30 protein-coding genes (2 of these 30 running past the window's edge) are annotated in these 57,671 nt (G+C 71.1%); 13 read left to right on the plus strand and 17 right to left on the minus strand.

The window, feature by feature from the left end:
- The 9 genes from ACFO6S_RS02365 to ACFO6S_RS02405 form a co-directional block, all read right to left on the minus strand.
- On the minus strand, nucleotides 1–1,031 hold the beginning of the coding sequence (locus ACFO6S_RS02365; RefSeq protein WP_378413734.1) for an FtsX-like permease family protein. 1,438 nt of this gene lie to the left of the window's left edge; the window shows 1,031 of its 2,469 coding nt (coding positions 1–1,031); the start codon lies at nucleotides 1,029–1,031; its stop codon lies off the left edge, out of view.
- The gene (locus ACFO6S_RS02370) at nucleotides 1,025–1,771 is read right to left on the minus strand and encodes an ABC transporter ATP-binding protein (protein ID WP_378413737.1); all 747 of its coding nucleotides are present in this window, start codon (nucleotides 1,769–1,771) and stop codon (nucleotides 1,025–1,027) included. The genes ACFO6S_RS02365 and ACFO6S_RS02370 overlap by 7 nt, the downstream gene beginning before the upstream one ends.
- 120 nt (nucleotides 1,772–1,891) lie before the next feature.
- A complete protein-coding gene (locus ACFO6S_RS02375) occupies nucleotides 1,892–2,581 on the minus strand; it encodes a response regulator (RefSeq protein WP_378413739.1) in 690 nt (229 codons plus the stop codon).
- On the minus strand, nucleotides 2,578–3,768 hold the full coding sequence (locus ACFO6S_RS02380; protein WP_378413741.1) for a sensor histidine kinase: 1,191 nt from the start codon (nucleotides 3,766–3,768) through the stop codon (nucleotides 2,578–2,580). The genes ACFO6S_RS02375 and ACFO6S_RS02380 overlap by 4 nt, the downstream gene beginning before the upstream one ends.
- Before the next feature lie 163 nt (nucleotides 3,769–3,931).
- Nucleotides 3,932–5,095 carry an acyl-CoA dehydrogenase gene (locus ACFO6S_RS02385; protein WP_378413743.1) on the minus strand — a complete coding sequence of 388 codons (1,164 nt, stop codon included), beginning with the start codon at nucleotides 5,093–5,095 and terminating at the stop codon, nucleotides 3,932–3,934.
- A gap of 193 nt (nucleotides 5,096–5,288) precedes the next feature.
- A complete protein-coding gene (locus tag ACFO6S_RS02390) occupies nucleotides 5,289–5,963 on the minus strand; it encodes a TetR family transcriptional regulator (RefSeq protein WP_378413745.1) in 675 nt (224 codons plus the stop codon).
- Between the two features lie 83 nt (nucleotides 5,964–6,046).
- Nucleotides 6,047–7,153 (minus strand): Rv3169 family protein, encoded by a 1,107-nt coding sequence (locus ACFO6S_RS02395; protein ID WP_378413747.1) that lies wholly within the window; start codon nucleotides 7,151–7,153, stop codon nucleotides 6,047–6,049.
- A gap of 121 nt (nucleotides 7,154–7,274) precedes the next feature.
- Nucleotides 7,275–7,787, minus strand: a complete 513-nt coding sequence (purE, locus tag ACFO6S_RS02400; protein WP_378413749.1) for a 5-(carboxyamino)imidazole ribonucleotide mutase — start codon at nucleotides 7,785–7,787, stop codon at nucleotides 7,275–7,277.
- Nucleotides 7,780–9,060, minus strand: coding sequence for a 5-(carboxyamino)imidazole ribonucleotide synthase (locus tag ACFO6S_RS02405; protein ID WP_378413751.1), 1,281 nt, complete (start codon nucleotides 9,058–9,060; stop codon nucleotides 7,780–7,782). The genes purE and ACFO6S_RS02405 overlap by 8 nt, the downstream gene beginning before the upstream one ends.
- Before the next feature lie 136 nt (nucleotides 9,061–9,196).
- Between ACFO6S_RS02405 and ACFO6S_RS02410 the strand changes: the two genes are divergently transcribed.
- Nucleotides 9,197–9,745 (plus strand): GtrA family protein, encoded by a 549-nt coding sequence (locus tag ACFO6S_RS02410; RefSeq protein WP_378413753.1) that lies wholly within the window; start codon nucleotides 9,197–9,199, stop codon nucleotides 9,743–9,745.
- Between the two features lie 40 nt (nucleotides 9,746–9,785).
- Here ACFO6S_RS02410 and ACFO6S_RS02415 read toward each other — a convergent pair whose 3' ends face one another.
- From ACFO6S_RS02415 to ACFO6S_RS02435, 5 genes are read right to left on the minus strand one after another with little or no spacing between them, the layout of a single operon-like run.
- Nucleotides 9,786–11,090, minus strand: coding sequence for a sensor histidine kinase (locus tag ACFO6S_RS02415; protein WP_378413755.1), 1,305 nt, complete (start codon nucleotides 11,088–11,090; stop codon nucleotides 9,786–9,788).
- 16 nt (nucleotides 11,091–11,106) lie between these two features.
- A complete protein-coding gene (locus ACFO6S_RS02420) occupies nucleotides 11,107–11,787 on the minus strand; it encodes a response regulator transcription factor (protein ID WP_378413758.1) in 681 nt (226 codons plus the stop codon).
- Between the two features lie 38 nt (nucleotides 11,788–11,825).
- Nucleotides 11,826–12,380 carry a PH domain-containing protein gene (locus tag ACFO6S_RS02425; protein ID WP_378413761.1) on the minus strand — a complete coding sequence of 185 codons (555 nt, stop codon included), beginning with the start codon at nucleotides 12,378–12,380 and terminating at the stop codon, nucleotides 11,826–11,828.
- A 17-nt stretch (nucleotides 12,381–12,397) separates the two neighbouring features.
- Nucleotides 12,398–13,621: an AI-2E family transporter gene (locus ACFO6S_RS02430; protein ID WP_378413763.1), complete on the minus strand. Its 1,224-nt coding sequence runs from the start codon at nucleotides 13,619–13,621 to the stop codon at nucleotides 12,398–12,400.
- Nucleotides 13,618–14,061: a DUF6069 family protein gene (locus tag ACFO6S_RS02435; protein WP_378413764.1), complete on the minus strand. Its 444-nt coding sequence runs from the start codon at nucleotides 14,059–14,061 to the stop codon at nucleotides 13,618–13,620. The genes ACFO6S_RS02430 and ACFO6S_RS02435 overlap by 4 nt, the downstream gene beginning before the upstream one ends.
- A gap of 204 nt (nucleotides 14,062–14,265) precedes the next feature.
- Here ACFO6S_RS02435 and ACFO6S_RS02440 point away from each other — a divergent pair, with 204 nt between their 5' ends.
- Complete coding sequence (locus ACFO6S_RS02440; protein ID WP_378413766.1) at nucleotides 14,266–14,685, plus strand: DUF7144 family membrane protein; 420 nt, start codon at nucleotides 14,266–14,268, stop codon at nucleotides 14,683–14,685.
- Nucleotides 14,686–14,760: 75 nt separating this feature from the next.
- Here ACFO6S_RS02440 and ACFO6S_RS02445 read toward each other — a convergent pair whose 3' ends face one another.
- Nucleotides 14,761–15,603: a biotin--[acetyl-CoA-carboxylase] ligase gene (locus ACFO6S_RS02445; protein ID WP_378413767.1), complete on the minus strand. Its 843-nt coding sequence runs from the start codon at nucleotides 15,601–15,603 to the stop codon at nucleotides 14,761–14,763.
- Nucleotides 15,604–15,762: 159 nt separating this feature from the next.
- Between ACFO6S_RS02445 and ACFO6S_RS02450 the strand changes: the two genes are divergently transcribed.
- Genes ACFO6S_RS02450 through ACFO6S_RS02460 form a run of 3 tightly spaced genes read left to right on the plus strand, consistent with a single transcriptional unit; the run spans nucleotide 15,763 to nucleotide 18,352 of the window.
- Nucleotides 15,763–17,403, plus strand: a complete 1,641-nt coding sequence (locus ACFO6S_RS02450; RefSeq protein WP_378413769.1) for an acyl-CoA carboxylase subunit beta — start codon at nucleotides 15,763–15,765, stop codon at nucleotides 17,401–17,403.
- A 20-nt stretch (nucleotides 17,404–17,423) separates the two neighbouring features.
- The gene (locus ACFO6S_RS02455; RefSeq protein ID WP_378413771.1) at nucleotides 17,424–17,714 is read left to right on the plus strand and encodes an acyl-CoA carboxylase epsilon subunit; all 291 of its coding nucleotides are present in this window, start codon (nucleotides 17,424–17,426) and stop codon (nucleotides 17,712–17,714) included.
- Nucleotides 17,711–18,352, plus strand: coding sequence for a Maf family protein (locus ACFO6S_RS02460; protein ID WP_378413772.1), 642 nt, complete (start codon nucleotides 17,711–17,713; stop codon nucleotides 18,350–18,352). The genes ACFO6S_RS02455 and ACFO6S_RS02460 overlap by 4 nt, the downstream gene beginning before the upstream one ends.
- Before the next feature lie 106 nt (nucleotides 18,353–18,458).
- On the opposite strand, the gene ACFO6S_RS02465 is transcribed toward ACFO6S_RS02460, so the two are convergent.
- The gene (locus tag ACFO6S_RS02465; RefSeq protein ID WP_378413774.1) at nucleotides 18,459–49,166 is read right to left on the minus strand and encodes a non-ribosomal peptide synthase/polyketide synthase; all 30,708 of its coding nucleotides are present in this window, start codon (nucleotides 49,164–49,166) and stop codon (nucleotides 18,459–18,461) included.
- A gap of 273 nt (nucleotides 49,167–49,439) precedes the next feature.
- Between ACFO6S_RS02465 and ACFO6S_RS02470 the strand changes: the two genes are divergently transcribed.
- The 6 genes from ACFO6S_RS02470 (at nucleotide 49,440) to ACFO6S_RS02495 (ending at nucleotide 55,019) form a co-directional block, all read left to right on the plus strand.
- A complete protein-coding gene (locus ACFO6S_RS02470; protein ID WP_378413776.1) occupies nucleotides 49,440–50,336 on the plus strand; it encodes a sulfurtransferase in 897 nt (298 codons plus the stop codon).
- On the plus strand, nucleotides 50,333–50,749 hold the full coding sequence (locus ACFO6S_RS02475) for a SufE family protein (RefSeq protein ID WP_378413778.1): 417 nt from the start codon (nucleotides 50,333–50,335) through the stop codon (nucleotides 50,747–50,749). Before ACFO6S_RS02470 ends, ACFO6S_RS02475 begins: the two co-directional genes overlap by 4 nt.
- A 48-nt stretch (nucleotides 50,750–50,797) precedes the next feature.
- A complete protein-coding gene (locus ACFO6S_RS02480; RefSeq protein WP_378413780.1) occupies nucleotides 50,798–52,237 on the plus strand; it encodes a condensation domain-containing protein in 1,440 nt (479 codons plus the stop codon).
- Nucleotides 52,238–52,403: 166 nt separating this feature from the next.
- The gene (locus ACFO6S_RS02485) at nucleotides 52,404–54,188 is read left to right on the plus strand and encodes an acetyl/propionyl/methylcrotonyl-CoA carboxylase subunit alpha (protein ID WP_378413782.1); all 1,785 of its coding nucleotides are present in this window, start codon (nucleotides 52,404–52,406) and stop codon (nucleotides 54,186–54,188) included.
- Nucleotides 54,189–54,261: 73 nt separating this feature from the next.
- Nucleotides 54,262–54,675, plus strand: a complete 414-nt coding sequence (locus ACFO6S_RS02490) for a DUF1707 SHOCT-like domain-containing protein (protein WP_378413784.1) — start codon at nucleotides 54,262–54,264, stop codon at nucleotides 54,673–54,675.
- Nucleotides 54,675–55,019: a hypothetical protein gene (locus ACFO6S_RS02495; protein ID WP_378413786.1), complete on the plus strand. Its 345-nt coding sequence runs from the start codon at nucleotides 54,675–54,677 to the stop codon at nucleotides 55,017–55,019. The genes ACFO6S_RS02490 and ACFO6S_RS02495 overlap by 1 nt, the downstream gene beginning before the upstream one ends.
- A 20-nt stretch (nucleotides 55,020–55,039) precedes the next feature.
- Here the strand turns inward: ACFO6S_RS02495 and ACFO6S_RS02500 are convergent, their stop codons facing one another.
- Entirely contained in the window at nucleotides 55,040–55,852 is an 813-nt protein-coding gene (locus ACFO6S_RS02500) for a tyrosine-protein phosphatase (protein WP_378413788.1), read from the minus strand.
- Nucleotides 55,853–56,060: 208 nt separating this feature from the next.
- On the opposite strand from ACFO6S_RS02500, the gene ACFO6S_RS02505 reads away from it, so the two are divergent.
- Nucleotides 56,061–57,182: an agmatine deiminase family protein gene (locus ACFO6S_RS02505; protein ID WP_378413790.1), complete on the plus strand. Its 1,122-nt coding sequence runs from the start codon at nucleotides 56,061–56,063 to the stop codon at nucleotides 57,180–57,182.
- A 29-nt stretch (nucleotides 57,183–57,211) separates the two neighbouring features.
- A protein-coding gene (locus ACFO6S_RS02510; protein WP_378413791.1) for a TetR/AcrR family transcriptional regulator crosses the window boundary here: on the plus strand, nucleotides 57,212–57,671 show its 5' portion. It continues 113 nt past the right edge of the window; only the first 460 of its 573 coding nucleotides appear in the window; it begins with the start codon at nucleotides 57,212–57,214; its stop codon lies off the right edge, out of view.

Here is a 57,671-nt window from a genome sequence, read left to right on the forward strand (position 1 = left end):
GAGACGCCGAGGGTGTCGAGCGGGACCGGGACGTCCATGGCCCCGGCCACCCGGGTGACGGCCCAGGCCAGCCCGATCCCGGCCACCACCCCGGCGACGGAGGCCACCAGCCCGACGGCCAGCGCCTCGATCCGCACACCCCGCCGCACCTGGGCGCCGGTCGCCCCGATGCAGCGCAGCAGCGCCATCTCCCGGGTCCGCGCGGCCACCAGCACCGCGAATGTGTTGGCGATGACCAGTCCCGACACCACCACCGCGATCGCGGCAAACGCCAACAGCACGTTGCGGATCACATCGGCGCCGCCGAGGTACTCGGCCGAGGCCGCATCCGCCTGCTCGGCGCCGGTCCGCACGACGGCGTCCGGTCCGAGGGCGCCGACCACGGCCGCCGCCAGTGCCGACGGATCTCCGTCGGCGGCGGCCACCCGGATCTCGTGGTGTGCCCCGCCCGCGGCCCAGGTCGCGAGCTGGTCCGCGGTGACGAACAGCGAGACCCCACCCATCCGCCGGGCGCTCCCGGACAGGTCGACCTCCCCCACCACGATCGCCGCTCCCGAGACCTCTCGGGTGTCGGCCGCCAGCGCGGTCACCGCAACGCGGCTGCCGAGCGGGAGCCCGGAGCCGGAGCCGACGGCCACCTCACCGGGCGCTTCGGGGAAACGCCCGCCCGACAGGCGCTGCCAGCGCAGGCCCTCGTCGACCGCCAGCGAGGTGGCGGTCCCGAACAGTTTCCCGGGTGCCGCCGCGGACACCCGCACCGCGGCCTCGGCGTCGACGGTCACCGCCCGCACCCCGGCGACCGCGCCGACGGCAAGGGCGGTGCGACCGGCCTGCTCGGCGTCGCCGGCGTCGGCCACCACCACGTCGGTGTTCCGGTACTGCCCGGCAAGGGAATTCGTGATGCCGGCCTGCGTGGTGGCACCGAGCACCAGCGTCGCCACGACGAACGCGACGGCGATCAGGACGGCGAGGACGGAGGCGAGGTAGCGGCCGGCGTGGGCGCGGGCCTGCGCGAGGGTGAGGCTCAGCATGTGCGCGCCCCGAGCTCACGCATCGTCTCGATCACCGAATCCGGCGTGGGGCTGTCGATCTCGCCGGCGAGATGGCCGTCGGCGAGCAGCACCACCCGGTCCGCATAGGATGCGGCGACCGGGTCGTGGGTGACCATCACGACGGTCTGACCGACCTCGCGCACACTCGACCGGAGCAGGCCGAGCACCTCGGCGCCCGCATGGGAGTCGAGGTTGCCGGTGGGTTCGTCGGCGAAGATCACGTCCGGCCGGGGCAGCAGGGCCCGCGCAACCGCGACGCGCTGCTGCTGGCCGCCGGACAGCTCGTGCGGCAGGTGCCCGAGCCGGTGCCGAAGGCCGAGCCGGGTGACCACCTGCGTCATCCAGTCGGGGTCGGGGCGCATCCCGGCCAGCCGCATCGGCAGCAGCATGTTCTCCTCCGCGGTGATCACGGGCAGCAGGTTGAACGCCTGGAACACGAATCCGATGCGGTCCCGCCGCAATTCGGTCAGCGCGCGGTCGCCGAGGCCGGTCAGGTCGGTCTCCCCCAGGTAGACCCGGCCGCCGGAGGCGTCGTCGAGGCCCGCGAGGCAGTGCATGAGGGTGGACTTGCCCGAGCCGGACGGTCCCATGATCGCGGTGAACGCCCCGCGGCGGAATTCCACGTCGACCGCGTCCAGCGCCCGAACCGTGGCCTCACCCTCCCCGTACAGTTTCGTCAGTGCGACCGCGCGAGCCGCCGGAATGTCCAGTGTCGTCATGAAATCGACGCTACGAGCGCGGACCGGTCGGGCGCGTCGGCGTGTGGTGGGATCCGGTGCCCGGGGGCATCGGTGAGCGGGCGGATCCGCGTCCCGGTCCCGTCATACCCGGGTAGGACGTCAGCCGCGGAGCAGGTCCTCCGGCCGCACCAGCCCCGCCTGGTAGGCGAACACCACCGCCTGCACCCGGTCCCGCGAACCCGTCTTCGAGAGCACGCGTCCCACATGGGTCTTCACCGTCGCCTCGGAGACGAAGAACTTCGACGCGATCTCGCTGTTCGAGAGCCCGTGTGCCATCGCCTCGAGCACCTCGACCTCCCGCTTGGTCAGCGCCTCCGGCAGCTGCGGACGGTCGACGGGCGTCGCCCCGGCCAGTATCGGGCCGACATGCTGGAGCAGCCTGCGCGTCGAGCGGGCTGCGATCACCGCGTCGCCCCGGTACACGGTCCGCACCGCGTCGAGCAGCTCCTCCGGCTGGGCGTCCTTGAGCAGGAACCCACTGGCGCCCGCGGAAATGGCCGCGAGCACGTACTCGTCGTTGTCGAAGGTGGTGAGCACCACCACCTTCGGGGACTGTTCCAGCCCCGCGAGCCTGCGGGTGGCCTCGATGCCGTCCATGTTCGGCATCTGCACGTCCATCAGCACCACGTCCACGGGGACCCGGGTCAGCTCGCGCAGCGCGTGCTCGCCGTCGGCGGCCTCGACGACCACGCTCATGTCCGGCTGCGAGTCGATCACCATCCGGAAACCGGCCCGCACCAACTGCTGGTCGTCGACCAGTCCGACCCGTATCGGCCCGGATTCCGTCATGTCATGTTCCTCTCGTAGGGCAGTTCGACCTGGACCCGGTAGCCGCCGCCTGCCTGCGGACCCGCCGCGAACCGGCCCCCGTGCAGTTCGACCCGCTCGCGCATCCCGATCACACCCTGCCCGCCCGCGCTCGGTGCGACCAGGGCGGCGGCGCCGCCCCGGCCGTCGTCGCCGACCGTCAGCTCCAGCGCCCGCTCACCCCACCGCTGCCCGACCGTCACCTGCGCGGCCGGGCCCGCGTGCTTGAGCACGTTGGTCAGCGACTCCTGCACGATCCGGTACGCCGTCAGTTCCGCCCCGGTGGACATCTCGTGCGCCTCGCCCTCGACCCGGTGCGTCACCGCGAGGCCGCCGCGACGCATCTCCGTGATCAGGTCGTCGATGTCGGAGACCGTGGGCGTGGAGCTGTACTCACGGGGGTCGTCCGAACGCAGCACCGACAGCAGGGCACGCATGTCGGTCAGCGCCAGCCGCCCGGTCTGCGCGATCGTCTCGAGCGCGGCGACCGCCGCGTCGGGGTCGGCCTTGGCGCTGTAGCGTCCGCCGTCGGCCTGCGCGATCACCACGGTCAGCGAGTGCGCCACGATGTCGTGCATCTCCCGCGCGATCCGGGTGCGCTCGTTGATCGCGGCGATCTCCGCCTCCTGCGCGCGCTCGAGCTCGAGCAGCCGGGCCCGTTCGGTGAGTCCCTCGAGCTCCTGGTTGCGCACCCGGCGCAGGTCCCCGAGGGCCCACACCGCGACGACGTACACGATCAGGAAGGCGATGATGAAGGCGTGGGCCTGCCAGGTGACACCCTCGCCGCCGAAGAACCGCAGGCCCGCCGCCACCACACCCAGCACGGCGGCGGCCAGGCCCCACCCGACCGCCCACCTCGGCCCGTACGCGGCGAGCGCGTACAGCGCGATCGGGACACAGATGCCGGGCAGCGCGAGATCCGTCTGGGTCCCGGCGGCCAGGTAGATCACCGAGGCCAGCGCGACCGTGAACCCGGCCGCCGCCGGGCGGGTACGACGCCAGGCCAGCGGGACGGTCAGCCCGAGCGCGATCGCCACGTCGAGCGGTCCGCTACCGACCGAGGCGGCCACGCCGAGCAGCGCCAACGCGGCGGCGACGACCCTGTCGATCCCCACTGCATGCTCGGCGCTCCAGCGGTACCAGCGCTCGCCCAGCGGGAATCGGACCATGTCGCCAGCGTAGCGACCGGACGGCGCGCCGCCCCGCCGTGACCGCGGCCGACCCCACGGACGCCAGTTCCCCGATGTCACGTCGGGTGTCCCGTGCGGAACCGAGGTGACATCGGGGAACGTGGGTGTGACGGGCCGCGGGGGCCTACCGCGACTCGCGGAACTACCCCTTGAGCAGCGCGCGGGACATGACGACCCGCTGGATCTGGTTGGTGCCCTCGTAGATCTGGGTGATCTTGGCGTCGCGCATCATCCGCTCGACCGGGAAGTCGGTGGTGTAGCCGGCGCCACCGAACAGCTGCACCGCGTCGGTGGTGACCTCCATCGCGACGTCCGACGCGAAGCACTTCGCGGCGGCCGAGATGAAGCCGAGGTTCTTCTCGCCACGCTCGGCGCGGGCCGCCGAGGTGTAGACCATCAGGCGCGCGGCCTCGATCTTCATCGCCATGTCCGCGAGCATGAACTGCACGGCCTGGTTGTCGGCGACGGGGCGGCCGAACTGCTTGCGGTCCTTGGTGTAGGCGAGCGCGGCGTCGAACGCGCCCTGGGCCAGGCCGACGGCCTGCGCACCGATGGTCGGGCGGGTGTGGTCGAGCGTCTGCAGCGCGGTCTTGAAGCCGGTGCCGGGCTCGCCGATGATGCGGTCACCCGGGATGCGGCAGTTCTCGAAGTACAGCTCCGCGGTGGGCGAGCCCTTGATGCCGAGCTTGTGCTCGAGCGCACCGACGGTGAAGCCCTCGTCGTCGACGTGCACCATGAACGAGCTGATGCCGTTGGCGCCCTTGTCGGCGTCGGTCACGGCCATCACCGTGTACCAGGCGGACTTGCCGCCGTTGGTGATCCAGCACTTGGAGCCGTTGAGGATCCAGTCGTCGCCGTCCGCCTTGGCGCGGGTGCGCATCGCGGCGGCGTCGGAGCCGGCCTCACGCTCGGACAGCGCGTAGGACGCCATCGCGTCGCCTGCGGCGATCGACGGCAGCACCTGCGCCTTGAGCTCCTCGGAGCCGTTGAGGATCAGGCCCATGGTGCCGAGCTTGTTCACGGCGGGGATCAGCGAGGACGAGCCGCAGACGCGGGCGACCTCCTCGATGACGATGCAGGTGGCGACCGAGTCGGCGCCCTGTCCGCCGAACTCCTCCGGCACGTGCACGGCGTTGAAACCGGAGTTGACGAGGGCGATCCTCGCCTCCTCGGGGAAGCGGGCCTTCTCGTCCACCTCCTTGGCGTACGGCGCGATCTCCTTCTCCGACAGCGCGCGGATCGCCGCCCGGAGCTCGTCGTGCTCGTCGGCGAGCTTGAACAGGTCGAAGTCCGGGTTTCCAGCCATCTGCAGCTCCTCTGGGAGAAATGTGGTGATCCGCCGCGACCGAAGTCCGACGCGGCACTCAGTGCCAAACTGAGGCCACTATACCCCCAACCGCCGGGAAACCCCGCGCACTACGTGCCACGGGGCGGCACCGAGTGCCAGATTTGTGCGAAGGATTGGCACGGCCCTCCGCCGCGGCGCCCGGGCCCGGGGGTCAGCGCGCCGAACCAAGCCGTTCCTGCAGCAGGTCCGCCACCCGGTTCGGCGGGGTCCCCCGCGGGAAGACCGCAACCACCATCTCGTCGGCGAACCCGGCGGCCCCCGCCGCACGGTGGACCCGCGCACGGATCTCGGCCAGCGCGGCGCGCAACTCACCCGAGGTGGCACGCACCCCGTCGCGCACCATCCGGCGCAGCAGATAGTTGTGGGTGGCGGTGACCGCGGCCGCGAACTGCACCAACTCGAGGTCCGCCTCGTCGGGCAACTCACGACGCAGGTACTCCACGAACAGCCGCTCGTAGCGGTAGCCCGTCACGAGCTCCCGGTCCCGCAGCGCCGGCACGCCCTGGACGACGGCGTAGCGCCGTTCGGCCACGTCCCGCCAGTGCGAGAACCGCTCGAACACCAGCATGGCGGCGGCACACACGGCCTGCCACGGGTCGTCGTGGTCGGCGTCGAGGTACTCGGCGGCCTGGGTCAGCAACGTCTCGTGGTCGGCGAAGACCACGTCCTCCTTCGCCCGGAACTGCCGGAAGAACGTCCGCCGCGAGATGCCTGCCGCGTCCGCGATCTCGTCGACGGTGGTGGCCTCGTAGCCCTTCTCGGCGAACAGTCGCAGCGCCTCCGTCACCACGGTGAGCCGAAACTGTGCGGGATCGTCGCTGGGCATGCGCCCACAGTAGGCGGCTCCGCCACTCGTGCGCGGTTGACGGGTCCACAGACCCGTCAACCGCGCACGAGCACCGCGGGTGCCTAGGGCGCGACCGACGACCAGTCGGCGAACCCGGTGGGGTCGTGCCTGCCGAGGCTCGCGTGCTCGAACAGGCCGGCGCCGGGCTCACCGTTGCAGGTGGCACTGGCGGAGAAGTCGCTGACGCCGAAGGGAACTCGGCCCGCGATTGCCGGGTCGGTGAGGTCGTAGACCGCGCGCTCGACCCACTTGCGGCCGCGCCACTGACCGTGCGTCCACTCGGGATCGCCGCCGTAGCCCGCGCCGACGTGCAGCGCGATCCCGGTACGCGGGGTCACCTCGATCGTCACCGGGCTGCCGTCGGCGGCCGTCAGGTGCAGGGTGGCCGCGCGGGCCCGCCGGGTGCCCGAGACGTAGTCGAACTCGACCCGCGGCCAGCCGAGCTGCTCGATCCGGCCGTCGTTCCAGACCCGGGTCGCGTCGTTGAGGGTGCGGAACCCGTCCGGGCTCTCCTGGACGATCACGATCACCGAGAACTCCTCGAACCGCAGCGGCACGTACAGCCACCAGAAGCCCTCGGACGGGTTGTCGACGAGCCGGCCCGCCGGGTCGCCGTCGCCGACCGGACGGATCCCCCACGACCGGTCGCGGGTGCCCATCCACCGGTCCGGATCGACGAGGACGTCCTCGCCGTCGACCGAGAGCACGCCCGACCAGGTGCCGGTCTGGGCGAACCTGCTCGAATCGAGCTGCGGCCGCAGCCCGTTCATCAGCAGGTGCGGCTGCTCCTGCACCGCGGGGCAGGAGCCCTCCCAGGTGAGGTCGAACCCCAGCCCGCCTGCGTCGTCGCCCTCGCAGACCACCCGCAGCCGACGCAGCGGCTCGAGCACCTCGATGCGGAAGCCGCCGACCGCCAGGTCCAGCGAACGCTCCTCGAGCGCGTCGGAGAACCGGACGGCCCACTGCCGGTCGCCCTTGCGGACGGTCGCGAAGGCGTCGGTGACACCGAGGTTCGGGTACGCCCCGAAACCGGTCACCAGGAACAGGTCACCCTCGGTGTCGAGGGCGTTGAAGTACGAGCGGTCGTAGAAGTTCTTGTCGCTGGTGGCGACCCGCGCCATCGACAGCGGGGTCTGGTGGATCGGGTACTCGTCAAGCGGCGCAGGCATGTCGACTCTCCCAGGATGGAATTCGTTGCAACGATGAACGTAAGTCCGAACGTCGCAGAATCTAACCCGGCAGAGCCGTCCCGATGCGCGAAACGGCCAACTGCCCGCCCGCGCGTCCGCGTCAGCCCAGCAGCGTGGCGCGCAGCGCCGCGTCCTTCTCCAGCACCATCGACTCGAGACCGGCCTGGAACTTCTCCATCGCCGCCCGCAGCGCCGGGTCCGACGCCCCGAGAATCCGCGCCGCCAGCAGGCCCGCGTTGCGCGCGCCGCCGATCGACACGGTCGCGACCGGGACCCCGGCAGGCATCTGCACGATCGACAGGAGCGAGTCCATCCCGTCGAGGTACTTCAGCGGCACCGGCACACCGATCACCGGCAACGCCGTCGCCGAGGCGACCATGCCGGGCAGGTGCGCGGCACCGCCTGCGCCGGCGATGATCACCTTCAGCCCGCGGTCGGCCGCCTCGCGCGCGTAGTCCAGCATCCGCTGCGGGGTGCGGTGCGCGGAGACCACGCCGACCTCGAACCGGATCCCGAACTCCGCCAGCGCCTCCGCGGCGGCCTCCATCGTCGGCCAGTCCGAGTCGCTGCCCATGATCAGGCCGACCTGGGGCCCGTTCGAAGATTCAGCCATTGTGCACATCCCATCCGTCAGTCCACTCACCGTGCGAGAGCCAGTGCGCCGCACGCTCGGCGCGCTCGCGCACCTGCGCCACGTACTCCGCGTCGTCGATCGAGCCGCCTGCCGCGCCGACCACGTTCACGTGCCCGATCTTGCGCGCGGGCCGCTCGCCCTTGCCGTACATGTGCACCTTCGCCTCCGGCATCCGGGCGAACAGGTGGTGCAGGCGCTCGTCCATGCTCATCGCCGGGGCGACCGGGGCGCCGAGCACGTTCGCCATCACCGTCACCGGCGCGTTCGGCGAGGTGTCGCCGAGCGGGTAGTCGAGCACCGCCCGCAGGTGCTGCTCGAACTGCGAGGTCCGGGCCCCGTCCTGGGTCCAGTGCCCGGAGTTGTGCGGACGCATCGCCAGCTCGTTGACGACCAGCGCGCCGTCGGTGGTCTCGAACAACTCCACCGCCATCGCCCCGACCGCACCGAGCTCGGCGGAGATCCGCAGCGCCAGCTGCTCGGCCTCGGTCGCCACCGCGGCGGGCAGGTCCGCGGCGGGCGCGATCACCACCGCGCACTGGCCGTCACGCTGGACGGTCTCCACGACCGGCCACGTGGCGCCCTGCCCGAACGGCGAGCGCGCCACCATCGCGGACAGCTCCCGGCGCATCGAGACCTTCTGCTCGACCATCAACGGCACGCCCTTGTCGAGCTGCTCGGTGACGATCGCCTCGGCCTCCTCGGCGTCGGTCGGCATCCACACGCCGCGGCCGTCGTAGCCGCCGCGGATCGCCTTCAGCACGATCTGCCAGCCGTGCTCGTCGCCGAAGCGCACCACGTCCCCGGCCCAGGTGACCTCGGCGAAGGCGGGTACCGGCACGCCCATCTCGGCGAGCCGGCGGCGCATCGCCAGCTTGTCCTGGGCGAAGATCAGCGCCGACGGCGGCGGCTGCACGTTGACGCCCTCGGAGACCAGGACCTCGAGGTGTTCGGTGGGCACGTGCTCGTGGTCGAAGGTGAGCGCATTCGACCCGACCGCGACCTTGCGCAGCGCGTCGAGGTCGGTGTGGCTGCCCAGCACCACGTCGGCGCAGACCTGCGCGGCCGGCTCGTCGGGTCCGCCGGAGAGCACCCGCAGGCTCTGGCCCAGCTCGATCGCGGACTGGTGCGTCATCCGCGCAAGCTGTCCGCCGCCGATCATTGCCACCACCGGCATGCCGGCGTCGGGGCCGCGGGGGCTGGCGGGGCGGGGCTGGGATCCGGGTTCAACGCTCACGGCTGTCAATGGTGTCATGTCCGGCGAGATGTCGGCACGGCGAGGTCGACGGCGCCTCCTCGACCCTCGCCGACACCGCGACCGCGGGTAATCCGGGGCCCGTTCGGCGTGGCAGTCGCAGGTCACACTCGACACATTCGTAGACTCATCCTTTGTGTCATTCGTCGATCGAGTAGTGAGCAACCTGCCCCAGCCCATCCGGGAGCTGGTGTTGCGCCATCACGAGCTGATCAAGTTCGCGATCGTCGGCGGCACCACGATGGTCTTCGACCTCGCGATCTTCTACTCGCTGATCTTCACCGTGCTCGAGGACAAGCCGACCGTCGCCAAGATCATCTCCGGCGTGATGGCGACGATCCTGAGCTACATCCTCAACCGCGAGTGGGCGTTCAAGCACCGCGGCGGACGCGAACGACACCACGAGGCCCTGCTGTTCTTCGCCATCAGCGGCATCGGCGTCCTGCTCGCGGCGACCCCCATGTGGATCGCCAACAACGTCTTCGACATCCGCGCGGACCAGGCGAACGTGACCAAGGTCGTGGTCATCGACTTCATCCTGAACTACATCATCGGCAACCTGATGCAGATGGTCTTCCGGTTCTGGGCACTGCGCCGCTTCGCCTTCCCCGACGAGAACGGCCGGGTGAACCCGGACACCGAGATCGAGTTCGACCCCACCCCCGAACAGCTGTCCGGGAAGTAGCCCGGCCGCGGCGGCGCGGGTCCGGTCGTCGCGGCTCCGGTCAGCGCGGCTCCACCGGTGCCCGGGTGTCCTCGCCCCGCGCCGTCGGCAGGAACATGGCGAAGGTCGCAGGCCTGCGACGCTGCAACGCCAGGCGACCGCCGTCGGCCTCGACCAGCGCCCGCGCCAGGGCCAGACCGACACCCGTTGACCCGCCGCCGGAGAACCCGCGGTCGAAGATGTACGGCACCAGGTGGTCGCTGACGCCGACGCCCTCGTCGGACACCTCCACGCACACCATCGCGCCGTTCCGCGGCTCGACACCGGGCACCATCCTGGCCATCACCGTGCAGGTGCCCGCGCCGTGCCGCAGCGCGTTGTCGACCAGCACCGCGACCGACTCCCGCAGCCTCGACGGGGTCGCCGTGGCCTGCAGGTCCGACGAGCCGCGCAGCACCAGCGACCGCCCGGCCTCCTGGAACTGCAGTTGCCACTCGGCGACCACCCCCTCGAGCTCCGCCACCACCGAGATCTGAGCGCGGTCGCCCCCGGCGTTCCGGGACGAGCGCACCAGGTCGTCGATCGCGCGGGTGAGCCGATCCACCTGGGCGAGCGCCTCGTCGGCCTCGTGGACCACGTCGGGATCCGGGTGCACGGAGAGCTCGTCGAGGCGGAGCCGAACCGCGGTCAGCCGGCTGCGCAACTGGTGCGAGACGTCGCCGACCAGCTCACGTTCCTGCTGCAGCCGGCCGGCGATCTCGATCGTGGCGGCGTCGAGCACGTCCGAGACCCGGTCGAGTTCCGGAATCCCGTGCCGGGTCGGCACGCTTCTGAAGTCGCCCTCGGCCAGCCGGGCGGCGCGGTCGGCGACGTCCTGCAACGGGTCGGCGAGCCGCCGCGCGGTGACCGAGGCCACCGCGATGCCCGTGCCGAAGGTCAGCAGCACCACCAAGCCGACCGCGGCGACCGCCTGCCGCTGCATCGTCTGCATCCGGTCCGGTGGCACCTCGAGGCGCAGCGAACCGGACTTGCCCATCGAGATCGACTCGACCAGGGGATCGTCCAGCGGCGGCGCCCCCATGTCGACGTGGGCGAACTCCCCCGTCGGCGTCGGGTAGGTCACCGAGAGCCGTCCGCCGTCCGGGATCGCCAACCGCAGCGAGTCCACCTCGAGGCCGTGCTCGATCACCCCGGCGTCGCCCTCCTGCGTGACGATCTCCGCGGCCAGCTGGGTGAGCCGGTTCTGCAGGCTGGTCCGGGAGAAGTCCTCGACCCACACCCAGCCGAGGTACATCAGCGGCAGACCCAGCAGCAGCGCGGTCAGCAGGACGACGGAGACGATGGACTGCAGGATGCGGCGGCGCACTGGTCGAGCCCGTCGCTCAGGCGTTGTTGAAGCGGAATCCGACGCCGCGGACGGTCGCGATGCGACGCTCCGCGATCGGCCCCTCGTCGCCGATCTTCCGGCGCAGCCACGACATGTGCATGTCCAGCGTCTTCGATCCGCGCAGGTCCGCGTCGCCCCACACCTCGTGCAGGATGACGTCCCGGGAGACCACCTCGCCCGCCCGGTCGATGAGCACCTTGAGCAGCTCGTACTCCTTGTTGGCCAGGGAGATCTCCGTGCCGCCGACCAGCACCCGACGGGCGGCCGCCTCGAGCCTGACGTCGCCGACCTCGACCACCGAGTCGTCGCTGTTGCCGCCGCGCCGCATCAGGGCGCGCACCCGCGCCATCAGCTCCGCCAGCCGGAACGGCTTGCCGACGTAGTCGTCGGCGCCCGCGTCGAGTCCGACCACGAAGTCCACCTCGTCCGCGCGGGCGGTGAGCATCAGGACCGCCAGGGTCGAGCCCTTCGCGCGCAGCTGACGGCACACCTCGAGGCCGTCGATCCCGGGCAGCCCGAGATCGAGGATCAGCAGGCTGAAGGACCCGCCGAGTGCCATCTCCAGCGTCTTGGGGCCGGTCTCGGCGACGGTAACGGTGTAGCCCTCGCGGCTGAGCGCGCGGGCGAGCGGCGTGGCGATGGCCTCGTCGTCCTCGGCAAGTAGTACGGCAGTCACGGCACCACAGTACGGAGCCAAGCGGCAGTTGCCACCGCTCAGCCGAATTCGAACCCGCCACCGCGATTCTCGTCGCTCCCGTTCGCCCCGGGTTGCGGCGTCGTCGCGTCGAACACCTGGTGGTAGAGCAGCGAGTGCACCCGCTGCACGTCCGGGATGTCGTCGAACTCCAACGGCTCGTCGGCGGACGAGACCACCACGAGCGTGCCGGTCCGCAGCATCCGGTCGAGCAGTCCGTGCCGGAACTGCACGCTGCTGATCCGGCTCGTCGGGATGTCGACACCGGTGTGGGCGAAGACGCCGCGCCGGATCAGCACCCGCCGGTCGGTGACGAGGAAGTGCGTCGACTTCCAGCTGAGCAGCGGGCGGACACAGCGCCAGCCCACGGCCGCGAGCCAGAGACCGAGGATCACCAGCAGGGCCGCGGTGCGGGCCGACCCGTCCAGCCGGGACTCGGCGAGGCCGGCGAGGAACCCGGCGACGGCCGTCGCGAGGAGGAACGTGATCGCAGGCAGCACCAGCATCTTCCAGTGCGGGTGCCGGTGCAGCAGCAGTTCCTCGTCCGCGGCGAGCGCGTCGTCCGGATATCCCATGCGCGAAATTGTGCCACCTATGCGCGGCCGGAGACCGTGCCCTCCACGACCGGCTCGGCCGCGTCCTCCGCCGGGTCCACGGCCGCGTCCTGCACGGCATCCGCGACGTCCGACTGCGCCTCCGCCTGCAGCGCGGCGGCGCGCTCCGCCGCCTCCTGTTCCGCGGTCGTCAGCTCCTCCGGGGTCGGCGGGGACCCGGAGATCAGCGCGTTCGCCCACCGCGTCGACGGGTCGATGTCGAGCAGCAGGGCCTTCACCAGCAGGGTCATCGGGATCGCCAGCAGCGCACCCAACGGGCCGAGCACCCAGCCCCAGAACACCAGCGCCAGGAAGGTGAGCGTCACCGACAGCCCGACCGCGTCGCCGACGAACTTCGGCTGGATCACCGACTGGATGATCACGTTGATCACGCTGTAGACCACGATCACCCAGAGCATCAGCACCGGACCGCCCTGGAGCAGGGCGATCAGCGCGGGCGGGACCAGGCCCACCACGAACCCGACGTTCGGGATGTAGTTCGTGATGAAGGCGAGCAGGCCCCACAGGATCGGCAGCGGAATCCCCATGGCCCACAACGCGGCCGCGTCGATGACCGCGACGATCAGGCCGAACACGGTCGAGACGATCAGGTAGCTGCGGGTGCCGCCGGCGAACGAGGTGAACGCGTAGGCGATGTCGGGTCGTGAGTACGCGACGGCCCGCATCCGCTCGCCGAACGAACTCGCGTCGAACGCCATGAAGATCAGCAGCGCGAGGATGAAGAAGAGGTTCGAGAACACCCCCAGCAGCCCGACCAGGATGTCGTTGACCAGCCCCACCGCCTTGCCGAAGTCGACGTGGGACAGGGCCTTGTCGACCTGGTCGGAACCGATGTCGAAGCCGGCGAGCCAGCCCTGCACGTCCGCCAGCAGTTGTTCGGCCTTGTCCGCGTAGTCGGGTAGCAGCGTGGCCAGCTGCGCGATCGAGATCGCGAGCGAGGCGACCAGCCCCAGCAGGATGAGGTTGACGGTGGTGAGCGTCGCGATGACGGCGACCCACTTGGGAGCACCCTTGCGCTGCAGCCAGTTTCCCAGCGGTTGCACCGCGACAACCAGCATCAGGGCCAGGAAGACCGGGCCGACGATACCGGCGAAGGCCCGAACGCCCGCGATCGCGACCACCGCCCCCGCCATCCCGAGCAGCACGACCACCCCGCGGGGCAGCACCGCAGGCGGGGCGGGCGGAGCGGGTGACGCCTTCACTTCCACACCGTCGCCCGGGCCGCGACACCCGGCAGCAGGCCGAGAATCGGCAGCCCGACGGCCAGGTGGACCACGCTGGTGGCGATCCGGTCGCCGGTGACGGCGTCGTAGGCGAACGGCAGCACCGCCGCAGCAAGGGTGATCAGGCCGACGATCCAGCCGAAGAACGTGTCCCCGCCCGGCGTCGTAGCCGACAGCACCTGCAGCAGGGCCGCGGCGAGAAGCGCCGCGACGAAACCGAGGACGGCGAACCGGACCGAGACGGTGAGGTCGGGCAGCCACGGAGGTGCGAGCGGGTCCAGTCCGAACACCCGCACGATCAGGGTGACCACCAGCGCGGTCAGCGCGGTGACCAGTGCAGCGGCGATGGCACCGGACCAGAACTTGCCGGCGGCGATGCCGCGGGTGCGGGCTCCCGGCGCTCCGGAATAGGTCGTCAAATGAGTTGTCCTTACCTCGGCCACTGAATGCGTACCGAAGATTCGCACCGCGTCGGACCGGGCGGCATCACCCACGACGGATGACTTCGCAGACGGCCTAAGTCACCCCCCACGGATGAGGTCCGGCCTGCGGCGACGCCCGCACAATTCTTGCGAAGCGCACCATGCTCATCATTCGCCACGACACGACGAGAGGAACCAGCCATGACGGACCATTCGGCTACCCACCAGGCTGAGAGCACTGTCAAACAAGGTTTCGCGGCAGGCGCGACCATCGCCGCCGCAGTTCTGTTGATGACGGTCGGCATCCTGCAGCTGTTCCAGGGCATCTCCGCCGTCGCCAAGGACGAGCTCCTGGTGGTCGGCCCCGAGTACGCCTACCAGTTCGACGTCAGCACCTGGGGCTGGATCCACATCGTGGTCGGCATCCTGATCGCGCTGACCGGCCTCGCGCTGCTCAGCGGCGCCACCTGGGCGCGGGTCACCGCGATCGTGCTGGCAGCGCTGTCGATCATCGCCAACTTCATGTGGCTGCCGTACTACCCGCTGTGGTCGATCCTCATCATCGCGCTCGACGTCGTGGTGATCTGGGCAGTGACCACCTGGGACAACGACCGCTACTGAGACTGACACGCACGAACGCGAGCAGGGGCGCGGACCGAGCCGGTCCGCGCCCCTGCTCGCGTTCGTCCCGCGCGATCAGTCTCGCGGACGCAGGTGGGTGACGTCGCCCGCCGAGACCACCACCGGCTCGCCGCCGTCGTCCGGCGCGACCACCAGCCGCCCCTGCTCGTCGACATCGGACGCCACGCCGACGAGCACGCGCTCGCCGGGCAGCGTCACCCGGACCGGCTGCCCGATCGTCCCGCAGCGGGCCCGGTAGGCGGCCGCGAGCGACTCGGTGGACCAGCCGTCCGCGTGCCACGCGTTCCACTGGGCCGCGAGCTCGCGGAGCACCGCCCGCAGGACGGTGTCCCGGTACGTGGTGGCCGCGCCGGCCAGGGCCAGCGAGGTCGCCGTCGGCACCGGGAGCTCGTCCTGCGTGAGGGTGACGTTGAGCCCGACGCCGACCACCACCGCGGGCACCGGCGCCGTCTGGGCCACCTCGGCCAGGATGCCCGCCACCTTGCGGCCACCGATGAGGACGTCGTTGGGCCACTTCAGCTTCGCGTCCACCTCCGCGACCGTGCGCAGCGCGTCGACCACGGCCACCCCGGTGAGCAGCGGGAGCCACCCGAGCCTGGCGACGTCGAGCCCGGGCATCCGCAGCAGCACCGACACCGCGAGCGCCGAGCGCGGCGGCGCCTCCCAGACCCGCGCGTGCCTGCCCCGGCCGTGGCCCTGGAACTCGGCCACCAGCACGGCGCGGTCGAGCGCCGTGTCGGCGGCGCGTGCGAGCAGGTCGGCGTTGGTCGAACCGGTCTCGGCGACCACGTCCAGGCTCGAGTAGAAGGCGCGGGGGTCGTCTCCGGGCGAGTCGCCCACCAGCGCCCGGCGCAGCGCGTCCACGCCGAGCGGCGGGCGGTTCAGGTCGGTGTACATGGAGCCGAGCCTATGGCCCGAACCCGCGCCGACGCGACCCGTCGACCGCACCGCGAATACCCGCCGGGTTTTGTACTCGCCAGTAGCTTGAGTTCACCGGGCGCACTCAAGCTGACCTCGTTCGACGAGCCCCCGTGCCCTCTGGATAAACTCACGCACATGACGAGTGTCCAGGACCCCACCGCGCACGCGGCTTCGAGCGCCCCTGATATCCACACGACCGCAGGAAAGCTTGCCGACCTGCATCGACGCCAGGCCGAAGCCAAGATTCCGAGCGGCGAGGCCGCCGTCGAGCGCGTGCACGCCAAGGGGAAGCTGACCGCCCGCGAACGGATCACCGCGCTGCTCGACGAGGGCTCCTTCGTCGAGCTCGACGCCCTCGCCCGGCACCGCAGCGTGAACTTCGGTCTCGCTGACAACCGCCCCGCCGGCGACGGCGTCGTCACCGGCTACGGCACGGTCGACGGCCGCGACGTCTGCGTGTTCAGCCAGGACGCCACCGTCTTCGGCGGCAGCCTCGGCGAGATCTACGGCGAGAAGATCGTCAAGGTCATGGACCTCGCCCTGAAGACCGGCCGCCCGCTCGTCGGCATCAACGAGGGCGCAGGCGCGCGCATCCAGGAGGGCGTCGTCTCGCTCGGCCTGTACGGCGAGATCTTCCACCGCAACGTCCAGGCGTCCGGCGTCATCCCGCAGATCTCGCTGATCATGGGACCGGCCGCCGGCGGCCACGTCTACTCCCCCGCCCTCACCGACTTCGTCGTGATGGTCGACCAGACCTCGCAGATGTTCGTCACCGGCCCCGACGTGATCAAGACCGTCACCGGCGAGGACGTCACCATGGAGGACCTGGGCGGCGCCCACACCCACATGGTCAAGTCCGGTGTCGCGCACTACGTCGCCTCCGGCGAGCAGGACGCGCTCGACTACGTCAAGGACCTGCTGGGCTACCTCCCGAGCAACAACCAGGCCGCGGCACCGCGCCTGGCGCCGTCCGACCCGATCTCCGGCGCCATCGAGGACTCGCTGACCCCCGAGGACCTCGAGCTGGACACGATCATCCCGGACTCGGCGAACCAGCCGTACGACATGCACGAGGTCATCCGCCGCCTGCTCGACGACGACGAGTTCCTCGAGGTGCAGGCCGAGCGCGCGATGAACATCATCGTCGGCTTCGGTCGCGTGGACGGCCGCAGCGTCGGCATCGTCGCGAACCAGCCGATCCAGTCGGCCGGCTGCCTCGACATCGACGCCTCCGAGAAGGCCGCGCGGTTCGTGCGCACCTGCGACGCGTTCAACGTCCCGATCATCACCCTGGTCGACGTGCCCGGCTTCCTGCCCGGCACCGACCAGGAGTACAACGGCATCATCCGCCGCGGCGCGAAGCTGCTCTACGCCTACGGCGAGGCGACGGTCGGCAAGATCACCGTCATCACCCGCAAGGCGTACGGCGGAGCGTACGACGTCATGGGCTCCAAGCACATGGGCGCCGACGTGAACCTGGCGTGGCCGACCGCGCAGATCGCCGTCATGGGCGCCTCCGGCGCCGTCGGCTTCGTCTACCGCAAGCAGCTCAAGGATGCCGCCGCCTCCGGCGCCGATGTCGACGCGCTGCGCCTGGAGCTGCAGAACGAGTACGAGGACACCCTGGTGAACCCGTACGTCGCGGCCGAGCGTGGCTACGTCGACGCGGTCATCCCGCCGTCGCACACCCGCGGCCAGATCGTCGCCGCCCTGCGCCTGCTCGAGCGCAAGATGGTGACGCTGCCGCCCAAGAAGCATGGGAACATCCCGCTGTGACGACTACGACAGGCAACATCTTGACTGACGACATCCTGAGCGAGACCGCACTCGAGGCCGTCGAGGTGCTCTCCGAGGCCGCCGCGGCGGTCGACGCCGCCGCGGCGGACTCACGGACGCCGTTCCTCACGGTGGTCAAGGGTTCCCCGACGGACGTCGACGTGGCCGCGATGGTCGCCGTGTTCGCGTCCGCGGCCGCCGCCGCGGACGGCGCGGTGGAGGACACCACGCCGGACCGTTGGGGTGAGCCGGTGCGGATGCACCGCAACCGCGCTCCGTTCTCGCCGTACGCGTTCCAGAACCTGGCGTGACCCGGCTCGTCCTCGCCTCGGCCTCGCCTGCGCGGTTGACCGTACTGCGCAAGGCGGGGATCGAGCCGCACGTGCACGTCTCCGGGGTCGACGAGGACGCGATCCAAGCCGCGCTCGGACCCCGGGCCGCTCCCGAGCACGTCGTCACGGAGCTGGCCCGGGCGAAGGCGTCGGCGGTCCTGCCGGACCTGCCCGCCGAGATCGTCGCGGACGCCGTGGTGATCGGCTGCGACTCGATGCTGCTGATCGACGGCGAGCTGCAGGGCAAGCCGCACACCGCGGCGATCGCCCGGGAGCGCTGGCGGTCCATGGCGGGCCGCAGCGGCACCCTGCTGACCGGGCACTGCGTGCTCCGGGTCCGCGACGGCCGACCGGTCGGCGAGGCCAGCGCCGACTGCGCGACGGTGGTGCACTTCGGCACCCCCTCCGGCGACGATCTCGAGGCCTACCTCGAGTCCGGCGAGCCGATGCAGGTCGCGGGGGCGTTCACCCTCGACGGCCTCGGTGGCTGGTTCGTCGACCGGATCGAGGGCGACCCGTCCAGCGTGATCGGCATCGGCCTGCCGCTGGTGCGGCGTCTGCTCGGTGAACTGGGCGTCGGCATCTCCGAACTCTGGGCCGCGAGCCCCGCACGCTGACGCCGCCGCGCCGGCCGAACACCCACCGCACCACCAACTGAAGTCGCCCGCCGACACCGCAACTGCGGTGTCGGCGGGCGACTTTCGTGTCCCGGCTGGCCCTCCCCTACTGGGCTCCGTTCCCGCCCAGGTGGTCCTCCAGGACGGGTCCGACGACGCTCAGCGCGGCGGGCGACGTCATGGCCCAGTGGGTGCTGGCGACGTGGTGGTTGCGGACGCCGCCACTGGCGTACCGCTGCCAGCCCGTCGCCGCGAGTTCACCGGTCGGGTCGTCCTCGTGGGCGGTGAAGAACAGCACCTCGCCGTCGAACACCCCGGGCCGGTAGCCCGCGGCCAGCCGGACGTTGTGCTCGGCCGCCGCGACGAGCCTGCCGACGATCTCCTCGGCCCGCTCCTCCGTCTCCCCGGTCAGGTTCTGGAACAGCGCCACGGCGTCGTCGAGGGACAGGTCTGCGGCCTGGTCGCCACCGGTCTCGATCCCGATACCGCCGAGCAACTCGCCGAGCGTCGGCCCGGCACCCGCGGCTGCGGGCACAGATCCGGGGGCGAAGCTGTCGAGCATCCCCAGCAGGCGCACCTCCTCGCCGTCCTCCTGCAACTGCGCCGCCAGCGCATGGCCGATCACACCGCCGAGGGACCAGCCGAGGAGGTGGTACGGCCCCTCGGGCTGGACCCGCCGGATCTCGTCGAGGTAGAGCCTCGCGAGTTCCTCGATGGTGGCGGGAAGTTCGGTCTCGCCCTGGATTCCCGGGGTCTGCAGTCCGTAGATCGGCCGGTCCGAGTCCACGTACTGCGTCAGCCCGGCGAAGGACCAGGACAGGCCGAGGATCGGGTGGATGCAGAACACCGGAGGCCGCGACCCGCCGGTTCGGATCGGGAACAGTACATCGAAGGCGTGGTCGGCAGAGCCCTGGCCGCCCTGCTCGATGCGCTGCGCAAGTGCCCCCGGTGTGGGGTCGGTGAACAACCACGGAATCTGCACCACGGCATCGAGTTCGGTCCGCAGTCGGTCGACCACGGTGATGCCGATCAGCGAGTTGCCGCCAAGCTCGAAGAAGCTGTCGTCGAGCCCGACCCGCTCCGCCCCGAGCACCTCGGCGAACACCTCACACACGACCTTCTCGACCGGGGTCGACGGTGCCCGGTACTCCCGCGCCGCCAGTTCCGGTATCGGTAGCGCCCGCTTGTCGAGCTTCCCGTTGACCATCAGCGGCAGGGCATCGAGCACCGTCACCACCGCCGGCACCATGTAGGGAGGCAGCGAACCGGCCACCTCCGCGCGCAGCGCCTGCGCGTCGAGCGCCTCGCCTGCGGTCGCCACGACGTAGCCCAGCAGCCGCTCACCGGTATGCCCGTCACGGTGCACCGTCACCACCGCCTGCTGTACCCCGGCGCAGCCGACCAGCGCCGCCTCGATCTCACCGAGTTCGATCCGCAGCCCGCGCAACTTCACCTGTGAGTCGGCGCGGCCCACGAAGTCCAACTGGCCGCCTTCGGTCCAGCGCACCAGGTCGCCGGACGCGTACATCCGGCTGCCTGCCGGACCGAACGGGTTGGCCACGAACTTGCCTGCGGTCATCGCCGCACGATCGTGGTAGCCCCGCGCCAGGCCGGCACCGGACAGGTACAGCTCGCCGACCACACCGATCGGTACCGGACGCAGTCGCGCGTCGAGCACCACCGCTCCGGTACCCCCGAGCGGCTGGCCGATGGTGATCCGGTCGCCGACCGCGATCGAGTCGGTCAGGGTGACGACGATCGTGGTCTCGGTCGGGCCGTAGCCGTTGACGAACCGGCGCCCCGGCGCCAACCGAGCCACCAGTTCCGGCGGGCAGACGTCGCCGCCGACGGCGACCAGTTCCAGCGCAGGCAGGTCCGCGGTGTGCAGGCTCCCCAACGCCGCGGGCGCGCTCAGCACGTGACTGACCAACTCGTCACGGACCAGCGCCGTGAGCTCGTCGCCACCGATGACCTCCGGCGGCGCCACCACCATCGTCGCGCCCACGCTGAACGAGGCCACCATCTCGAACAGTGACGCGTCGAAACTGGCCGAGGACAGGCGCAGCACCCGGGAGTCACCGGTGATGGCCATCTCCGGCCGGACGTCCGCGGTGAACGCGGACAGCCCGGTGTGGGTGACCACGACGCCCTTCGGCATTCCGGTGGATCCGGAGGTGTAGATCATGTACGCGGAGTTCGCGGCGGACAGCGGACTCGTGCGGTCCCGGTCGGTGACCGGTGCGTCCGAACGCGTGCCCACCAGGTCGAGCACGTCGGGGCCGTCGAGGACCCACCAGTCCACCCCGCCCGGCAGCACCTGCCGGGGCTGCGCCGCCGTCAGGCCCACCGCCGCACCGGAGTCGGCGATGATGTGCTCGATCCGCGCGGTCGGCAGCGCCGGGTCCACCGGTACGAACGCCGCACCGGACTTGGCGACCGCCCACATCGCGACCACCGCCTCGATGCTCCGCGGGAAGGCCAGCGCCACGAACGACTCCGGCCCGACGCCCCGCGAGATCAGCAGCCTGGCAAGACGGTTCGACGAACCGTCCAGCTCCGCATAGGTCATCTCGATGCCGGACATGGTCAGCGCGGGCTTGTCCGGGTACCGGGCCGCACCGGTGGTCAGGATCTCCGGGAGCAGTCGGACCGGGAGCGGCGTCGCGGTCGCCCGCGCGGCGAGCACCGCCCGCCCCTCCCCGTCGAGCAGGTCCACGTCACCGACGGGCACGTCCGAGTCCGCGACCATGGCGCCGAGAATCCGCAGGAGGGCCCGCACGAAACCATTGACTGTCGTCTCGTCGAACAGGTCCGCCGAGTACTTGACCTCGGCACCGATCCCGTCCGGCCGACGGTCGGCGTCGTATCGGTCGGCCAGGGTGAGGTCGAGGTCGACCAGGGCCACGACGGTGTCGAGCTCGACGCCCGACACCCGCAGACCGCCGTGCTCGAGGGTCATCGCCCCGAGGTTCTGGAACGCCATCGCCACCTGGAACAGCGGCGAATGAGCCTGGGAGCGAACCGGGTTCAGCGCCTCGACCAACCGCTCGAACGGGACGTCAGCATTGCCGAACGCCGCCAGGTCCGAATCCCGGACCTGCGCGAGGACCTCGCCGAAGGTGGCGTCGGGCCGGACCTCGGTCCGCAGCACCAACGTGTTGACGAACATCCCGATCAGGTCGTCGAGAGCCGCCTCGCCGCGACCGGCGATCGGGCTGCCGACGGAGATGTCGGTCGTCCCGCTCAACCGAGCCAACAGCACCGCCAGGGCGGTGTGGACCACCATGAACAACGTTGCCTGGTGTGCCCGCGCGTACTCGGTCAGCGCCCGGTGCAGGTCCGCGTCGATCTCGAAGGTCGTCGCCGCGCCCCGACCCGTGGCGACGGCGGGACGCGGTCGATCGGTCGGCAGCTCGAGCAGTTCCGGCAGCCCGTCCAGCGCCGCCGTCCAGTACCCGAGTTGCCGGGAGAGCAGCGACTGCGGATCGTCCTCGGAGCCCAGCGTCTCGCGCTGCCACAGCGCGAAGTCCGCGTACTGCACCGGCAGTGGTTCCCAGGACGGCGCGCCGCCGAGGCTGCGGGCCGCGTACGCCACCATCACGTCACGCGACAGCGGGCGCAACGACCAGCCGTCGGAGCTGATGTGGTGCATCACGAACACCAGGACGTACTCCTCGGGACCGACGTGGAACAAGGCGCCGCGCAACGGCACCTCGGACGCCACGTCGAACCCACGCGAGAGCAGTTCGGTGACCGCGGTGAGCACCTCCTCGGGCGCGATCGCGACGGGCGTCATGTCCGGAACGGCCTGAGCGGCGGGGACGATCACCTGGCAGCCGCTCCCGTCGACGGCCGGGTACACGGTGCGCAGGGACTCGTGCCTCGCGACGATGTCACCGACCGCGGCGCGCAACGCCTCGACGTCCAGCTCGCCGGACAGGCGCAATGCGATCGGCACGTTGTACGCACCGGACGTCGGGTCGAACTGGTTGATGAACCACATGCGCTGCTGCGCCAACGACAGCGGAATCCGTTCCGGTCGTGGGCCCGCGACCAGTGCCTTGCGGGCACCCGCCCCGACGTACTGCTCGACGGCCACCGCCAACATGCCGACGGTCGACGCCTCGAACAGCACCCGCACGGGCAGCTGCGCGTCGAGCGCCGAACCCAGCCTCGCGATCACCTGGGTGGCGATCAGCGAGTTGCCCCCGAGCTCGAAGAAGTCGTCGTCGACACCGACCCGCTCGACCGCGAGCACGTCGGCGAACACCCCGGCGACGATCTCCTCGATCGGGGTCGACGGCGCCCGGAACTCCCGTGCCTGCATCTCCGGCGCCGGCAACGCCTTCCGGTCCAGCTTTCCGTTCACGTTCAACGGCAACTCGTCGAGGACCACGAACGCATCCGGGATCATGTACGACGGCAACGCCTTCGACATGCCCGCCCGCACCGCCGCGATGTCGAACTCCGCCGCGCCCTCGGCGACGACATAGCCGACCAGCTGCTGTCCCAGCGATCCCTGGTGCACGACCACCGCGGCCTGCCGAACCGACGGATCGGCCGTCAACGCGGCCTCGATCTCGCCGAGCTCGATCCGCAGACCGCGCACCTTCACCTGGAAGTCCGTGCGACCCAGGAACTCCAGTCGCCCGACCGCATTCCACTTGACCAGGTCACCGGTCCGGTAGAGCCGGGTGCCGGGCACCCCGAACGGGTTCGCCACGAAGCGGTCCGCCGTCAGGTCCGGTCGCCCGTGGTACCCCCGCGCCAACTGGGTGCCCGCCAGGTACAGCTCGCCGGCAACGCCGACCGGGACCGGTGCCATCCTCCGGTCGAGGACGTACACCTGGGTGTTCCAGCACGGGGAGCCGATCGGAACCGTCGGCCCCTCACCCGCGAGGTAGGGCTGCGCGGTGACACTGACCGCGGCTTCCGTCGGTCCGTACAGGTTGTGCAGTGCCGCGTCGCTGAACCCGGTGAAGGCCTCGGCCACCGGCCGCGAGAGCGCCTCGCCGATGCACAGCACCTGACGCAGCGACCGGCAGTCCCCCGGGTCCGCGACCTCGAGGAACGCCGACAGCAGCGACGGCACGAAGTATGTGCTCGTCACGCGCTGCTCCCGGATCAGGTTCGCGAGGTAGGCGGGGTCGCGGTGCCCGTCCGGATCGGCGATCACCAGTGCGGCGCCGGTGGTCAACGGCCACCACAACTCCCACACCGACAGGTCGAACGTCACCGGTGTCTTGTGCAGCAACCGATCCGAGGTGTCCATCGGGTACTCGGACTGCTTCCACTGCAGCTGATTTGCGATCGCCCGGTGCGGCAGCGCCACGCCCTTCGGCCGACCCGTCGACCCCGAGGTGTAGATCACGTACGCCAGGTCCTCACCGTGCACCGGCCGGACGCGCTCCGCAGCCTTGATGGGTCCGGAGGCAAGCCACATCGGATCGACGGTGTCGATGTCGACCCGGACGGTGCCCTCGTCGAGCACCAACTCCTGTCCGGAGACGCTGAGCACACACACCGGCGCCGCGTCCTCGAGCACGTACGCCGTGCGCTCCGCCGGGTGGTCGGGATCGATCGGCACGTACGCGCCGCCTGCCTTCACGATCGCGTAGATCGCCTCCAGTAGTTCGAACGACCGCCGGATGCCGACACCGACCCGACTGTCCGGCCCGACGCCGAGCCCGATCAGGTGCCGGGCCAGGCGGTTGGTCCGGGCGTCGAACTCGTCATAGGTCAGCGTCTCGCCCTCGAACACCAGCGCCGCGGCGTCGGGGGTCCGTGCCACCTGCGCCTCGAACAACTCGGGCAGCGTCACCGCTGCCACCGTGTGGTCGGTCGAGTTCCACTGCGAGAGCAGTTGCTTGCCCTCGTCCGTACCCAGGAGCTGCAGATCACCCACCGGGGTGGCGGGATCGGCGACGACCTGCTCGAGCAGACGCACGAAGCGATCCACGATCACCCGCACCGACGACTCGTCGAACAGGCTGTCCACGTACCGCAGGACCGCCGACATGTTGTTGCCTGCGGCGTCGGATTCCGCCGTCGGGAACACGATCAGGTGCAGGTCGAACTGCGAGAGCTTGGCGTCCCAGTCCACCGGCGAGATCTCCAGGCCTGCCAGTTCGAACTCGCCCTGCTGCAGGTTCTGGAAGGAGAATCCCACCTGGAAGATCGGCGAGTACGCCGTCGTCCGGGCCGGGTTGACGGCCTCGACGATCCGCTCGAACGGAACGTCCACCTGCCCGAAGGCCTCGACGTCACGGGTGCGGGCGTGCTCGACCAGTGCACCGAAGCCGGCGCCGCCGTCCACCTGCAGTCGCAGGGCGAGGGTGTTGACGAACATGCCCACCACGTCGTCGAGCACCGCCTCGCCGCGGCCGGCGATCGGGGTGCCGACGGCGATGTCATCGGTGCCGCTGATGCGGGAGAGCAACAACGCGAAGGCCGCATGCATCGCCATGAACAGCGTGGCGCCCCGCTCCCGGGCGATCGACTCCAGGCGCGCCACCACGCCGCCGTCGATCTCGAACTCCACCGCGCCGCCCACCGGCGACGCCACCGCGGGTCGGGTCCGGTCGGTCGGCAGTTCCAGCACGTCCGGCAGGCCCGACAGCGCGTCGGTCCAGAAGTTCAGCTGCTGCGAGAGCAGCGACTCCGGGTCGTCCTCCGCGCCGAGCACCTCGCGCTGCCACAGCGCGTAGTCCGCGTACTGCACCGGCAACGGCTCCCACGCCGGTTCCGCGCCGAGGCTGCGGGCCGCGTAGGCCACCATCACGTCCCGCGCGAGCGGGCCGACGGAGAAGCCGTCCGTGACAATGTGGTGCGCGACGAAGACGAAGACGTGTTCGGACTCGCCGGTCTCGAACAGCGTCGCGCGCAGCGGGACCGCGGTCGCGACATCGAATCCCGCCGAGACGAACTCGACGAGTGCCGCCGTCAGGCCGTCCGGCGCGAGGCTCACCTCGTCGAAGTCCAGCCGGACCTCGCCGACACCGACCACCACCTGGGAGGGACCGTCCGCAGAGTTCGGGAACACGGTGCGCAGCGACTCGTGCCGCGCCAGCACGTCACCGACCGCCGCCCGCAGCGCCGCCACGTCCAACTCGCCGGTCAGGCGCAGCGCGATCGGGATGTTGTAGGCCGGCGAGGAGGTGTCGAACTGGTTGAGGAACCACATCCGGGACTGCGCCAGCGACAACGGAATCCGCTCCGGCCGCGGACCCGCCACCAGCGCCTTCCGCCCACCACCGCCGACGTGCCGCTCCACCGCGACGGCCAGTGCGCTGACCGTGGTTGCCTCGAACAGCACCCGCACCGGCACCTGCGCATCCAGCGCCGCGCCGAGCCGGGAGATCACCTGGGTGGCGATCAGCGAGTTGCCGCCGAGCGCGAAGAAGTCGTCGTCCGCACCGACCCGCTCGATGCCGAGCACGTCCGCGAACACCCCGGCGACGATCTCCTCGATCGGCGTGGACGGCGCCCGGAACGCGACGGCCTCGAACGCCGGCACCGGCAGCGCGCGCTTGTCCAGCTTGCCGTTGACCATCACCGGCATCGCCTCGAGCACCACCACCTGCGCGGGCACCATGTACGCCGGCAACGAACCCGACAGCTCGCGACGCAGCACCTGCGGGTCGAGTGCGGTGTCCGCCTCGCCCACCACGTAGCCGAGCAACCGCTGCCCGGTGTGCGGGTCCTCGTGCACCGTCACCGCGGCCTGCGCGACCCCGTCACAGCCGGCCAGTGCCGCCTCGATCTCGCCGAGTTCGATCCGCAGACCGCGCAGCTTCACCTGCGAGTCGGCGCGGCCCTGGAAGTCCAACTGTCCGTCCGCGGTCCAGCGCACCAGGTCACCGGTCGCGTACATCCGGGTCCCGGGCTCGCCGAACGGGTTCGCCACGAACTTGCTCGCGGTGAGCTCCGTGCGGTCGTGGTATCCCCGAGCCAGCCCGAGACCGGACAGGTAGAGCTCACCCACCACACCGAGCGGCACCGGGCGCAGCCGTGCGTCGAGCACCACCGCACCGACGCCGCCGATCGGCGCGCCGATGGTGATCCGCTCACCGACGGCCAGCGGTGCCGTCAGGGTGACCACGATCGTGGTCTCCGTCGGGCCGTAGCCGTTGATGAATCGTCGGTCCGGTGCCAGCCTGGCCACCAGTTCCGGCGGGCACACGTCGCCGCCGACCGCGACCATCTCCAGCACCGGCAGGTCCTCGGCCCGCATGGTCCCCAGCGCCGCCGGTGCGCTCATCACGTGCGTCACCCGCTCGTCTCGCAGCAGTCCCGCGAGCTCGTCACCGCCGACCACCTCCGGCGGCGCCACCACCATGGTGGCGCCGGCGCTGAACGACGCCAGCATCTCGAACAACGACGCGTCGAAGCTCGCCGACGACAGTCGCAGCACCCGAGAGGTGGCGGTGATCGCCATGTCCGGGTTGGCGACCGCGGTGAACGGGGCCAGCCCGGTGTGGGTCACCGCGACGCCCTTGGGCATTCCGGTCGAACCCGAGGTGTAGATCATGTACGCGACGTTGTCTGCGGACAGCGACGCCGTCCGGTCCCGATCGGTGACCGGGCCGTCCGAGAAGCCGGCGGCCGGTGCGCCGTCGAGTTCGAGCCACTCCGTGGCTGCAGGCAGGCCCTCCCGGACCGCGGCGGCCGTCAGTCCCAGTGCCGCACCGGAATCGGTGAGGATGTGCTCGATCCGCGCGGTCGGCAGCGCCGGGTCCACCGGCACGAACGCCGCCCCGGACTTGGCGACCGCCCACATCGCGACCACCGCCTCGATGCTCCGCGGGAACGCCAGCGCCACGAACGACTCCGACCCGACACCCCTCGAGATCAACAGCCGTGCAATGCGGTTCGACGTCGCGTCGAGTTCCGCATAGGACAACTCGACACCGGACAGGGTCAACGCCGTCGCGTCGGGGTTCACCGATACACCGGCGGTGAGGATCTCCGGCAACAGCCGCACCGGCAACGGTGCCGGGAGCGCCCGCTCCGCGAGCACGGTCCGCTCCGCCTCGTCGAGCAGGTCGAGCTCGCCGACCGGCAGGTCCGGGTCGGCGGCGACGGCCGCGAGCAGCCGCACCAGACGGTCGACGAAGGCCTCCACCGTGGACGCGTCGAACAGGTCGGCGGCATAGGTCACCGAACCCAGCAGGCCGTCCTCGGAGTCCCGGAAGGTCAGTTCCAGGTCCGTCTTGGCGACCGCGATCTCCGCGTCGACCGCGGACACCTCGATGCCCGGCAGCTCGAACGACGTCTCCCCGAGGTTCTGCAGTGCCAGCGCCACCTGGAACAGCGGTGAATGCGCCTGCGAGCGAGGCGGATTGACCACCTCCACGACCCGCTCGAACGGCACCTCGGCATGGCCGAACGCGGCCAGGTCCACCGCACGGGCCTGCACCAGCAACTCCGCGAAGCCGAGCGTCGGGTCCACCTCGGTGCGCAGCACCAGCGTGTTGACGAACATGCCGACCAGGTCGTCCAGTGCGGCCTCGCCGCGACCGGCGATCGCGGTGCCGACGGTGACGTCCGTGGACCCACTCAGCCGCGACAGCGTGGCCGCCAGCGCGGCATGCAGGACCATGAACAGGGTGGACTGACGGGACAGCGCGAGGTCCCGCAGGCGACCGGACAGTGCGGCGTCGACGGCGAACTCGCTGCGCGCACCGCGCATCGACATCACCGGCGGCCGCGGACGGTCCGTCGGCAGGTCCAGCAGCGTGGGCACTCCGGCCAGCTGCTCCACCCAGTAGCCGAGCTGCGCCGAGGCCAGCGACTCCGGGTCGTCCTCGGAGCCGAGCACCTCACGCTGCCACAGCGCGAAGTCCGCGTACTGCACCGGCAGCGGCTCCCAGGTCGGCGCCAGCCCCCCGGCGCGGGTGGCGTAGGCAACCATCACGTCCCGCGCCAACGGCGCCAGGGAGAACCCGTCCGCACTGATGTGGTGCACCACGACCGCGAAGACGTGCTCGGCCGCGCCGGTCCGCAGCAGCCGGGCACGCAACGGAATCTCGGCCGAGACGTCGAAGCCACGGGACACGAAGTCGAACAGCGACGCCGACAGCGCCTCCTCGGCCACCGTCACCTCGTCGAGGTCCGAACCGATCTCGCCGACACCGACCACCACCTGGGTGGGACCGTCCGCAGAGTTCGGGAACACGGTGCGCAGCGACTCGTGCCGCGCCAGCACGTCGCCGACCGCCGCCCGCAGCGCCGCCACGTCGAGTTCACCGGTCAGCCGGATCGCCAGCGGGATGTTGTAGGCCGGTGACGCGGTGTCGAACTGGTTGATGAACCACATCCGGGACTGCGCCAGCGACAACGGAATCCGCTCCGGCCGCGGACCGGCCACCAGCGCCTTCCGTCCTGCGCCGCCGACGTGCCGCTCCACCGCGACGGCCAGTGCGCTGACCGTGGTGGCCTCGAACAGCACCCGCACCGGCACCTGGGTGTCCAGCGCGGCGCCGAGCCGGGAGATCACCTGGGTGGCGATCAGCGAGTTGCCGCCGAGCGCGAAGAAGTCGTCGTCGGCGCCGACCCGCTCGATGTCGAGCACGTCCGCGAACACCCCGGCGACGATCTCCTCGATCGGCGTGGACGGCGCCCGGAACGCGACGGCCTCGAATGCAGGCACGGGCAGCGCCTTGCGGTCGAGCTTGCCGTTGACAGTCACCGGCATGGCCTCGAGCACCACCACCTGCGCGGGCACCATGTACGCCGGCAACGAACCCGACAGCTCGCGGCGCAGCTTCTGGGTGTCCAGCGCGACCTCCGGGTCGGCGACGACGTAACCGAGCAGCCGCTGGCCGGTGTGCGGGTCCTCGTGCACCGTCACCACGGCCTGCGCCACCCCGGCACACGCCAGGAATGCCGACTCGATCTCGCCGAGCTCGATCCGCAGACCGCGCAGCTTCACCTGTGAGTCGGCGCGGCCGACGAAGTCCAGTTGTCCGTCGGGCATCCAGCGCACGAGGTCACCGGTGAGGTACATCCGGGTACCCGCCGCATCGAACGGGTTCGCCACGAACCTGCTCGACGTGAGGTCTGCACGGTCGTGGTAGCCGCGGGCCAGACCGGCGCCCGACAGGTACAGCTCACCCACCACGCCGAGCGGCACCGGGCGCAGTCGCGCGTCGAGCACCACCGCACCGACGCCGCCGAGCGGCGCGCCGATGGTGATCCGCTCGCCGGCGGCCAGCGCCGCGGTGCGGGTGACCACGATCGTGGTCTCCGTCGGACCGTACCCGTTGAAGAACCGCCGACCGGGCGCCAGCCTGGCCACCAGTTCCGGCGGGCACACGTCGCCACCGACGCCGACGACCTCGAGATCTGGCAGGTCTTCGGCCCGCATGGTCCCCAGTGCCGCGGGAGCACTCGTCAGATGGGTGACCCGCTGCTCACGCACCAGTCCCGCGAGCTCGTCACCGCCGACGACCGCCGGCGGCGCCACCACCATGGTGGCACCGGCACTGAAGGACGTCAGCATCTCGAACATCGAGGCATCGAAGCTGGCCGAGGCCAGTCGCAGCATCCGAGAGGTGGCGGTGATGGTCATGTCCCGATGGTTGTCCGCGGAGAACGCGGAGAGACCTGTGTGGGTCACCGCGACGCCCTTGGGCATTCCGGTCGAACCCGAGGTGTAGATCATGTACGCGACGTTGGTGGCGGCCAGCGACGCCGTCCGGTCCCGGTCGGTGACCGGAGCGGACGAGAAGCCGTCGGCCAGTTCGTCGTCGAGTTCGAGCCACTCGGTGGCACCCGGCATGTCCTCGTGGGATCCGGAAACCGACAGGCCGAGCGCCGCGCCGGAGTCGGTGAGGATGTGCGCCATCCGGGCGGTCGGCAGCGCCGGGTCCACCGGCACGAACGCCGCCCCGGACTTGGCGACCGCCCACATCGCGACCACCGACTCGATGCTCCGCGGGAACGCCAGCGCCACGAACGACTCCGGCCCCATGCCCCGCGAGATCAGCAGCCGCGCAATGCGGTTCGACATCGAGTCGAGTTCGGCATAGGTCATCTCGGCGCCGGAGGCGACCAGCGCGACCTGCGCCGGGTCCAGTGCCGCGCCCGTCGTGAGCATCTCCGGCAGCAGTCGCGCCTGCAGCGGCCGCGACAGCGCCCGCTGCGCCACGGTCGCCCGCTCGCCCTCGTCGAGCAGGTCCAGCTCGCCGACCACCACGGCAGGCTCGGCCACGATCGACTCCAGCAGCCGCACCAGACGCTCGACGAAGACCCGCGCCGTGGACGCGTCGAACAGGTCCGCGGCGTAGGTGAGCGAACCGGCCAGTCCGTCCGCGCTGTCCCGGAACGTCAGTTCGAGGTCCATCTTCGCGACGGAGGCGTCCGCCTCGAGCGCGGACACCTCGATGCCCGGCAGCTCGAATGCCGCCAGTCCCTGGTTCTGCAGGGACAGCCCAACCTGGGCCAGCGGCGGGTGTGCCTGCGAGCGAGGCGGATTGACCACCTCCACGACCCGCTCGAACGGCACGTCTGCGTGGCCGAACGCGGCCAGGTCCACCGCGCGGGTATGCGCCAACAGTTCCGCGAAGGTGACGGTCGGGTCCACCTGGGTGCGCAGCACCAGGGTGTTGACGAACATGCCGACCACGTCGTCGAGCGCGGCCTCGCCGCGCCCGGCGATCGGGCTGCCGACGGTGATGTCGGTGGACCCGCTCAGTCGGGCCAACTGCACCGCGAGCGCCGCGTGCAGCACCATGAACAGCGTGGACTGACGCCCTCGCGCCAGCTCGGTCAATCCCGCCAGAAGCTCCGCGTCGATCGTGAAGTCGGTGCGCGCACCGCGCATCGACGCCACCGGCGGACGCGGTCGGTCCGTCGGCAGCTCCAGCAGCGCGGGCACCCCGGCCAGCTGCTCCACCCAGTAGCCGAGCTGGACCGATGCCAGCGACTCCGGGTCGTCCTCGGAGCCGAGCACCTCGTGCTGCCACAGCGCAAAGTCCGCGTACTGCACCGCCAACGGCGCCCACGTCGGCGCCTGGCCCTCGGTCCGAGCCAGGTACGCCACCATCAGGTCGCGCGCCAACGGTCCCGCAGAGAACCCGTCGGACGAGATGTGGTGTACCGAGAACGCGAACACATGTTCCGTCGCGGTGTCCTCGGTCGCTCCGTTCCCGGTGATCCGGAACAGGCTTGCCCGCAACGGGATCTCCGCAGACACGTCGAAGCCGCGCAGGGCGAAGGCGGTGAACGCGGCCATCAGTCCGTCCGCAGGCACCGCGACCTCGTCGAGGTCCAGCCGGACGTCGTCGATGTCGACGACCACCTGGGACGGGCCGTCCGCCGAGTTGGGGAACACGGTGCGCAGCGACTCGTGCCGCGCGAGGACGTCACCGACGGCGGCCCGCAGCGCCGCGACGTCCAGGTTGCCCGTCAGCCGCACCGCGACCGGGATGTTGTAGGCCGGCGAGGTGGTGTCGAACTGGTTGATGAACCACATCCGGGACTGCGCGGTCGAGAGCGGAATCCGCTCCGGCCGCGGCCTGGCGAACAGTGCCTTGCGGCCACCGGCACCCGTATGCCGCTCCACCGCCACGGCCAGCGCGCCGACCGTCGACGCCTCGAACAACGTCCGCACCGGCACCCGCGCGTCCAGTGCCGCACCGATGCGCGAAACCACCTGCGTCGCCACCAGCGAGTTGCCACCGAGCTCGAAGAAGTCGTCGTCCAGACCGATCCGCGGGACCCCCAGCACGTCGGCGAACACGCCCGCCACGATCTCCTCGACCGGAGTCGTCGGCGCCCGGAACTCCCGAACCTCGAACACCGGCGCCGGCAACGACTTCCGATCCAACTTCCCGTTCGACGTCAGCGGAATCTCGTCGAGCACCACGAACGCCGACGGCACCATGTACTCCGGCAGCAACTCCGCCGCACCGTCCCGCACCGAAGCCACATCCACGGTGGCCCCGACCGCGGGCACGAGGTAGGCGACCAGTCGTGCCCCTCCCGGGACGTCCTCGCGGACGATCACCGCAACCTGACCCACCTGCACGTGAGCCAACAGCGCCGATTCGATCTCACCGAGTTCGATCCGGAAACCACGCACCTTCACCTGGTCGTCGGACCGACCGAGGTACTCGAGGTCGCCGTCGCGGCTCCACCGCGCGAGGTCACCCGAGCGGTACAGCGCAGAACCGTCCGCAGCGAACGGGTTCGCCACGAAACGCGACGCCGTCAGCGCCGGCTGACCGAGGTAGCCCCGGGCCAACTGCACACCCGCGACGTACATCTCGCCCGGAACGCCGACCGGCACCGGCCGCAGCCGCGTGTCCAGGACGTACACCTGCAGACCCGCGATCGCCTGCCCGACCAGCGACGCAGACGCCGCCTTGGCCGTCGGCTCGTCGATACGACGGTGCGAGACGTGCACGGTGGTCTCGGTGATGCCGTACATGTTCACCAGACGCGGAGACGCGTCGTCGTGTCGTCCGTACCAGTCCGTCAACCGGCGCAACTCCAGCGCCTCACCGCCGAAGATCACGTACCGCAGCGCCAGCTCCGCAGGCGCCTGACGATCCGCCTCCGCCAACTGGTAGAACGCCGACGGCGTCTGGTTGAGCACCGTCACCCGCTCCCGCGCCAACAACTCCAGGAACTGCTCCGGCGAACGCGACGTGAAGTAGTCGACCACCACCAGGGTGCCGCCGTAGAGCAACGGACCCCACAGCTCCCACACCGAGAAGTCGAACGCATACGAGTGGAACATCGTCCACACGTCCGTCTCGTCGAACCCGAACTCCGCCTCGGTGTTGCGCATCAACCGACCGACATTGCGGTGCGGCACCAGCACGCCCTTCGGGCGGCCCGTCGAACCCGAGGTGTAGATCACATACGCGACATTGCCCGGCGCCAACGGCGCACGCCGATCCGAGTCCACAACCGCCGCAGTCGAATACGTCGACAGATCGACCGCGTCCAGCTCGATCACCGGCAGTCCGTCCGGCAGCGCGATCTCGTTCTCCGACCACGTGAGCACACAGACCGGCGATGCGTCGGCGAGCATGTACTCGATCCGGTCCGCCGGGTACGTCGGATCGACGGGCAGGTATCCGCCACCCGCCTTGACCACCGCGAGCAACGCCACCACCAGGTCCGCGGACCTCGGCAGGGCCACCGCCACCAACGACTCCGGCCCCACCCCGGCGTCGATCAGCACCCGGGCCAGGCGATTCGCCCGCTCGTCCAGGTCCCGGTAGGACAGTGTGTCGTCCGCGTAGCGAACCGCGACCCGGTCCGGGTGGGCCTGCGCGGCGGCATCGAACAACGCCACCAGTGTGCTGTCCGCTCCGGCATCCGCGCCGGAGGTGCTCCACTTGCTGACCACGAGTTCGCGTTCGGCCGGCTCGAGCAGGTCGATGTCCCCGACGACCGTCGCCGGGTCCGTGGTGACGGCGGACAGGACCCGCAGGAATCGGTCCCCGAACGTCGCCGCGGTGGCCTCGTCGAAGAGATCCGTCGCGTAGGTCAACTCGGCCACCATGCCCGCGGCACCGCCGACCTCGTCCACCGACTCCGACAGTGTCAGCTGCAGGTCGAACCTCGCCACGTGGGCGTCGAACTCCACCGCGCTGACGGTGAGATCCGGGAGTTCGAGGCTGGTCAATCCCAAGTTCTGGAAGGTCAACGCGACCTGGAACAGCGGGTGCCGGGCCTGCGAGCGGGCGGGGCTGAGCACGTCGACGAGCCGCTCGAACGGCACGTCGGAATGCGCGAAGGCCGCCACGTCGGTTGCCCGTGCCTGCTCCAGTATCTGCTCGAAGCTGGCCGCCGAGTCGACCTCGGTGCGCAGCACCAGGGTGTTGACGAACATGCCGACCAGGTCGTCGAGCGCGGCCTCACCTCGGCCGGCGAACGGTGCGCCGATCGCGATGTCGTCGGTCCCCGAGAGCCGGGCCAGCAGCACGGCGAGGGCCGCGTGCACCACCATGAAGGTGGTGCTGTTGTGTGTGCGCGCGAGCTCACCGACCGCCGCGTGCAAGGACGCGTCGACCGTGAACCCGGTGGTGGCACCGTAATTTGACGCCACCGCCGGCCGCGGCCGGTCGCTCGGCAGGTCCAGCTGGTCCGGCAGGGCAGCCAGGGCCGTGGACCAGTAGGCCAGTTGCGTGGAGATCAGCGACTCCGGGTCGTCCTCACTGCCGAGAACTTCCCGCTGCCACAGGCTGTAGTCGGCGTACTGCACCGACAGCGGCGCCCACCCGGGCGCGAGGTCGACACTGCGGGCCCCGTACGCGGCCATCACGTCCCGCACCAGCGGACGAATCGAGAATCCGTCGGCGGCGATGTGGTGGATCACGAACATCAGCACGAAGTCGTTGCCGCCCAGCGAGAACAGGGTGGCTCGCAGGGGAACCTCGGTCGTGACGTCGAATCCGACGGCAGCCGCGGCGGCGACGGCGGCCATCAGCTCGGACTCGAGGACGCTCACCGGCGTCAGGTCCGGGACTGCGTCACCGATCGGCACGACCACCTGGACCGGCCCGTCTGCGGTGTCCGGGTACCTGGTCCGCAGCACCTCGTGCCGGGCCACCATGTCCGCCACTGCGGACTGCAGGGCCGCCACGTCCAACTCGCCGGTCAGACGCACCGCGGCCGGGATGTTGTTCACCGCGGACGTGGTGTCGAACTGGTTGAGGAACCACATCCGGGACTGCGCCAGCGACAACGGAATCAGCTCCGGTCGCGGACCCGCCACCAGCGGCACCCGGCCGCCCGCACCCACGTGCCGCTCCACCGCGACGGCGAGACCGCTCACGGTCGACGCCTCGAACAGCACCCGCACCGGCACCTGCGCGTCCAGCGCCGCACCGAGCCGGGAGATCACCTGCGTGGCGATCAGGGAGTTGCCGCCGAGCTCGAAGAAGTCGTCGTCCGCGCCGACCCGCTCGACGCCGAGCACGTCGGCGAACACGCCGGCCACGATCTCCTCGATCGGGGTCGACGGCGCACGGAACGCCCGCGCCTCGAACTCCGGCACCGGCAACGACTTCCGGTCCAGCTTGCCCACCACGGTGCGCGGGAGCTCGTCGAGCACGACGAGCTGCGCCGGCACCATGTACGCAGGCAACGAACCTGACAGGGCGGAGCGCAGCACCTGCGGATCGAGTGCGGCGTCCGCCTCGCCCACCACGTAGCCGAGCAACCGCTGGCCGGTGTGCGGGTCCTCGTGCACCGTCACCACGGCCTGCGCCACTCCGGCGCAGGCGCTCAGCGCCGCCTCGATCTCACCGAGTTCGAGGCGCAGTCCGCGCAGCTTCACCTGCGCGTCGCCACGACCGACGAAGTCCAGCTCACCGGACGCGGTCCAGCGCACCAGGTCGCCGGTGGCGTACATCCGGCTACCCGCCGCCCCGAACGGGTTCGCCACGAACTTCCCCGCCGTCAGGTCGGCGCGGTCGTGGTAGCCCCGGGCCAGACCCGCGCCCGAGAGGTACAGCTCACCCACGACGCCGACCGGCACCGGCCGCAGCCGCGCGTCGAGCACCGCCGCGCCCGCCCCACCGATCGGCACGCCGATGGTGATCCGGTCGTCGACGGTGAACGGCCCGGTCAGGGTGATGACGATCGTGGTCTCCGTCGGACCGTAGCCGTTGACGAACCGGCGGCCCGGCGCCAATCGCGCCACCAGCTCCGGCGGGCACACGTCACCGCCGACCGCCACCATCTCCAGATCGGGCAGGTCCCCGGCCCGCACCGTCGCCATCGCGGCGGGCGCGGTGAGCACGTGGCTGACCCGCTCGTCCCGCAGGACCGCGGCCAGCTCGTCACCACCGACGACCTCCGGCGGCGCGATCACCATCGTCGCGCCCGCGCTGAACGCGATCACCATCTCGAACAGCGAGGCGTCGAAGCTCGCCGACGACAGCCGCAGCACCCGCGCCCGCGCCGTCACTGCCATCTCCGGGCGCACGTCCGCGCAGAACGTGGCCATCCCCGCGTGGGACACCGCCACGCCCTTCGGCGTGCCGGTCGAGCCGGACGTGTAGATCATGTACGCGACGTTGTCCGCGGACAGCGGCGCCGTCCGGTCCCGGTCCGCGACCGGTCCGTCCGACAGCGTCGGCGCCGGGTCGTCGTCGAGCTCGAGCCACTCGACGAGGCCCGGCAGGCCGTCGCGGACCCGGGCCACCGTCAGCCCCAGCACCGCACCGGAATCGGTCAACATGTGCTCGATCCGGGCGTCCGGCAGCGCCGGGTCCACCGGCACGAACGCCGCCCCGGACTTGGCGACGGCCCACATCGCGACCACCGACTCGACCGACCGCGGGAAGGCCAACGCGACCACCGACTCCGGTCCGGCGCCGCGCGAGATCAGCAGCCGCGCAAGACGATTCGACGTCGCGTCGAGTTCGGCGTAGGTCAGGTCGGTGCCGGACATGGTCAGCGCGACCTGCTGCGGGTCCAGGGCCGCGCCGGTGGTGAGGATCTCCGGCAGCAACCGGACCGGAGGCGGCGTCGCGAGCGCCCGCTCCGTGAGCACCGACAGCTCTCCCCCGTCGAGCAGGTCGACCTCGCCGACGAGAACCGTCGGGGCGGCCGAGACGGCGCCCAGCACCCGGACCAACCGGTCCACGAACCGCTGTGCGGTGCCGCCGTCGAACAGGTCGGCCGCGTAGGTGAGCGAGCCGGCCATGCCGTCGTCGGTCTCCCGGAAGGTCAGTTCCAGGTCGGTCTTCGCCACGTCGATGCCCGGGTCGAGCATCGACACCCGCACGTCGGGCAGCTCGAAGGCGCCGACGCCCTGGCTCTGCAGCGACAGCGCCACCTGGAACAGCGGCGAGTAGGCCTGTGACCGGGGCGGGTTGGCGACCTCGACGACCCGCTCGAACGGCACGTCGGCGTGGCCGTACGCGGCCAGGTCGACCGCACGGGTCTGGGCCAGCAGGTCCGCGAACGTCCGCGCCGGGTCCACCTCGGTGCGCAGCACCAGGGTGTTGACGAACATGCCGACGACGTCGTCCAGCGCGGCCTCGCCGCGGCCGGCGATCGGGCTGCCGACGGCGATGTCGGTGGTGCCGCTGAGCCTCGCGAGCTGGAGCGCGAGCGCCGCGTGCAGGACCATGAACAGGGTGGAGCGGTGCTCGAGCGCGAGGCCGTTGAGTCGCTCGGTCAGGTCGGCTCCGACCGCGAAGTCGACGCGGCCGCCGCGGTAGGACGCGACCGGCGGCCGGGGCCGGTCGGTGGGCAGTTCCAGCACGCCCGGCACGCCGGCCAGCCGCTCCGCCCAGTAGGCGAGCTGGACCGAGGCCAGCGACTCCGGGTCGGCCTCGGAGCCGAGGACCGCTCGCTGCCACAGCGCGTAGTCCGCGTACTGCACCGCCAGCGGCGTCCAGTCCGGGGCCTCGCCCCGGGTCCGGGCCTCGTACGCGGTGAACAGGTCGCGGGCCAGCGGCAGCGTCGAGAAGCCGTCCGCGCTGATGTGGTGGACCACCAGCACCAGCACGTGGTCGCCTGCGTCGACGCGGAAGAGGCTCCCGCGCAGCGGCATCGCGGCGGTCACGTCGAAGCCGCCGGAGACCAGACCGAGGATCGCGTTCCGCAGCGCGTCCTCGCCGTCGACGTCGACCGGGCTCAGGTCCAGCGCCACCTCGGCGCCGGCCAGGATCCGCTGCTGCGGGCCCTGATCGGAGTCCGGGAAGACGGTACGCAGGGACTCGTGCCGGTCGATGACGTCCCGCACGGCGGCCGCGAGCGCGGCGGCGTCCAGGGCGCCGGTCAGCCGGACCGCGAGCGGGATGTTGTACACCGCGGACGCGGAGTCGAATCGGTTGAGGAACCACATCCGCTGCTGGGCGAGCGAGAGCGGGATCGAATCGGGCCGCTCGCCCGCGACCAGCGGGATCCGGTCCGTGGCCTCGTGGGTGTCGACGAGGGCGGCGAGGCCGGCCACGGTCGAGCTGCCGAAGACCTCGCGGACCCGCAGGTCGGTGCCCGCGGTGGCGTTGACCCGGGCGACCACCTGGGTCGCGCTGAGCGAGTTGCCGCCCAGGGCGAAGAAGTCGTCGTCCGCGCCGACCCGCTCGGTGCCGAGCACCTCGGCGAAGACGTCGGCCACCAACTGTTCGGTGGCGGTCCGCGGCGGCAGGTACTCGCGCGCCTCGAACACCGGCGCAGGCAGTCCCTTGCGGTCCACCTTGCCGCCCGGCGTCAGCGGCACCTCGTCGAGCACCGTCACCGATGCCGGCACCATGTACTCCGGCAGGGACTCCCGCACGTGGGCGCGGATCCCGGCGACGTCGATCTCGACGCCCGCCCGCGGCAGCACGTAGGCCGCCAGCGACCGCACCCCGCCCGGCCCGTCGAAACCGACCGTGACGGCGAAGTCGACGTCCGGGTGCGCGGAGAGCACCGCGTCGATCTCGCCGAGCTCGATCCGGTGGCCCCGGATCTTCACCTGCGCATCGGTCCGGCCCAGGTACTCGAGCGTGCCCGCCCGCGTCCAGCGCACCAGGTCGCCGGTCCGGTACAGCCGCGATCCCGTGGCGCCGAACGGATCGGCCACGAAGCGTTCCGACGTCAGCGCCAGTCGCGCGTGGTAGCCGCGCGCCAGTCCGACGCCTGCGAGATAGAGCTCACCCGCGACACCGACCGGAACGGGATGCAGTCGGGCGTCGAGCACCATCACGTCGGTGCCGACCACCGGACCGCCGAGCACCACCGGGGCACCCGGAACCATCGGATCGGAGTGCACCGCGACGACAGTCGACTCGGTCGGCCCGTAGGCGTTGAACATCGTCCGGCCCGGCGCCCACCGCGCGACCAGCGACGCCTCGCAGGCGTCGCCGCCGACGATCACGACCTCGAGGTGGTCGAGGCCGGCCGGCTCGACCGTCGCCAGCGCCGCCGGCGTCACGAAGGCATGGGTCACCCGCTCCTCGCGCAGCAGCGCGGCCAGCGCGTCACCGCCGTAGACGTGGGTCGGTGCCACCACCATCGTGGCCGCGCCGCCCACCGCCATCATCAGCTCGAGGATCGACGCGTCGAAACTCGGCGAGGCGAAATGCAGTGTCCGCGAATCGGTCCGGACGCCGTACCGGGAGCGCTGGTCGTCGACGAAGGCGCCGAGGCCGCCGTGACTGACCACCACGCCCTTCGGGACGCCGGTCGAGCCGGACGTGTAGATCAGGTACGCCGGGTTCTCCGCGCGCAGCACGCCGAGCAGCTCGCTCTCGACCAGCGGGGCGGCGCTGCGGGCCGCGACGCGCGCGGCGGCGGCCGCCTCGTCGAGCACCAGCCACCGCACCGAGTCGCCCAGCGCGCCGGCGCTGCGGCCCACGGTCAGGCCCACCGCCGCGCCGGAGTCGGAGAGCATGTGCTCGATCCGGTCCGCGGGATAGGTCGGGTCCACGGGCAGGAAGGCGGCGCCGGTCTTGGCCACCGCCCACACCGCGGTGACGGATTCGACGGACCGCTCCAGGGCCACGGCCACGAAGGACTCCGGCCGAACGCCCATGTCGATCAGCTCGCGCGCCAGCCGGCTCGAGCGGGCGTCGAGCTCGGCGTAGGACAGAGCTGTCCCCTCGAACCGGACGGCGTCCCCGTACAGGTTGGCCGCCACGGCCTCGGCCAGCAGCGACGCCAGGGTCGGGGCCACCCGCTCCGGCCGGGACGGCGACGCCCCGAGCTCGCGCAGCGACGTCCGCTCGGCCGGGTCGAGGATCTCGATGTCCCCCACCGGCGCCGTCGGCGACGCCACCGCGGCAGCGAGGATCCGGAGGAATCGGGTGGCGAAGGTCCGCACCGTCTGCTCGTCGAACAGATCTGTGGCGTAGACGAACTCGGCGGCCGCGCCCTCGGCGTCCAGCAGCTCGCTGACCGTCAGCTGCAGGTCGAACTTGGCCACGCCGAAGTCCAGCGGCTCACGGCCGATCTGCAGGCCGGGCAGGGCGAACCCGTCGACCGGCAGGTCCTCGAACGCCAGCACCACCTGGAACAGCGGGTGGTGCGCGGTGGAGCGGGACGGTGCCGCGACCTCCACCAGGCGCTCGAACGGCACATCCGCGTGTCCGAACGCGGCGAGGTCGACCGCGCGGACCTCCCGGACGAAGTCGGCGAACGAGCGTGCCCCGCCCACCTCGGTGCGCAGCACCAGGGTGTTGACGAACATGCCCACCACGTCGTCGAGCGCGGACTCGCCGCGGCCGGCGACCGGGGTGCCGATCGCGATGTCGGCGGACTCACTCAGCCTGGCCAGCAACACCGCCAGCGCCGCGTGCAGCACCATGAACGGGGTGGCGTTGGCGTGCCGCGCGATCTCCCGGACGCCACGGTAGACGTCCGCGTCGATGGTGAACGGCACCGTCTCGCCGCGGTAGCTCGGGGCCGGCGGGCGACGGCGGTCGTGCGGCAGCGCCAGCAGGTCCGGCAGACCGGCGAGTCGCTCGGACCAGTACCCGAGCTGCCGGGCGGCCAGCGACTGCGGGTCCGACTCCGAGCCGAGGATCTCCTGCTTCCACAGCGAGTAGTCCGCGTACTGGACCTCCAGCGGCTGCCACGACGGCGCGACGCCGTGCGCACGGGCACCGAAGGCGACCATGACGTCGCGCGCCAGCGCCTGCATCGACCAGGCGTCGATGCTGATGTGGTGCACCACCATCGAGAGCACATGCTCGTCGGGAGCCGCCCGGAACAGGCGGAGCCGGACGGGCGGGGCGGTGGTGACCTCGAAGCCGCCCGCGGCCTCGGCGAGGAGCCGGTCCGCGAGCTCGGCCGACGGCACCGACACGACGTTCAGCTCGACGGCGACGTCGTCCGACGCCAGGATCTCCTGGTGGGGGCCGCCCACCGAGTCCGGGTACCGGGTGCGCAGCGACTCGTGCCTGCCTACCACGTCGGCGACCGCACTGCGCAGCGCGTCGAGGTCGAGGGTGCCGCTCAGCCGCAACGCCACGGCGACGTTGTACGCGCCGGAGTCCGGGTCGAACTGGTTGAGGAACCACATCCGGGACTGCGCCGGCGAGAGCGGGATCGAATCGGGACGCTCTGCCCGCACCAGCGGATGGCGCACGCCGGTGTCGGTGGCATCGTCGAGCCGGGCGGACAGCCCCGCGACCGTCGGCGCCTCGAAGAGCTCTCGGACGCTCACCCGCACACCGAGTTCCGCGTCGAGTCGGGCCAGCAGCCGGGTGGCGAGCAGCGAGTTGCCGCCCAGGTCGAAGAAGTTGTCGGAGGCGCCGACCCGCTCCGCGCCGAGCAGTTCGGCGCAGATCCGGGCGACGACGACCTCGGTGTCCGTGGCCGGGGCGACGAACTCCGCGCCCGCGAACTCGGGTTCCGGCAGCGCCTTCCGGTCGAGCTTGCCGTTCGCGTTCAACGGGAGCTCGTCGAGCACGACCAGCGCCGAGGGCACCATGTACGCCGGCAGGTCGCGGCCCAGTGCCTCGAGCACACCCGCACGGTCGACCTCCGCGCCCGGCTCGGGCACCACGTACCCGGCGAGGTACTCGCCGCCCGCGTTCCCGCGCAGCAGCACCACGGCCTGACCGACCGCGTCGGCGCGGGTGAGCGCCGACTCGATCTCGCCGAGCTCGATGCGCTGACCGCGCAGCTTGACCTGGAAGTCCGAGCGCCCGATGTACTCCAGCTCACCGGCGCCGTTCCAGCGCACCAGGTCGCCGGTCCGGTACATCCGCGCGCCGGGCTCGGCGAACCCGTTCGCGACGAACCGGTCGGCGGTCAGGTCGAACCGGCCCCCGTAACCGCGGCCGACGCCGACACCGCCGACGTAGAGCTCGCCCTCGACCCCGGCAGGCACCAGCCGCAGCCGGCGGTCGAGCACGTACAGGTCGAGGTTCGCGACCGGGCGGCCGATGGGCACGCCGGTCACGTCCGCGGCCGACGCCGGGTGGTACGACACCACGTCCGACGCCTCCGTCGGGCCGTAGCTGTTGAGCACGCGCAGACCGGAATTCATCAGCGCCGCGAACTTGCCGACCCGGATCGACTCGCCGCCGAGGACCACCATGTCGAGACCGGAGAGGACGCCGTCGACATCGCTGTCGACGACCGCCTCGAACGCGCTCGGCGACATGTTCGCCACCTGCACTCCGCCGTCGCCGACGATCCGCAGGATGTCCCACGGGTCGAAGCCGTCCGCCGCCAGGTGGATCGTGCGGCCCTGGGTCAACGCGGCCCACACGTTCTTCTGGGTCAGGTCGAAGCTCGGCGACGACGCGATGAGCAGTCCGCCGGTGGACGGCAGCTCCCGCCGGTACCAGGCGAGGGTGTTCTCGATGCCTGCCATCGGCACCAGCGTCGGCTTCGGCTTGCCCGTCGACCCCGAGGTGGAGATGACGTAGCCCAGCCGCAGCCCAGCCTCCGGCTCACGCCAGCGGTCGACCGGACGCACGGAAACCGCACCGGCACCGGTGAACTCGTCCATCGCGACAACCGGGACCGGAAGTTCCCTGGCGGACGCGCTCACCACGCACCGCGCACCGGTGTCCTCGAGAATCGACTCGATCCGATCCGCCGGATAGGTCGGGTCGATCGGCGCGTAGGCCGCACCGGCCTTCCACGCCGCCAGCATCGCGACGACCCAGTCCACCGACCGCGGCAGCACCAACGCCACCACGTCGTCGGCCCCGACGCCCAGCCGAACCAGTTCCCGGGCCAGCGCCGTCGAGCGGTCGTCGAGTTCCGCGTAGGTCAGCGTCGTCTCGCCCGCGACCACCGCGGCAACGTCCGGGCAGCTGTCGGCCCGGGCTCCGAAGAGCGCCACCGGGGACCGGTCCTCGGCGGGCAGCCGGTCGCCGCGGGACCATCCGAGGATCCGGTCCCGCTCGCCCGCGGCGAAGAGGTCGATCTCCCCGACCGCCAGCTCCGGTTCCGTCGCCATCGCGGAGAGGATGCGAAGCAGCCGGTCGGCCAGTGCCGTCACGGCGTCCCGGTCGAAGGACAGGGGGCTGAACCGCAGGTTCAGTCGCAGTCGCGGGTCGAGAACCGACATCAACGTCAGCGGGAAGTGCGTCGCGTCCTGCGCGTCGAGGTCGAGGACGCGCATCCCGCCGATGTCGGTGTTCTCGTCGAACCCGGACTTGTCGACGGGGTACGACTCGAACACCGTCAGGGTGTCGAAGAGTTCGCCGAGGCCGGCGGCGGCCTGGATGTCGCCGAGACCGACGTGGTGGTGGTCGAGCAGGTCCGCCTGGTCGCCCTGCAGACGCGCGAGGAACGCCGAGACGGGCTCGAGCGGGTCGATCCGGACGCGAACCGGCACGGTGTTGATGAACAGGCCCAGCATGGACTCGACGCCTGCGAGCTGCGGCGGGCGTCCGGACACGGTGGCGCCGAAGGTGACGTCCTCGCGCGCGAGCAGCCGGGACAGCAGCAGCCCCCACGCGGCCTGGACGACGGTGTTCACCGTCACCCCGTGCTCGCGTGCCATCGCGCCGATCCCGTCCTCCAGCCCGTCGGGCAGGTCGACGTCCAACTCCTCGGGCAGCGGGCCCTGCTCCCCCGGCGCCCGGACGGGCGCCAGCAGGGTCGGTTCGGTGACGCCGTCGAGCGCCCGCGCCCACGCGGCGTGCGCGGCGTCGACGTCGGTCTCCGCCAGCCAGGCCAGGTACTCGCGGTAGGAGCGCGGCCGGGCCAGCCCGGCGACGTCGGCACCGGCGGCGTAGGCGACCAGCAGCTCGCGCACCAGCAGCGGCATCGACCAGCCGTCGAGCACGATGTGGTGGTTGGTGACGGCGAGCGTGTACCGCTCGGGTGCGGTGTGGACCAGCAGGACCCGCAGCAGCGGCGGCGCGGCCATGTCGAACCGCTCGGTGCGCTCGTCGTCGAGCAGCTTCTGCAGACGCACCTCACGCTCGTGGGCGGGCAGCGCCCGGACGTCCACCTCGCGCCACGGCACGTCGACGTGCTCGAGCACGATCTGCACCGCGGTGCCGTCCTCGGCGTACCCGAAGGCGGTGCGGAGGTTCTCGTGGCGGCGCACCAGATCCGCCACGGCGGAACGCAACCGGCTCGAGTCGACGACGCCTGCCAGGCTCAGCCGCAGCTGCGCGGTGTAGACGTCGACCGTCTGCTCCGAGAGCTCGGCGTGGAAGAGCAACCCGCGCTGCAGCGGCGAGAGCGGCCACACGTCGGTCAGCAGCGGGTAGCTGCGCTCCCACCGGTCGAGCTCGTGCTGGCGCACCCGGACCAGCGGCAGGTCGGAGGGGGTGAGGCCGCCGGCGCCGGGCTGCTCGGCGTGCGAGGCGAACGCCAGCAGCGCGCACCGCCACAGGTTGGCGAGCTCGCCGACGTCCTCCGCGGTGAGCAGGCCCGTCGGGAAGGCGAAGGTGGCCGACAGGCGCGGCCCGTCGAGCTCGTCGTCGACCACGGCGTTGACGTCCACCGCCGCGGCGACGGTCATGCCGGACCCACTGGTGGCGTTGAGGTCCGGCGCGTCCGTGTCCGGGATCCAGCCGAGTCCGCGCAGCGCCTCGGGCACCTGCGCCGCACCGGTGCGGCCGAGGTAGTTGAAGCTGACCTGCGGCTGGCCCAGGGAGGCCAGGACCGGAGCGGTCTCCCCGTCGAGGTACCGCAGCACCCCGAAACCGACACCGCGGTTCGGCACCTCGTGCAGCTGCTCCTTGACCGCCTTCATCACGGCGGCGGCCGCGTGACCGCCGACCATGGCGTCGTCGAGGTCCACGGCACCCAGGTTCAAGCGCACCGGGAACATGCTGGTGAACCAGCCGACGGTGCGGGACAGCTCGGCACCGGCGACGGCGTCGTCCTCGCGGCCGTGGCCCTCGAGGGTGAGCAGGACGCCGGACGACGAGTCGAGCCCGCGGTCCCGGCGCCACACCGACACCGCCACCGACAGGGCCGCGACGAGCCCCTCGCTGACGCCGCAGCGGAACGCGCCGGGCAGGCTGGTCAGCAGGGACTCGGTGACGTCGGTGGGCAACTCCACCCGCACCCGGTCGGTGGTCGCCACCGTGTCGAGTTCCGGGTCGAGGGCGCGGGACCCGAGCGTCGGGTCCGGATCGGCGAGAACACCCGTCCAGTAGTCCATCTCGCCGGCGAAGGTCTGCTCCGCGGCCGAGTCGATCACGCCGTGGGCCCAGCGCCGCAGCGAGGTGCCGACCGGCGCGAGCGCCACCTCCGCGCCCGCCGCGGCCTGCATCGCGGCCTGCGCGAAGTCGGGAACGATGGTGCGCCAGGACACCCCGTCGACGACGAGGTGGTGGGCGACGATCAGCAGCCGGCCCGCGACCTCGGGTCCGTCGGATTCCGGTGCCAGCCAGACGAACTGGATCATGACGCCGTCGGCGGGGTCCAGCCGGTCGGCGGCGGCGTCGCACTCGGCGAGCAGCGCGGCCGCGAACGCGTCGCTGCCGGGGGCCGCGTCGACGGCGACCCTGCGCAGCAGCCGGGCCGGGTCGAGCGAGTCCGCGCGGGTCTCGAATCCCCAGCCGTCGGCGGCGGCGACGAACCGGCTGCGCAGTGCGTCGTGGCGGTCCGTCACCGCGGCGACCGCCGCGGTCAGGGACGCGTACTCGACACCGTCGGGCAGCGTCAGCGCGATCGCCTGGAAGAACCGGTCCGGGCCGCCGCGGGCGAGCATCGAGTGCACGATCGGCGTCAGCGGGACGGTGCCGATGCCGCCGCCGTCGAGCTCGACGAGCGTGTCGTTCGTCGAGCCGTCGACGGGCACCGCGACGTTCGCGATCTCGGCAATTGTCTTGCGCTCGAACACATCCCGAGCAGAGAACCGCAGCCCGCGTTCCTTGGCCCGCGCGACCAGCTGGATCGCGATGATGCTGTCACCGCCGACCGCGAAGAACGACTCGTCGATGCCGATGCGCGCGGTCCCGAGCAGCTCCGAGACCACCTCCGCGATCACCTTCTCGGCGTCGGTGACCGGCTCGCGGTACTCCGCGGTGCCGGTGCCGAACACCGGAATCGGCAGGGCGCGTCGGTCCAGCTTGCCCGCGGTGGTCAGCGGGACGGTGTCGATGACCATCACCACCGACGGCAGCATGTGGCTCGGCAGGAACTCGCCCGCACGGGCGATCACCTCGGTCGGGTCGACCGCGTGGCCGGACCGGGGCCGCACGTAGGACACCAGGGCAATGGCGCCGTTGGTCCGCTCGTGCGCAATGGTGACGGCGAAGTCGATGCCGTCCTGCGAGGTCAGCGCCGCGTCGATCTCGCCGAGTTCGATCCGGAAGCCGCGGATCTTGACCTGGTGGTCGGCGCGGCCGACGAACATCAGCTCGTGGTCGGCCGTCCACCGGACCTCGTCACCGGTCCGGTACATCCGGGCGCCCGGCTCCTCGAAGGGGTTGGCCACGAACCGGTCCGAGGTCAGGCCCCGCCGGTCGTGGTAGCCGCGGGCCAGCGCGGCGCCGGCCAGGTACAGCTCGCCGACGACGCCGACCGGGACGGGACGCAGACGGCGGTCCAGCACCAGCGCGCTCGCGCCCTGGATCGGCCCGCCGATGGTGATCGGGGAACCGACCGACAGCGGGCTGCCGATGGTGATGACGATCGTCGTCTCGGTCGGGCCGTAGCTGTTGGTGAATCGGCACACGTCGGCGAAGCTGGCCACCAGGTCGGGCGTGCACACGTCGCCGCCGACCACGACCGCCTCGAGGTCGGTCAGGCCGCGGGCGTCGACGGCGCCGAGCACCGTCGGGGCGGAGATGATGTGGGTGACCCGCTCGGCCCGGAGCAGCTCCACGAGGTCGTCGCCGCCGTAGACCTCGGTCGGCGCGACCACCATGGTGGCGCCGGCGCTGAAGGCCTGCAGCATCTCGAAGACCGAGGCGTCGAAGCTCGCGGAGGAGAAGCGCAGCACCCGGGACGCCGCGGTGATGCCCAGCTCCGACCGGGCCGCGGCCGCGAAGTTGGCGAGCGCGGCGTGGGTGACGACGACGCCCTTGGGCAGTCCGGTCGACCCGGAGGTGTAGATCACGTACGCCGCGTTGGCCACGACGACGGGACCGGACCGGTCCGCGTCGCCGATCGGACCGTCCGACAGGGTCCGGACCCGGGCGGCCGTCTCGGCCTCGTCGAGCACCAGCCAGTCGACCGAGTCCGGCAGGCCTGCGCGCTGCGCGGTCGAGGTGAGCCCGACCCGGACGCCGGAGTCGGAGACCATGTGCATCTTGCGGTCGACGGGCAGTTCCGGGTCGATCGGCAGGAAGGCCCCACCGGACTTGGCCACGGCCCACATGGCCACCATCGCCTCGATCGACCGCGCGAAGGACAGCGCCACGAAGGACTCCGGACCGATCCCCCGGTCGACAAGGACACGGGCCAGCTGGTTCGAGCGGGCGTCCAGTTCCCGGTACGTGACCGACTCGTCGCCTGCGACGATCGCGGTGCCGTCCGGATTCGTGGCCGCGCCCTGCGCCAGCAGCTCCGGGAGCAGCCGGGCGGGCATCGCGGCGGCGCCGCGCAGCGGCACCAGTTCGGCGCGTTCGTCGTCGTGCAGCACGTCCAGGCCCGAGACCACCGCGTCACCTGCCGCCGACGCGAACTGGGTCAGGTACTCGAGGAAGCGCGCGTGGTGCGCCTGCAGGTCCTGGTCGGTGTAGAGGTTCGGGTTCGCCTCGAGGTCGACGTGCGGGCGGCTCCCCGCCACGCTCGGGTAGATGTTCACGGACAGGTCCTCGACCGGTCCGGTGGTGAGCACCCGCATCTTGCCGATCAGCTCGCCGAGCCGGATCTCGCTGTGGAACATCATGATGTTGACTGCCGGGCCGAAGAAGCCGCGCTGGCCCGCACCGCTGCCGATACCGCGCCGGATGTCCTCGTGCCGGAAACGCTGGTGGCGCAACGCCCCGGTCAGCTCGATCTGGATGCTGTCGATCAGCTCGGCGACGGTGGTCGCGTCGCCGACCCGCACCCGCAGCGGGATCACGTTCGACAACATGCCGCCGGACCGTCGCATCTGCGCGGTGGTGCGTGCCGAGACGGGCACGCTCAACACGATGTCGCTCTCACCGGTCAGCCGCGACAGGTAGCCCGCGACCGCGGCGACCGCGATGGCCGTGAACGCGGAGTCGTGCCGCTCGATGGCGTCCTCGGTCGCGGAGTCCATCGGTCCGCCCGCGACCAGCGAGAAGGGCCCGACCGGCGCGGTGCGGGCGCTGAGCGTGATCGCCTCGGGCAGGTCCTGGGTGCGTTCGAGCCAGTAGTCCCGGTCCTTCGCGAACCGGGTGGACTCGCGGTAGCGGACCTCGTCCTCGTGCAGCTCGTGCAGCGGGCTGGCCTTGTGCTCGGCGGCCTCCCGGCCCTCGACCTCGGCGGTGTACAGCTCGGCGGTGCGGTTCATGAAGGTCATCGCGCCGAAGCCGTCCAGCACGATGTGGTGGATGCGGGCGTACCAGAGGTACCGGTGATCCTCGACGCGCAGGATCGCGGAGACGATCAGCCGGTCGGTGACCACGTCGATCGGTCGGCTGTACTCGGCGCGCATCCACTCCTCGGCCGCCCGGTCGGGGTCGGCCTCGCCGCGCAGGTCCAGGAAGTCCGTCCGGTCGTGGAGGGTGTCGTCGACCAGCTGAACGGGCTCGCCGTCGATTTCGGCAATCCGCAGCATGCCGGTGCCCAGTTCCCGCGCCGAACGCGCGCCGACCCGACCCAGCACCTCGAGATCGAGGTCACCCTGCACCTCGACGCACTGCGCGATGTTGATCGGGACGTCCGGCAGCAGGTGCTGCGCGAACCAGATACCGCGCTGTGCCGCCGACAGTGGGAAGGACCCGCCCTCGACACCCACCTCAGCGTGCGGGAACTGACGAAGGCCGCCGAAATCGCGTGCAGATGCCACTTAGAACCTCTCAATGAGTACTAAAACACTACGAGCCTAAGGGACGGACAAGCGTCCAACTGGCAAACGAGGAACCCGACCTCTCAGCACGTTTCCGGCGGCCGTGCGAGACGTCGAAACGCCGGGTCACGACGCCGCAGGGCCCGTCTGCGGTGGGGCCCGCGAGCCGCCCGGATCGTCGATCCCGGGCCCGCCCACCGCCGGACGACACGCCCGACACCGTCCGCCTAGAATTGGCGTCGACCCATCCGCTGCCTTGTCAGGAGATCACCAGTGCCCGTCGCCCCCGATCCCCATCCGTCCTTCGCGGCCTTTGCCCACCCCGGCCGGTTGGTGACTGCGGACTGGCTCTCCTCCCACCAGGGCACTCCCGGGCTCAAGATCGTCGAGTCGGACGAGGACGTGCTGCTCTACGACATCGGGCACATCCCGGGAGCGGTGAAGATCGACTGGCACCTGGACCTCAACGACCCGGTCACCCGCGACTACATCGACGGTGAGGCGTTCGCGAAGCTGATGAGCAGCAAGGGCATCAGCCGCGACGACACGGTGGTGATCTACGGGGACAAGAGCAACTGGTGGGCCGCCTACGCCCTGTGGGTGTTCACCCTCTTCGGCCACGAGGACGTGCGCCTGCTCGACGGCGGCCGGGACGCGTGGCTCGCCGAGGACCGGGAGACCACCCTCGAGGTGCCCGCCACCACGGTCACCGACTACCCCGTGGTCGAGCGCTCGGACGCGGCCATCCGTGCCTTCAGGGACGACGTCCTCGACCACCTCGGCGCCGGTCCGCTGATCGACGTGCGGTCCCCGCAGGAGTACACCGGCGAACGCACCCACATGCCCGACTACCCGGAGGAGGGCGCCCTGCGCGGCGGTCACATCCCGACCGCCGTGTCGATCCCCTGGGCCAGGGCGGCGGCACCGGACAGCCGGTTCCGCAACCGCGTCGAGCTCGAGGAGATCTACGGCGCGTACTCCCCGACCGACGACGTGGTCGCGTACTGCCGGATCGGCGAGCGGTCCAGCCACACCTGGTTCGTGCTGACCCACCTGCTCGGTTTCGAGAACGTGCGCAACTACGACGGCTCCTGGACCGAGTGGGGCAACGCGGTCCGCGTTCCCATCGCCAAGGGCGAGGCGCCGGGCGAGGTCCCGGTCCGCGCATGACCGCCATGCCCGCCCCCCTGGCCGAGATCGTCGACGACTTCGCCGCGGTCGAGGGCCAGCAGAAGCTGCAGCTGCTGCTGGAGTTCAGCCGCGAGCTGCCCGAGCTGCCCGTCGAGCTCGAGCAGGCCGCGATGGAGCCGGTGCCGGAGTGCCAGTCGCCGCTGTTCCTGTCCGTCGACGCCGACGACCGCGAGCGGGTGCGGCTGCACTTCAGCGCACCCCCGGAGGCGCCGACGACGCGCGGCTTCGCCTCGATCCTGCACCAGGGTCTGGACGGACAGAGCGCCCAGGCGATCCTGGACGTGCCGTCGGACTTCTACTCGGCGCTGGGCCTCGCCGACGTGGTCAGTCCGCTCCGACTGCGGGGCATGTCCGCGATGTTGACCCGAATCAAGCGACACCTGAAGGAATGACAATCAGCACATCGGAAGCACACCACTCGCAAGAACTGGATGCTGCCAATGGAATTCACTGAGCTCGTCGACTACCCGAGCACCCCCGGGGTGCTGACCGAGTGGCTGCCCGTCCCGGCCGACCCGGACGGGACGGGCACCGAGAACTGGTTCGCCGACCCCCGGCCGTCGTCCTTCGTGCAGGCGGCACGCCTGCGCGAGGCGGCCGACCACACCGGACCGGGCAAGGAGTCGTGGCTCGGCACCGCGTTCGAGATCTCCGGCAGGCTGGACGAGGCTGCCTTCGAACGCACCCTGAAGGTCTGGATCGACCGGCACGAGGCGCTGCGCAGCCACGCCGCGGTCAACCGCGACTCCGGCACGCTGACCCGCCAGACCCTCGACGAGGGGCAGGTCGCGGTGCGCTCGTTGTGCCACGGCCACGTCGCCTCGGCGGCGGAGGTCCTCGACCGCGTGCAGTCCCTGTTCGACCGGGCCACCTCTCCGCTGTCGTGGCCTGCATACGCGTTCGCGACCGTGGCGGCCCCGGACGAGCGCAGCTTCACCGTGTACTTCGCGGCCGACCACGCGATCATCGACGGCCTCACCATCGTGCTGATCTCGAACGCGATCGCGGCGCTGTACCGGGAGCAGCGGGGCGGGCAGCAAGCGGGGCTGATCCCGGTCGGGAGCTACCTCGACTACGGGGTGCGCGAGCGTGAGGACGCCGCCGACCTCGGCGACGACGACCCCGTGGTGCGGGCCTGGCGCCACGCACTCGACCGCAACGACGGCCACCTGCCGCGGTTCCCGCTCGAACTCGGCGACCGCCCGGCCGAGGCGGTGCCCCAGGGCAGCCTGTCCACCTGGGTGCTCGACCCCGACTCCGCCGACGCGTTCGGCGTCGCCTGCCGCAAGGTCGGCCACAGCTTCTTCGCAGGCGCACTCGCCTGTCTGGGCCTGGTCGGCGCCGAACTGACCGACGCCGATCGGTTCGAGACGGTCACCCCGATGCACACCCGGCACGACCCCTACGCCGCCTCGTCCGTGGGCTGGTACGTCGGCGTCGGCCCGATCGGCTTCGACGTCCGCGGCGCCCGGTCGTTCACCGAGCTGGCCGGCCGCGCCGCCGAACAGGTCACCGCCGCCAAGGTCTGCTCCCGGGTTCCGTTCGACCGGGTCTGCGAGGTCCTCGGCCGGGGCGCGCGGCCCCGCTTCGTGGTCTCGTACATGGACATCCGGTTCGCGCCGTCGGCATCGCGGTGGCGGGAGTGGAAGGCCCGCGCGCTGCGGAGCAAGCAGTACTCGCACGACGTCTACATCTGGATCAACCGCACCCCCGAGGGCGTCAACATCGCGGCCAGGTACCCGGACACGGACATCGCGACCGACAACGTGAACCGCTATCTCGACCGCCTGCGGACCCTGATGGAGGAGGTAGTCCGGACCGGCAGCTGCAGGGTCGGCGAACCGTCCGAGAGCAGATCCAAAGTAATTACCGCTCAGTAGGGTTTGCCTGCTCCCGGAGGCCGCCTACCCTGAATCCGCCAGCCAATTACATCGGGGTGTACGGCGGTGCCTACACTCCCAAGAGACGCCCGTCCATACCTGCCGGGTAGCACCACCCCGGCCGGGGGACCGACGCGGTTTCCCCACGTGACCAACAGGAGGCTCAGTGCCCAGTCATGCCAGCGCGCACATCACCAAGGTTCTCGTCGCCAACCGCGGCGAGATCGCAGTGCGGGTGATCCGTGCCGCAGCGGACGCGGGCCTGGCCAGCGTCGCGGTCTACGCCGAGCCCGACGCCGACGCGCCCTTCGTGCGTCTCGCCGACGAGGCCTTCGCCCTGGGCGGACAGACCTCCGCCGAGTCGTACCTCGTCTTCGACAAGATCCTCGACGCCGCCCGCAAGTCCGGCGCCGACGCGATCCACCCGGGCTACGGCTTCCTCTCCGAGAACGCCGAGTTCGCCCAGGCCGTCATCGACGCCAACCTGATCTGGATCGGCCCGTCGCCGCAGTCCATCCGCGACCTCGGCGACAAGGTCACCGCCCGGCACATCGCCGAGCGCGCCAAGGCCCCCATGGCCGCGGGCACCAAGGACCCGGTCAAGAACGCCGACGAGGTCGTCGCGTTCGCCAAGGAGTACGGCGTGCCGGTCGCCATCAAGGCCGCCTTCGGTGGCGGTGGCCGCGGCATGAAGGTCGCCCACACCATCGAGGAGATCCCGGAGCTCTTCGAGTCCGCCACCCGTGAGGCCATCGCCGCCTTCGGTCGCGGCGAGTGCTTCGTCGAGCAGTACCTCGACAAGGCCCGCCACGTCGAGGCCCAGGTCATCGCCGACCAGCACGGCAACGTCATCGTCGCAGGCACCCGCGACTGCTCGCTGCAGCGTCGTTTCCAGAAGCTCGTCGAGGAGGCCCCCGCGCCGTTCCTGACCGACGACCAGCGCGCGCGCATCCACAGCTCCTCGAAGGCCATCTGCAAGGAGGCCGGTTACTACGGCGCCGGCACGGTGGAGTTCCTGGTGCAGGGTGACACGGTCTCCTTCCTCGAGGTCAACACCCGCCTGCAGGTCGAGCACCCGGTCACCGAGGAGACCTCGGGCATCGACCTCGTGCAGCAGCAGTTCAAGATCGCCAACGGCGAGGTCCTCGAGTTCACCGAGGATCCCACCCCGCGCGGCCACTCCTTCGAGTTCCGGATCAACGGCGAGGACGCCGGCCGCGGCTTCCTGCCCGCCCCCGGCCCGGTCACCAAGTTCGTGCCCCCGACCGGCCCCGGCGTCCGCATGGACTCCGGCGTCGAGTCCGGCTCGGTCATCGGCGGCCAGTTCGACTCCATGCTGGCCAAGCTGATCGTCACCGGCGCCACCCGCGACGAGGCCCTGGCCCGCTCGCGTCGTGCGCTGGCCGAGTTCACGGTCGAGGGCCTGGCGACGGTCATCCCGTTCCACCGCGCGATCGTCGAGGACCCGGCGTTCATCGGCAACGGCGAGGGCTTCGACGTCTACACCAAGTGGATCGAGACCGAGTGGAACAACACGGTCGAGCCGTTCACCGCCGGTGAGGCGCTCGACGAGGACGAGGCGCTGCCGCGTCAGGCCGTGGTCGTCGAGGTCGGCGGACGCCGCGTCGAGGTCTCGCTGCCCGGTCAGTTCTCGCTCGGTGGCGGCGGCGCGGCCGGTGCCACCCGCAAGAAGCCGAAGGCGCGCAAGCGTGGCGGCGCCGGTGGCGCGGGCGCGTCCGGCGACGCCGTGACCGCCCCGATGCAGGGCACCGTCGTCAAGGTCGCCGTCGAGGAGGGCCAGGAGGTCGCCGAGGGCGATCTGATCGCCGTGCTCGAGGCCATGAAGATGGAGAACCCCGTCAACGCGCACAAGGCCGGCATCGTGACCGGGCTTGCCGTCGAGGCGGGCGCAGCCATCACCCAGGGCACCGTGCTGGCCGAGCTCAAGTAGCTCGCCCACAACGCAGGACGCCCCGGCCATTGTCACCAGGCCGGGGCGTTCGTCGTTCTACTAGGCTGCATTCATGTCAGAGGTTCCCGAGATCCGCATCGGCACCGTAGAACGTGAACAGGCACTCGACGCATTGAGCCGCCACTTCACCGACGGTCGGCTGACGGTCACCGAGTTCGACGAACGCAGCGGTCAGATTGCCGCGGCCAGCACCCGCGGCCAGCTCGAGCAGGTGTTCTCCGACCTGCCTGCCACGACGGGACCCGGTTCCCCCGCGACGGTGACCGACGACCACGCGTCCGGCGTCGACTGGCCGGGCCGGGCGATGGCCGTCGTCCCGCTGATCGCCCTGGTGCTGTTCTTCGTGACCGGCAGCTGGTTGTGGTTCCTGGCCGTACCCATCGCAGGTGCACTGCTGTACGGCGGCAACCGCGAACGCACAAGGCGACGCCGGCGGCGTCGCAACGACACAGAGGACCGCAACTGATGGAACCGATCGAGGTCAATGCCGGCGCCTGGTACCTGCGGGCGCTGCGAGCCGACGAACGGGTCGACGACCGGCCCGCGCTCGCCGACGGCGGGATCGACGACCCGGACTACGTCGCCGCCCGCACCGCGCAGTGGGCGGCCGACGAGCACTACTCGTGGGCGGTGTGCCAGCCGAACACCGGCGAACTCCTGGCCGAGGTGGTCCTGACGCCACAGCCCGACGGCGTCGCGACCCTCACGGGCTGGGCCCGCGACGGCCACGCCGGCGCGCTGGAGACCGCCTGCGAGGCCGTCACCCGGTTCTCCGGCGGCGCGCTCGGCCTGACGGTCACACGCGACTGACCCGCGGCCGCGCCTGACCGTCAGCTACGGACGAGCAGCCGCTCGCGCAGGGCCGCCAGATCCCGCGGCTCGAGACCAAGTCCCCGCTCGAAATAGCCTGCAACGTCACCGAAGTCGGCCCGCACCTGGTCGAGGGCGCTGTCGAGGTACGTCCGGCGGACACCGAGGATCGGCAGCAGGATGTCGGGGTTGCCACCCGCCGCCCGGAACTTGTCGAACACCGGCTCGAAGGCGGGCAGCAACTGCTCGTTGGTGAGTAGGTACTCGGTGTAGACGGTGTCCTCGTCGACGCCGAGGAAGAGAAGCAACGAGGCCACGGCCCAGCCGGTCCGGTCCTTTCCGGTGGTGCAGTGGATCAGCACCGGCGCGTCGCCACCGCGGGCGAGGTCGGTGAACAGCTCTTGGTACGCCGCTACCGCGGACGGCAGTGTGACGAACTCCCGGTAGCTCTTCGCCAGGTAGTCCTTGGCGTCACCGGCGCCGAGCAACTGCTCCGCGAGGGCGGGGTCGGTGAGGATCTGCTGCATCATCGCCGGCGCCGCGCTCGGGTCGGTGTCGGCGAGCACGTCGAGCGCGATCTCCTTGGCGCCCGTCGGGATCCGGTCCGGCAGCAGCTCGCGTTCGGCGGCGGTCCGCAGGTCGAAGACCGTGCCGATGCCGAGCGCGTCCAGCGCGGCGACGTCACCGTCGACAACGCGGCCGAGGTCGGTCGACCGGTAGACGACGCCGGTCCGGACCTTGGCCCCGTCCGCCGTCGGGTAGCCGCCGATGTCGCGCAGGTTGGGCACCGAAGCGATGGGAATTCCGGCGCCGACCGTGGGAGAAGTGCTCATACCAGCACGGTAGACCACGATCCCGCGCCGCTCTCGCACCCGCCCGTAATTTCGTTCGATGTTTGATCGCATTTCACCACCTGCCGTGCGGTCGCACCCTTCGCTCCTTGACTGAAATTTCAGTCAGGATAGGATTCGACGGGTCAGGCGCCGCGGAAGGTTGACCGAGGACCTGACGCGAAGGAACATCGAGCGGGGAGTCATCACAATGCAGAGACGTCGGTTCATCCAGGCGAGCGCGGTCGCGCTCGGCGGCCTGTTCATGGGCGGCTGCGACGACGCCGCTTCCCTCGTCGGCTCCGGCGACGGTGGCGATGACGATCGACGCACCTGGGTGATGCCGGAGGAGGGTGCGCCGCACAAGCGGACCTGGATGGCGTTCGGCGCGAGCGAGGAGATCTGGGGAGCCGCCCTGCTGCCGGAGGTTCGCCGGAACCTGGCGACGATCGCGCAGACGATCGCACGGTTCGAGCCCGTGTCGATGCTGGTCCGCCCGGACGAACTCGACCTCGCCCGCGCACTCGTCGGCCCCCACCCGGTCGAACTCCTCGCCGCTCCACTCGACGACCTGTGGATGCGCGACACCGGTCCGGTGTTCGTCACGGGCAACGGAACCAGGGCCGGGATCGACTTCAACTTCAACGGCTGGGGTGGGAAGCAGGACCACGACCAGGATGCGCGGGTGGCGAACTTCGTCTCCGCCCGCGCGGGCGTCGAGTCGTTGCCGACGGATCTGGTCCTCGAGGGCGGCGGGATCGAGGTCGACGGTGAGGGAACCGCGATCATCACCGAGAGCTGCGTCCTGAACAGCAACCGCAACCCGGGATGGTCGAAGGCGGACGTCGAAGCCGAACTGGGCCCGCTGCTCGGGCTCGAGAAGATCATCTGGCTGCCCGGCATCGCCGGCCGGGACATCACCGACGGTCACACCGACTTCTACGCCCGCTTCGCCCGCCCCGGGGTGGTCGTCGCCGGGTTCGACCCGGACCCGGACTCGTTCGATCACGACGTGACCGCCCGCCATCTCGACATTCTCGAGACCGCCACCGACGCGGCGGGCAGAAGCCTCGAGGTCGTCGTCCTCGAGGCGCCGTCCACCGTCCGGCCGGAGTTCGAGTCGGACGACTTCGCGGCCGGATACATCAACTTCTACGTCTGCAACGGCGGCGTGATCGCACCGGAGTTCGGTGACCCCGAGGCCGACGGAGCGGCCCGGCAGGAACTCGAGCGCCTCTTCCCCGACCGGCAGGTCGTGCAGATCAACATCGACGCCATCGCCGCGGGCGGCGGTGGCATCCACTGCACCACCCAGCAGGAGCCCGAGCAGTAGGAACGCGACCGTCCGTACAGTGAGGACTCGTGCCCGATCGTCGAACACAGATCATGGAAGCCGCGATCCGCGTGATCGCCCAGGCCGGCGTGCGCGGGCTGCGGGTGGAGAAGCTCGCGGCCGAGGCCGGGGTGTCGACCGCCCTGATCTACTACCACTTCCACGACCGCGCCGGCATCCTGCGCAGCGCCCTCGAGCACATCAACGACCGGGCCGGCCGCTACACCGGGGAGGCATTCGAATCCGCCGACCCGCGCACCCGACTCGAGCAGATGCTGCTGCTGGAGATCCAGGGCGCCCCCACCGTCAGGGAGAACAGCATCGCCTGGGGGGAGCTCCGAGCGAGCGCGGTCTTCTCCGATGAACTGCGCGAACCGCTCTGCGCAACCACCCGGGCGTGGGCACACGATGCCGAGACCCTCATCCGAGCAGCGCAGGCCGCCGGCCGCGCGAACCCGACGGCCAGTGCCGCCGACGCCGCCGAACGCC

It is taken from the genome of Rhodococcus kronopolitis (genome assembly GCF_042654025.1).
In the GTDB taxonomy this organism is placed as follows: Bacteria; Actinomycetota; Actinomycetes; order Mycobacteriales; family Mycobacteriaceae; genus Rhodococcus_G; species Rhodococcus_G kronopolitis.

What these genes read in the sequence shown, in the direction of transcription:
- ACFO6S_RS02490 (WP_378413784.1), top strand. Translation starts at nt 54,262, where the DNA reads ATGTCAGAGGTTCCCGAGATCCGCATCGGCACCGTAGAACGTGAACAG.
- purE (WP_378413749.1), bottom strand. Translation starts at nt 7,787, where the DNA reads ATGGCTGAATCTTCGAACGGGCCCCAGGTCGGCCTGATCATGGGCAGC.
- ACFO6S_RS02380 (WP_378413741.1), bottom strand. Translation starts at nt 3,768, where the DNA reads ATGGTCCGATTCCCGCTGGGCGAGCGCTGGTACCGCTGGAGCGCCGAG.
- ACFO6S_RS02375 (WP_378413739.1), bottom strand. Translation starts at nt 2,581, where the DNA reads ATGACGGAATCCGGGCCGATACGGGTCGGACTGGTCGACGACCAGCAG.
- ACFO6S_RS02500 (WP_378413788.1), bottom strand. Translation starts at nt 55,852, where the DNA reads ATGAGCACTTCTCCCACGGTCGGCGCCGGAATTCCCATCGCTTCGGTG.
- ACFO6S_RS02370 (WP_378413737.1), bottom strand. Translation starts at nt 1,771, where the DNA reads ATGACGACACTGGACATTCCGGCGGCTCGCGCGGTCGCACTGACGAAA.
- ACFO6S_RS02385 (WP_378413743.1), bottom strand. Translation starts at nt 5,095, where the DNA reads ATGGCTGGAAACCCGGACTTCGACCTGTTCAAGCTCGCCGACGAGCAC.
- ACFO6S_RS02405 (WP_378413751.1), bottom strand. Translation starts at nt 9,060, where the DNA reads ATGACACCATTGACAGCCGTGAGCGTTGAACCCGGATCCCAGCCCCGC.
- ACFO6S_RS02505 (WP_378413790.1), top strand. Translation starts at nt 56,061, where the DNA reads ATGCAGAGACGTCGGTTCATCCAGGCGAGCGCGGTCGCGCTCGGCGGC.
- ACFO6S_RS02440 (WP_378413766.1), top strand. Translation starts at nt 14,266, where the DNA reads ATGACGGACCATTCGGCTACCCACCAGGCTGAGAGCACTGTCAAACAA.
- ACFO6S_RS02395 (WP_378413747.1), bottom strand. Translation starts at nt 7,153, where the DNA reads ATGCCTGCGCCGCTTGACGAGTACCCGATCCACCAGACCCCGCTGTCG.
- ACFO6S_RS02425 (WP_378413761.1), bottom strand. Translation starts at nt 12,380, where the DNA reads ATGGGATATCCGGACGACGCGCTCGCCGCGGACGAGGAACTGCTGCTG.
- ACFO6S_RS02480 (WP_378413780.1), top strand. Translation starts at nt 50,798, where the DNA reads ATGGAATTCACTGAGCTCGTCGACTACCCGAGCACCCCCGGGGTGCTG.
- ACFO6S_RS02495 (WP_378413786.1), top strand. Translation starts at nt 54,675, where the DNA reads ATGGAACCGATCGAGGTCAATGCCGGCGCCTGGTACCTGCGGGCGCTG.
- ACFO6S_RS02450 (WP_378413769.1), top strand. Translation starts at nt 15,763, where the DNA reads ATGACGAGTGTCCAGGACCCCACCGCGCACGCGGCTTCGAGCGCCCCT.
- ACFO6S_RS02445 (WP_378413767.1), bottom strand. Translation starts at nt 15,603, where the DNA reads ATGTACACCGACCTGAACCGCCCGCCGCTCGGCGTGGACGCGCTGCGC.
- ACFO6S_RS02390 (WP_378413745.1), bottom strand. Translation starts at nt 5,963, where the DNA reads ATGCCCAGCGACGATCCCGCACAGTTTCGGCTCACCGTGGTGACGGAG.
- ACFO6S_RS02475 (WP_378413778.1), top strand. Translation starts at nt 50,333, where the DNA reads ATGACCGCCATGCCCGCCCCCCTGGCCGAGATCGTCGACGACTTCGCC.